The sequence below is a fragment of the Bdellovibrio sp. NC01 genome (assembly GCF_006874625.1).
Taxonomy (GTDB): Bacteria; Bdellovibrionota; Bdellovibrionia; order Bdellovibrionales; family Bdellovibrionaceae; genus Bdellovibrio.
This window is the reverse complement of the sequence record NZ_CP030034.1, coordinates 2,594,862-2,652,532: the sequence shown is the minus strand read 5'-3', so window position 1 is coordinate 2,652,532 and position 57,671 is coordinate 2,594,862. Positions and strand designations below refer to the sequence as shown.

Annotated in this window: 54 protein-coding genes (1 of these 54 only partly in view); 18 read left to right on the top strand and 36 right to left on the bottom strand. The window is 45.3% G+C overall.

From position 1 onward, the window contains the following. Together DOE51_RS12685 and DOE51_RS12680 are read left to right on the top strand one after the other, a co-directional pair. Positions 1–2,089, top strand: partial view of an ABC transporter transmembrane domain-containing protein gene (locus DOE51_RS12685; protein ID WP_142696929.1) — the 3' portion only. The gene continues 1,604 nt to the left of window position 1, outside the view; 2,089 of the gene's 3,693 nt are visible here — the last part of the coding sequence; the start codon falls outside the window, past its left edge; its stop codon occupies positions 2,087–2,089. Between the two features lie 121 nt (positions 2,090–2,210). Then, positions 2,211–2,804, top strand: a complete 594-nt coding sequence (locus DOE51_RS12680) for an NADPH-dependent FMN reductase (protein WP_142696928.1) — start codon at positions 2,211–2,213, stop codon at positions 2,802–2,804. Positions 2,805–2,861: 57 nt separating this feature from the next. Here the strand turns inward: DOE51_RS12680 and DOE51_RS12675 are convergent, their stop codons facing one another. The 5 genes from DOE51_RS12675 to DOE51_RS12655 all read right to left on the bottom strand — a co-directional run bounded on the left by DOE51_RS12675 (position 2,862) and on the right by DOE51_RS12655 (position 7,858). Then, a complete protein-coding gene (locus tag DOE51_RS12675) occupies positions 2,862–3,074 on the bottom strand; it encodes a hypothetical protein (RefSeq protein WP_142696927.1) in 213 nt (70 codons plus the stop codon). An 87-nt stretch (positions 3,075–3,161) separates the two neighbouring features. Further along, positions 3,162–4,619, bottom strand: a complete 1,458-nt coding sequence (locus DOE51_RS12670; protein WP_142696926.1) for a cell wall metabolism sensor histidine kinase WalK — start codon at positions 4,617–4,619, stop codon at positions 3,162–3,164. Continuing rightward, positions 4,597–5,280 carry a response regulator transcription factor gene (locus DOE51_RS12665; protein WP_142696925.1) on the bottom strand — a complete coding sequence of 228 codons (684 nt, stop codon included), beginning with the start codon at positions 5,278–5,280 and terminating at the stop codon, positions 4,597–4,599. The genes DOE51_RS12670 and DOE51_RS12665 overlap by 23 nt, the downstream gene beginning before the upstream one ends. A gap of 3 nt (positions 5,281–5,283) precedes the next feature. Further along, positions 5,284–7,389: an LTA synthase family protein gene (locus DOE51_RS12660; RefSeq protein ID WP_246845078.1), complete on the bottom strand. Its 2,106-nt coding sequence runs from the start codon at positions 7,387–7,389 to the stop codon at positions 5,284–5,286. A gap of 52 nt (positions 7,390–7,441) precedes the next feature. Next, a complete protein-coding gene (locus DOE51_RS12655; RefSeq protein WP_142696924.1) occupies positions 7,442–7,858 on the bottom strand; it encodes a hypothetical protein in 417 nt (138 codons plus the stop codon). A 190-nt stretch (positions 7,859–8,048) separates the two neighbouring features. On the opposite strand from DOE51_RS12655, the gene DOE51_RS12650 reads away from it, so the two are divergent. The 5 genes from DOE51_RS12650 to pdxH all read left to right on the top strand — a co-directional run bounded on the left by DOE51_RS12650 (position 8,049) and on the right by pdxH (position 12,309). Then, positions 8,049–10,022 carry a DUF4105 domain-containing protein gene (locus DOE51_RS12650; protein ID WP_142696923.1) on the top strand — a complete coding sequence of 658 codons (1,974 nt, stop codon included), beginning with the start codon at positions 8,049–8,051 and terminating at the stop codon, positions 10,020–10,022. A gap of 18 nt (positions 10,023–10,040) precedes the next feature. Next, entirely contained in the window at positions 10,041–10,406 is a 366-nt protein-coding gene (locus tag DOE51_RS12645) for a DUF2388 domain-containing protein (RefSeq protein ID WP_142696922.1), read from the top strand. A gap of 95 nt (positions 10,407–10,501) precedes the next feature. Then, positions 10,502–10,909 carry a response regulator gene (locus tag DOE51_RS12640; RefSeq protein WP_142696921.1) on the top strand — a complete coding sequence of 136 codons (408 nt, stop codon included), beginning with the start codon at positions 10,502–10,504 and terminating at the stop codon, positions 10,907–10,909. A 113-nt stretch (positions 10,910–11,022) separates the two neighbouring features. Next, positions 11,023–11,715, top strand: a complete 693-nt coding sequence (locus tag DOE51_RS12635) for an FKBP-type peptidyl-prolyl cis-trans isomerase (protein ID WP_142696920.1) — start codon at positions 11,023–11,025, stop codon at positions 11,713–11,715. 6 nt (positions 11,716–11,721) lie between these two features. Then, the gene (gene pdxH / locus DOE51_RS12630; protein ID WP_142696919.1) at positions 11,722–12,309 is read left to right on the top strand and encodes a pyridoxamine 5'-phosphate oxidase; all 588 of its coding nucleotides are present in this window, start codon (positions 11,722–11,724) and stop codon (positions 12,307–12,309) included. Here pdxH and DOE51_RS12625 read toward each other — a convergent pair. The 6 genes from DOE51_RS12625 to DOE51_RS12600 form a co-directional block, all read right to left on the bottom strand. Then, positions 12,293–12,838 carry a hypothetical protein gene (locus DOE51_RS12625; protein WP_142696918.1) on the bottom strand — a complete coding sequence of 182 codons (546 nt, stop codon included), beginning with the start codon at positions 12,836–12,838 and terminating at the stop codon, positions 12,293–12,295. The two genes, pdxH and DOE51_RS12625, sit on opposite strands and share 17 nt — an antisense overlap. A gap of 75 nt (positions 12,839–12,913) precedes the next feature. Continuing rightward, on the bottom strand, positions 12,914–13,210 hold the full coding sequence (locus DOE51_RS12620; protein WP_142696917.1) for a YqjD family protein: 297 nt from the start codon (positions 13,208–13,210) through the stop codon (positions 12,914–12,916). A gap of 117 nt (positions 13,211–13,327) precedes the next feature. Continuing rightward, a complete protein-coding gene (locus DOE51_RS12615) occupies positions 13,328–13,933 on the bottom strand; it encodes a GNAT family N-acetyltransferase (RefSeq protein WP_142696916.1) in 606 nt (201 codons plus the stop codon). Beyond that, positions 13,905–14,234, bottom strand: coding sequence for a hypothetical protein (locus tag DOE51_RS12610; RefSeq protein ID WP_142696915.1), 330 nt, complete (start codon positions 14,232–14,234; stop codon positions 13,905–13,907). Before DOE51_RS12610 ends, DOE51_RS12615 begins: the two co-directional genes overlap by 29 nt. Positions 14,235–14,387: 153 nt before the next feature. Further along, positions 14,388–14,777, bottom strand: coding sequence for a Co2+/Mg2+ efflux protein ApaG (apaG, locus tag DOE51_RS12605; protein ID WP_142696914.1), 390 nt, complete (start codon positions 14,775–14,777; stop codon positions 14,388–14,390). 13 nt (positions 14,778–14,790) lie between these two features. After that, on the bottom strand, positions 14,791–15,768 hold the full coding sequence (locus DOE51_RS12600) for a hypothetical protein (RefSeq protein WP_246845077.1): 978 nt from the start codon (positions 15,766–15,768) through the stop codon (positions 14,791–14,793). A gap of 108 nt (positions 15,769–15,876) precedes the next feature. On the opposite strand from DOE51_RS12600, the gene DOE51_RS12595 reads away from it, so the two are divergent. Further along, a complete protein-coding gene (locus DOE51_RS12595; protein WP_246845076.1) occupies positions 15,877–17,439 on the top strand; it encodes a leucyl aminopeptidase family protein in 1,563 nt (520 codons plus the stop codon). A gap of 41 nt (positions 17,440–17,480) precedes the next feature. Here the strand turns inward: DOE51_RS12595 and DOE51_RS12590 are convergent, their stop codons facing one another. Continuing rightward, a complete protein-coding gene (locus DOE51_RS12590; protein WP_142696912.1) occupies positions 17,481–20,642 on the bottom strand; it encodes a tail fiber domain-containing protein in 3,162 nt (1,053 codons plus the stop codon). Between the two features lie 219 nt (positions 20,643–20,861). Here DOE51_RS12590 and DOE51_RS12585 point away from each other — a divergent pair, with 219 nt between their 5' ends. Continuing rightward, positions 20,862–21,458, top strand: a complete 597-nt coding sequence (locus DOE51_RS12585) for a hypothetical protein (RefSeq protein ID WP_142696911.1) — start codon at positions 20,862–20,864, stop codon at positions 21,456–21,458. Positions 21,459–21,578: 120 nt separating this feature from the next. Here DOE51_RS12585 and DOE51_RS12580 read toward each other — a convergent pair whose 3' ends face one another. From DOE51_RS12580 to DOE51_RS12565, 4 genes are all read right to left on the bottom strand, one after another. Next, positions 21,579–22,463 carry a pirin family protein gene (locus tag DOE51_RS12580; protein ID WP_142696910.1) on the bottom strand — a complete coding sequence of 295 codons (885 nt, stop codon included), beginning with the start codon at positions 22,461–22,463 and terminating at the stop codon, positions 21,579–21,581. Positions 22,464–22,586: 123 nt separating this feature from the next. After that, positions 22,587–24,422 carry an LTA synthase family protein gene (locus DOE51_RS12575; protein ID WP_142696909.1) on the bottom strand — a complete coding sequence of 612 codons (1,836 nt, stop codon included), beginning with the start codon at positions 24,420–24,422 and terminating at the stop codon, positions 22,587–22,589. Positions 24,423–24,431: 9 nt separating this feature from the next. Further along, positions 24,432–25,862 (bottom strand): hypothetical protein, encoded by a 1,431-nt coding sequence (locus DOE51_RS12570; protein WP_246845075.1) that lies wholly within the window; start codon positions 25,860–25,862, stop codon positions 24,432–24,434. Further along, positions 25,863–26,468 (bottom strand): DUF502 domain-containing protein, encoded by a 606-nt coding sequence (locus DOE51_RS12565; protein WP_142696908.1) that lies wholly within the window; start codon positions 26,466–26,468, stop codon positions 25,863–25,865. 153 nt (positions 26,469–26,621) lie between these two features. On the opposite strand from DOE51_RS12565, the gene DOE51_RS12560 reads away from it, so the two are divergent. Together DOE51_RS12560 and DOE51_RS12555 are read left to right on the top strand one after the other, a co-directional pair. After that, positions 26,622–28,511: a S8 family serine peptidase gene (locus DOE51_RS12560; protein WP_142696907.1), complete on the top strand. Its 1,890-nt coding sequence runs from the start codon at positions 26,622–26,624 to the stop codon at positions 28,509–28,511. A 78-nt stretch (positions 28,512–28,589) separates the two neighbouring features. Further along, on the top strand, positions 28,590–29,366 hold the full coding sequence (locus DOE51_RS12555) for an SDR family oxidoreductase (RefSeq protein ID WP_142696906.1): 777 nt from the start codon (positions 28,590–28,592) through the stop codon (positions 29,364–29,366). Here DOE51_RS12555 and DOE51_RS12550 read toward each other — a convergent pair. The 7 genes from DOE51_RS12550 to DOE51_RS12520 all read right to left on the bottom strand — a co-directional run bounded on the left by DOE51_RS12550 (position 29,361) and on the right by DOE51_RS12520 (position 37,147). Continuing rightward, entirely contained in the window at positions 29,361–30,023 is a 663-nt protein-coding gene (locus DOE51_RS12550; protein WP_142696905.1) for a hypothetical protein, read from the bottom strand. The two genes, DOE51_RS12555 and DOE51_RS12550, sit on opposite strands and share 6 nt — an antisense overlap. Before the next feature lie 72 nt (positions 30,024–30,095). Next, on the bottom strand, positions 30,096–30,674 hold the full coding sequence (locus tag DOE51_RS12545) for a hypothetical protein (protein WP_142696904.1): 579 nt from the start codon (positions 30,672–30,674) through the stop codon (positions 30,096–30,098). Positions 30,675–30,794: 120 nt separating this feature from the next. Further along, a complete protein-coding gene (locus tag DOE51_RS12540; protein WP_142696903.1) occupies positions 30,795–31,280 on the bottom strand; it encodes a hypothetical protein in 486 nt (161 codons plus the stop codon). A gap of 122 nt (positions 31,281–31,402) precedes the next feature. Then, positions 31,403–32,746 (bottom strand): magnesium transporter, encoded by a 1,344-nt coding sequence (gene mgtE, locus DOE51_RS12535; protein WP_142696902.1) that lies wholly within the window; start codon positions 32,744–32,746, stop codon positions 31,403–31,405. A 138-nt stretch (positions 32,747–32,884) separates the two neighbouring features. After that, a complete protein-coding gene (locus DOE51_RS12530) occupies positions 32,885–34,771 on the bottom strand; it encodes an ABC transporter ATP-binding protein (protein ID WP_246845074.1) in 1,887 nt (628 codons plus the stop codon). After that, positions 34,764–36,542, bottom strand: coding sequence for an ABC transporter ATP-binding protein (locus DOE51_RS12525; RefSeq protein ID WP_142696901.1), 1,779 nt, complete (start codon positions 36,540–36,542; stop codon positions 34,764–34,766). The genes DOE51_RS12530 and DOE51_RS12525 overlap by 8 nt, the downstream gene beginning before the upstream one ends. Then, positions 36,539–37,147 carry a 2OG-Fe(II) oxygenase gene (locus tag DOE51_RS12520; RefSeq protein ID WP_142696900.1) on the bottom strand — a complete coding sequence of 203 codons (609 nt, stop codon included), beginning with the start codon at positions 37,145–37,147 and terminating at the stop codon, positions 36,539–36,541. Before DOE51_RS12520 ends, DOE51_RS12525 begins: the two co-directional genes overlap by 4 nt. A 31-nt stretch (positions 37,148–37,178) precedes the next feature. On the opposite strand from DOE51_RS12520, the gene DOE51_RS12515 reads away from it, so the two are divergent. Then, positions 37,179–38,684, top strand: coding sequence for an NAD(P)/FAD-dependent oxidoreductase (locus DOE51_RS12515; RefSeq protein WP_246845073.1), 1,506 nt, complete (start codon positions 37,179–37,181; stop codon positions 38,682–38,684). On the opposite strand, the gene DOE51_RS12510 is transcribed toward DOE51_RS12515, so the two are convergent. From DOE51_RS12510 to DOE51_RS12485, 6 genes are all read right to left on the bottom strand, one after another. Further along, on the bottom strand, positions 38,681–39,193 hold the full coding sequence (locus DOE51_RS12510) for a hypothetical protein (RefSeq protein ID WP_142696898.1): 513 nt from the start codon (positions 39,191–39,193) through the stop codon (positions 38,681–38,683). The two genes, DOE51_RS12515 and DOE51_RS12510, sit on opposite strands and share 4 nt — an antisense overlap. Before the next feature lies 1 nt (position 39,194). After that, positions 39,195–40,919: a DUF2785 domain-containing protein gene (locus DOE51_RS12505; protein ID WP_142696897.1), complete on the bottom strand. Its 1,725-nt coding sequence runs from the start codon at positions 40,917–40,919 to the stop codon at positions 39,195–39,197. Between the two features lie 198 nt (positions 40,920–41,117). After that, positions 41,118–41,834 (bottom strand): hypothetical protein, encoded by a 717-nt coding sequence (locus tag DOE51_RS12500; RefSeq protein ID WP_142696896.1) that lies wholly within the window; start codon positions 41,832–41,834, stop codon positions 41,118–41,120. Between the two features lie 10 nt (positions 41,835–41,844). Then, positions 41,845–43,530 carry a DUF1501 domain-containing protein gene (locus DOE51_RS12495; RefSeq protein ID WP_210415528.1) on the bottom strand — a complete coding sequence of 562 codons (1,686 nt, stop codon included), beginning with the start codon at positions 43,528–43,530 and terminating at the stop codon, positions 41,845–41,847. A gap of 12 nt (positions 43,531–43,542) precedes the next feature. After that, the gene (locus DOE51_RS12490; protein WP_142696895.1) at positions 43,543–45,141 is read right to left on the bottom strand and encodes a hypothetical protein; all 1,599 of its coding nucleotides are present in this window, start codon (positions 45,139–45,141) and stop codon (positions 43,543–43,545) included. A gap of 86 nt (positions 45,142–45,227) precedes the next feature. Beyond that, positions 45,228–46,049 (bottom strand): outer membrane beta-barrel protein, encoded by an 822-nt coding sequence (locus DOE51_RS12485; protein WP_246845072.1) that lies wholly within the window; start codon positions 46,047–46,049, stop codon positions 45,228–45,230. Positions 46,050–46,214: 165 nt separating this feature from the next. Between DOE51_RS12485 and DOE51_RS12480 the strand changes: the two genes are divergently transcribed. Both DOE51_RS12480 and DOE51_RS12475 read left to right on the top strand, forming a co-directional pair. Next, the gene (locus DOE51_RS12480; protein ID WP_142696894.1) at positions 46,215–47,192 is read left to right on the top strand and encodes a cytochrome c; all 978 of its coding nucleotides are present in this window, start codon (positions 46,215–46,217) and stop codon (positions 47,190–47,192) included. A 56-nt stretch (positions 47,193–47,248) separates the two neighbouring features. After that, positions 47,249–47,734 carry a YceI family protein gene (locus DOE51_RS12475; protein ID WP_142696893.1) on the top strand — a complete coding sequence of 162 codons (486 nt, stop codon included), beginning with the start codon at positions 47,249–47,251 and terminating at the stop codon, positions 47,732–47,734. A gap of 55 nt (positions 47,735–47,789) precedes the next feature. On the opposite strand, the gene DOE51_RS12470 is transcribed toward DOE51_RS12475, so the two are convergent. Both DOE51_RS12470 and DOE51_RS12465 read right to left on the bottom strand, forming a co-directional pair. Then, positions 47,790–48,512 (bottom strand): hypothetical protein, encoded by a 723-nt coding sequence (locus DOE51_RS12470; RefSeq protein WP_142696892.1) that lies wholly within the window; start codon positions 48,510–48,512, stop codon positions 47,790–47,792. Positions 48,513–48,524: 12 nt separating this feature from the next. Next, positions 48,525–49,700 (bottom strand): porin, encoded by a 1,176-nt coding sequence (locus DOE51_RS12465; RefSeq protein WP_246845071.1) that lies wholly within the window; start codon positions 49,698–49,700, stop codon positions 48,525–48,527. An 81-nt stretch (positions 49,701–49,781) separates the two neighbouring features. Between DOE51_RS12465 and DOE51_RS12460 the strand changes: the two genes are divergently transcribed. Together DOE51_RS12460 and folE are read left to right on the top strand one after the other, a co-directional pair. Beyond that, positions 49,782–50,462: a PilZ domain-containing protein gene (locus DOE51_RS12460; RefSeq protein ID WP_142696891.1), complete on the top strand. Its 681-nt coding sequence runs from the start codon at positions 49,782–49,784 to the stop codon at positions 50,460–50,462. 31 nt (positions 50,463–50,493) lie between these two features. Continuing rightward, a complete protein-coding gene (gene folE / locus DOE51_RS12455; protein ID WP_142696890.1) occupies positions 50,494–51,213 on the top strand; it encodes a GTP cyclohydrolase I FolE in 720 nt (239 codons plus the stop codon). Between the two features lie 52 nt (positions 51,214–51,265). Here folE and pepN read toward each other — a convergent pair whose 3' ends face one another. After that, the gene (gene pepN, locus DOE51_RS12450) at positions 51,266–53,893 is read right to left on the bottom strand and encodes an aminopeptidase N (protein WP_142696889.1); all 2,628 of its coding nucleotides are present in this window, start codon (positions 53,891–53,893) and stop codon (positions 51,266–51,268) included. 26 nt (positions 53,894–53,919) lie between these two features. Here pepN and DOE51_RS12445 point away from each other — a divergent pair, with 26 nt between their 5' ends. Both DOE51_RS12445 and DOE51_RS12440 read left to right on the top strand, forming a co-directional pair. Continuing rightward, positions 53,920–54,276 carry a VOC family protein gene (locus DOE51_RS12445; protein ID WP_142696888.1) on the top strand — a complete coding sequence of 119 codons (357 nt, stop codon included), beginning with the start codon at positions 53,920–53,922 and terminating at the stop codon, positions 54,274–54,276. Between the two features lie 57 nt (positions 54,277–54,333). Further along, positions 54,334–54,714: a group III truncated hemoglobin gene (locus DOE51_RS12440; protein ID WP_142696887.1), complete on the top strand. Its 381-nt coding sequence runs from the start codon at positions 54,334–54,336 to the stop codon at positions 54,712–54,714. On the opposite strand, the gene DOE51_RS12435 is transcribed toward DOE51_RS12440, so the two are convergent. The 4 genes from DOE51_RS12435 to DOE51_RS12420 all read right to left on the bottom strand — a co-directional run bounded on the left by DOE51_RS12435 (position 54,711) and on the right by DOE51_RS12420 (position 57,564). Next, a complete protein-coding gene (locus tag DOE51_RS12435) occupies positions 54,711–55,454 on the bottom strand; it encodes a hypothetical protein (protein ID WP_142696886.1) in 744 nt (247 codons plus the stop codon). The two genes, DOE51_RS12440 and DOE51_RS12435, sit on opposite strands and share 4 nt — an antisense overlap. 185 nt (positions 55,455–55,639) lie before the next feature. After that, positions 55,640–56,137: a hypothetical protein gene (locus tag DOE51_RS12430; protein ID WP_142696885.1), complete on the bottom strand. Its 498-nt coding sequence runs from the start codon at positions 56,135–56,137 to the stop codon at positions 55,640–55,642. After that, positions 56,134–57,006 carry a hypothetical protein gene (locus DOE51_RS12425; protein ID WP_246845069.1) on the bottom strand — a complete coding sequence of 291 codons (873 nt, stop codon included), beginning with the start codon at positions 57,004–57,006 and terminating at the stop codon, positions 56,134–56,136. Before DOE51_RS12425 ends, DOE51_RS12430 begins: the two co-directional genes overlap by 4 nt. Positions 57,007–57,084: 78 nt before the next feature. Continuing rightward, a complete protein-coding gene (locus DOE51_RS12420; protein WP_142696884.1) occupies positions 57,085–57,564 on the bottom strand; it encodes a hypothetical protein in 480 nt (159 codons plus the stop codon). Between the last annotated feature and the right edge of the window lie 107 nt (positions 57,565–57,671).

The window sequence follows — 57,671 nt, the reverse complement described above, 5'->3', positions numbered from 1 at the left end:
AGTGGTGTTGTTAGATGATCCATTGTCGGCAGTCGACGCTGAAACTGAAAACTTGTTAGTGCAACGTCTGATTTTTGGCGCATGGAAAGACAAAACGCGTATTGTTGTGACTCATCGTCTGGAACATTTGAATGCCTTCGATCAAGTGATCTATCTAGAAGACGGCGAGATCAAAGGCAAAGGCACGTTCGCAGATCTAAAGGCAAGCTGTCCTGAATTTGTCGAATTCTATTCAGAGCACGGCAAAACACAAGGTGAAGCTGAGCATCAAGCGGCCGAAGTTCATGCTCCGGTTGCGGAAACGACGGCAGCACCTGAACTGAATGAATCGCGTGTCACTGAAGACGAAGACCGCGAAGTGGGCGCTGTTAAAGGATCAGTGTATTGGGATTACATTCGCTCTTTGGGCGGGGATCATCCGACATGGAATCCAATTATTTTGTCATTATTATTCTTGGGCGCAGTTGCTGTGACGGCACTGCCGCTTTTGCAAAAGTGGTGGTTGTCATATTATTCAAGTCATCAAAGTGAATGGGTGGCTTTAACTGCTGTAGGGATTTACGGTGTTTTGGGTGTCATCGTTTTGCTTGCAAGCTTACTTGATAACTTGTTCTGGCTAAGCCGTGGTATCCAAGCCGGTAAAGACATGCATGATAAAATGTTGAAGAGCGTTTTGAAGGCGCCAGTACGTTTCTTTGACTCGACTCCGGTGGGTCGTATCTTGCAACGCTTTTCACGCGACATTGAATCGGTCGACGTGTATCTGCAATGGAGCTTTAGTTCCGCGGTCAACTGTGCGATGCAAGTTTTAGCGTCGTTGATTTTGATCTTGGGTGTGATGCCGTATATGGCGTTAGTGATCGCACCAGTGATGTTCATGTATTACTTGCTTCAACGTGACTATCGTAGACCTGCACGTGAAGTAAAACGTTTGGACAGTATTGCGCGTTCACCTCGTTATGCTCACTTTAAGGAAAGTTTGCAGGGCCTTGCGGTGATTCGTGGCTTCAACAAGAGTGATTGGTTCTTGCAGAACTTTTACGAAAAGCTTGCGCACTCACAGCGTATGTTTTTTTCGCACTATATGTTGAACCGTTGGTTTTCTTCGCGCATCCCGATGGTCGGTGGTTTGATTTCGGTTGCAACCGCCATTGGTGTGACGTTGTCAGCACATTACGGTTTGATCCAGGCGGGGACTGCAGGTTTGGTGACGATGTATTCGTTGTCATTCTGGGCATTCCTAAATTGGGGTGTCAGAATTTTTGCTGATATCGAATCGCGCATGACTTCCATCGAACGTTTGAAGTTCTTTGCGAATTTGCCAGCGGAAAAAGACACCTTGATTTCATTGCCGCAGCCACTGAGTGAAACATGGCCGGAAAAAGGTGAAATCGAAGTGCAAGATCTGCAAGTGCGCTATGCCACGCACTTACCGTTGGTTTTGAAAGGTATCACTTTCAAAGTTCAAGCGGGGACACGAGTTGGTATCATTGGCAGAACCGGTTCTGGTAAAAGTACTTTCTTCCAATCATTGTTCCGCTTCGTTGAGGCTGAACAAGGAAGTATTGCTATTGATAGCGTGAATATCGCAGGTGTTCCGTTGGAGCGATTGCGCCGCAGTCTTGCGATCATTCCGCAAGATCCGACTTTATTCATGGGTACGATCCGCAATAACTTGGATCGCTACAATGAATATACGGACGGTGAAGTGATCACGGCGTTGAAACACGCATCGATGTGGGAGTTCGTAGACACTCTTCCACAATCGTTGAATTCTGTTGTGACTGAAGGCGGTTTGAATTTAAGCCAAGGTCAAAGACAGTTGTTGTGTTTAGCGCGCGCACTTTTGACAGAAGCAAAAGTTATCGTGATGGACGAAGCGACAGCCAGTGTGGACGTACAAACGGATGCCATTCTTCAAAAAGTCATCCGCGAAGCGTTCAGTGGCGTCACAATGTTGATTATCGCCCATCGTTTGGGAACGATTGCTGACTGTGACCAAATCGTTGAGATTTCTGCTGGTACGGTGAAATCAATTCGCAAGCCACATGAAATTTCACAAAAAGAAATCGAAGAAAGTCTTGTCTAACCCAATCAGCTGTTTACTTCCGTGAGAGGTAAACAGCTGATTGTCCTTTATCATATTAAGCCCCGAATCTTTGTCGCCCCATTTTAAATTGATAAAATGAAACCTTGAAAAGAGGTGAGTCATGGCTGCAAAGAAAATTCTGACGCTAGTGGGTGGGATCAGTAAAAATTCTTTAAATCAAAAAGCTTTCAGAATGATGAAGGAATTGGCGCCGAAAGAATTCGAGCTACAGACCTTCGATATCACGAAGCTTCCATTCTTTAACTATGACGATGAAAATAATCCTCCTCAAGTCGCAGCAGACTTTAAAAAGATGGTCGAAGAAGCTGACGCTATTTTATTTATCACTCCAGAATACAATCGCTCGTTCCCAGGCGTTTTAAAAAATGCGATCGACTGGGCTTCGCGTCCCTATGGTCAAAGTAAATGGAAGGGCAAAAAGGCTGCTGTCATGGGCGCATCCATTGGTGCCATCGGTACATTCGGCGCACAACACCATCTGCGCCAAGTTCTGGCGTATCTGGATGTTGAAGTGATGGGCCAACCCGAATTTTATTTCAACGCCGGAAAAGCCTTCAATGAACAAGGCGAATGCAAAGACGAAAGCACGCTGAAGTTTGCAAAAGATTATTGGACCGCTTTTGAGAAGTTTTTAAAAGCGCACGAACAGACGACTTCGCCAAAACAACAAAAACAAAACGAAGCACAGATGTAAAAAAAAAGGGACCCGAAGGTCCCTTTTTAACTAAGAGCAAAGCTCGAAGTACTCAGACTAGTGAGCAGCTTCTTCTTTTTTCTCTTCAGTTTTAGCGGCTTTTTTACCGTGGTGTTTTTTAGCAGCTTTTTTCTCAGCTTTAACTTCTTCTTTTGCAGGAGCAGCAGCCGCTGGAGCAGCAGTTGTAGTTGTTGCAGCTGGAGCAGTTTCGTTAGCTTGAGCGATAACACCTGCGAATACGATAGACATCAAAACAGAAGCGATTTTCATTGTAACCTCCAATGGTTATTTTTAGTTAGCCTCAATCGGAACATGCTTAGACTAACAAAGGAGGTTAAAACCGTGATTAAAAGCAGATTAAATGTTTTTCATTACAAAGATGAACCGCGCTCCGCTTCCCGTGTGATTTTCAGCACTTAGCTTGGCGTCGTGAAGATTCGCGATTTTCTGCGCAATAGCTAGACCTAGACCGAAGCCCTTTACGCGACTTTCCATATTAGATCCGCGCGAGAAACGTTCAAAGATAAACGGCAATTGTTCTTCGGGAATGCCCGGGCCGTTATCTTCAACCACCAACGCACTTGTATCATTCTTATAAGTTAGAACGATCGAAACAGATTCATTGTTCGGCGAGTACTTGATCGCATTTTCGATAATATTAAAGATCAAATTTTCCAGTAGATCTTTATCGCCGCGAACAAGTTTGCGATCTTCATCTGACTGATTGTCGATGTTCAATTTAAGCTTAATAGATTTTGAATTCGCCAACTTTTCACAACGAGTCAGGGCCTCGAAGACCAACTCATCCAAAGACAGCTCTTGCAAATTCAAAGCACCAAGGCCGGCATCGGCACGTGCGAGCAACAACATCTCTTGCACGATGTTCGAAAGATTATCAACTTCTTGCAAAGAGCTTTTAATAAATTGATCGACATCGCGCTTTTCGCTTTTGCTTAACAGTTCGAGTTCTTGGCGCATGATCGTCAGTGGCGTCAAAAGTTGGTGTGAAGCATCGGCAACAAATCGTTCCTGACTTTGGAAGGCTTGTTGAATGCGGTCGAGCATTTCATTCAAAGTTAAAGCAAGCTTATTAATTTCATCTTTTGCATGGGGCACAGGAATACGCGCTGACAATTCGCTGGCGCGAATTCTTTGGGCAATCGCGATCATGCGATTCACCGGTGCTAAGGCACGAGCGGATAAGAACAATCCGCCGAAAGTGGCGATCAGCAACACAAAGGGAATACCTAGCTCAAGTAACGTCAGACGTTTTGAAATCTGAGTTTCAAGCAAGGTCATTGGCACTGCGATTTGCAAAAGCAGTTGCGGTTTGGCGGCATTATCTAGCGGGAAGGAAATCAAACGATACGAATCGGCTTCGGCAGACGGGATATTGCTGATGTGCTCAATCGTACGATAAGTCGCTTCCTCACCGGACCAGATGCGTTCGAAATCTTTTTTATAAGGCGGATTGAATTCACCGAAATTTCCCACACGCGCAAGGACGGCGCCCGAGCTGTGGCGCACTTGAATCAATGCCGTACCCAAAGGAAAAGGCAGGATCTTACCGTGATCTAGGCGCAAAGGCGGGAAGTTCAAGTCACCTTTGACACCGATTTCAACACCTTCAGAAACGTCGACGGCATAATTGAATAGGGCATCGTCGAAATCTTGCTGAAGATTATCGATCATCATTTTAAAAACGAAAGTGTTGAACAAGATCGTCGTGACCCCGAAGATCGCGACGAAAATGATCGACAAGCGCAGGCGGATACTGAAACCAGAAAAGAATCTATAAATTCTCTTTAAGAACATATCCGGTACCTACAACTGTGTGGATGAGTTTCTTAGAGAAAGGCGCATCAATTTTCTTACGAAGCAAGTTGATATAAACGTCGATCACGTTGCTTTCAGAGTCGAAGTGAATGTCCCATACATGCTCTGCAATAGAAACACGTCCCAATGGACGTTCCGGATTTCTTAAGAAGTATTCAAGAAGAGCGAACTCTTTTGTCGTCAAAGAAATTTCTTGTCCCGCACGGCGAGCTTTTCTTTGAATCAAATCAAGTTCAAGGTCGGCATATTTCAAAGTATTAGAAACGGCACCACCGTTCGGTGATTTACGACGAAGCAAAGCACGCACACGCGCATGCAACTCATCAAAGGAATAAGGCTTCGTCAAATAATCGTCAGCACCAGCATCTAAACCGTGAACTTTATCTTTTGTCGTTGAAAGGGCCGTGACCATAAGAATCGGACCTTCATAACCGTCACGGCGCAAGTGTCTTGCGGTATCGATACCGTTTTGATCAGGCAACATCACATCCAGAATCACAAGGTCGTATTCACCTTGAGCCATATACGATTCCGCAGCCGTACCGCTTTCAGCGACGTCCACTGCATAGCCGACTTCGTTCAGGCCTTTTTTAAGGAAATTGGCCATTTTGACTTGATCTTCGACGACAAGAATCCGCATGGCTTAGTGATCCTTTCTGTTCTCTTGCTTCTCTTTCATGAAATAGTAATCCAGGACACTCATCAAGGATTTATATTTCGTCGAGAGCTCTTTTTCGTTTTCAGTGATATCGGCAGGGGCTAATTTCGCAAATTGATTGTCCGCTGTGCTTTGCCATTTCATGGCGTGATCGTCTTTGCTTTGACCTGCCACCAGAACCGCGCCTTGCTGATTCGCGATCAAATTCGAAGCATTCACGGCGTAATCAGGGGTATTAGAAAACAAATCACGCGCAAGGCTGTAGTAAGGACGTTCTGACAACGCCAAATTGTAAAGAGTCGGCAAAATATCCGCATGCGAGCCAAATGAATTCGGCGGCAATTTTTTGCGAATGGCAGCAGGCATATACATATACAATGGCACGGAACCTTTTTGCAGAACTTCGTCTTCGCCAAAGTTCACAATCCAGAATGTATGATCGCCGGTCACCGCAATAATCAAATTATCCTTCAGCGGGGAGTTCTTCACGCGGTCTAAGAACTTCGCCAATTGTTCTGTTGAATAGCGATAAGTTTTAAAACGATTTTGCGCCAAAGCTTTGTCAGCGATAAGGCGTGATTCCAACTCTGCGGGAACTTTAAATTCAGGTGACTTGTACGTTGACGGCAATTGATACGGAGGATGATTTGTCGTCGTCATCGTCAATAAAAACTGCGGCGTTTTTGCTTCCGTCAAAGTTTTATAGACGTAATCAAAAAGATCTTCGTCGTAAATTCCCCAATCATGTTTTTCTTTAACACCCGAATAGTCAGCGATTTCCGCTTCACCTTCAACCGTGTCAAAGTCTTGGCGAAGAGCAAATTTATTTACTTCACGCCATCCCGGATTACCACCGTAAATGAAGCGTGCTTTGTAGCCAGCATTTTTGAAGGTACGGGCCGGGGAGGAGCGGAAAGGCACTTGCAAGTAACCACTTTCCGTTAAAAATTCACTGATCGGGCGTTGCGGAGAACCAATCATCAAGCAGCTTAGTGAGCCAATCGTTGCGTTCGTGCTTGAAAGGAAGTTCGTGATGTAAGTGTCCTGTTCAAAGTGCTTGCGCAAACTTCCAACCAGGTCGAATTCAGGCTTATCGTATTTAAGCCAATAGCCACCCATGGATTCCATCACCAGCAACAACACATGCGGCTTTGTTTTTTCAGCCCACGGGTTTTTACCAGTCATATGTTTCAGAAGATCCAGCGGTTCTTGCGGAACTTGCTCAACCGGAACTTTAAAGAAATCAGCAAAAGCTTGGCGATAATTTTCGCCATAACCGAAGTGTTGCAGATTGCTGTCCCAGCGACTGTTGCTTTGTGATTTTAATTCGATGGCACGTGTGAAGGCGCGCGTGCCGTTGAAGCTTAAGTGATTCACGAAAATATTTTTTGAAATCCCGGTATCCATTTCGCTTAAAGGAAATAATCCTAAAGAACCCCGTGCACCAACACCGTTCAAAAAGAAAATCGCCAAAGCAAAAAGCACGAATACGGGATAAGAAACTTTGGTTGCTTTTAAAGGAACCCACTCTTTGCCTTGAGTGAAGTTTAACTTTAAGCCCTTCCACAAAAGCCACGTGAATAAAATCAGGCCTGCGAAAATCCAGATCACTGGATAGTTGCGCCAGATGGTTTTGATCAAGGCCGTCGTATCATCTTCAAAGAAACCAAAGATCAAAACGTTGATGCGATCTTGATAGAAACTGTAGAAACCAAAGTCCACCGCCGTGATGTAAGTCACGATGAACAAAAAGACGGTGTAAAAAGGAATCAAGAACTTAGCGAAGCGTGTGTAGATGCGCTCTAAAAGTGGCTCGCAAAATTTAAAGCCCGCAAAAAAGCTCACCAAAAACAGAATCAATAACGGCACGGCATTGATGTAAAATAAAATGGTGCTGTCGAAGCGTGCGCCTAAGATAAACGCTTGCACAACATCGCTATGAACGTTCGCAAGATCTTGTGAATTTCCGTAGTAAGCAAGAAAGGCAAGGCGCCATAAAAAGCCGATGCCAATGAAGACGACATTTACGATCAGGATGCGTTTAAGATAAAGCCAAAATGCGTTCAGCCAGCGGGCGCGAGATTTTTCCATCTAGACAGCGAAAATCTCACTTTGCTGGCTCTTACGCAACTTTAAAAAGGATCTATTCAGCTAACTTACCGAAGTCCCATTTTTTATTTGGATCTGTGGGTGGAACAAAGGTGCGACCGGTGTTCTTTGCGGCCTCAACGGTCTTAATGTTTTTATCTTCGTCGGCAGTGACAGTGACAGCGCCACCATCTGCTTTTTTGCTGGCTTCCAAAGCTTTGAGCATTGCAGCAAAGTTTGAACGATTGCGTGATAAAGAATAAATGCCTTTCACGGAATCGCCCTCGAACATCACCTCGATATCATCAGAAATATCGCGCACGATACGCACCTTGGCACTGAAGGACTTGTCCGTGTTTTTCTCTTCTTGCTCATAAAGATTGGCGTTGTACTGTGATTTCGGTTTTGCAGCAGGCGTGTCTCCGGCATGCGCAGAACTCCCAAGAACGACGGTCAAAATGATGGTCAACATAGAGTGGCTCCTTAGGGTTCTTTTCGGAAAAATTGGCGCCTTGCAGTAGTCGTTTATGGAGTCTTTTCCACTATTGGAACAGCGTGAATTGGCAGGTGTCAGACTTCTAACTCTGCCTCTGGGACTGTAATGCAATAGGTTTCATTTTGAGACGGTTTTGCTTTGGCCAAAATCTTGCCTGTGACCTTGCATGTTGAAGATTCAAGCTTTAGCTATGCAAAGCAAAAACTGGGTTCTAGCGCTTGCCCTTATGGCAACGACGCCGGCCCATGCTTTGGAGTATAAATTAGCGACTTCAATGCCTGCAACCGAACGTCAGGCCGTCAAAACTCTTCTACTCAAAGCGGATAGCCTATTGCCCGCGACTTTGAAGCAAGCCCTGCAAGAAGTCACAGTGAAAGTTGAAAACATCAAAGGCGGGGATGGTCGCGCTATTGGTGTTTCATCAGGTCGCAATCGCAGCATCACATTAGCGCCAAGTATTTTACCTGCACTCATCGCAGGCTCCGAAAATTCTGCAAAGACAGGGCGCACTCATAAAACCGCGTATCAAGAAGCTCTTGCAACTGTATTGCACGAAACAACTCACTTGTACGATTACGTGAATGTTCACTCCGCAGAAGAGTGGAAGTGGATTTCAGAGTGCGATCGCACGTTTGAACAAAGTAAAGATGACCGCACCAGAATGCGCCCGGCAGAGTGTCAGTCTTACGAAAAAATGCATACGTCACTGTCAGGTAATCCATACTTCTTGCAGATCGCAGGATGGATGGGGATGTCTGATAACGGCTTTTCCGGTCGCACACCAGACGCTTACGAACTGACAGATCCTAAAGAATATTTAGCAGTGAACATGGAGTACTTCCTTCTTGATTCACAATACAAATGTCGTCGTCCTGGGATGTATCGTTTCTTGTCTTCGCACTTTAAACACGTTCCGTTTGCGGATGTGACGTGTGATCAGCAATTAGGATATGTCGTTCCCAATAGCTCTTATAAAATGGCGCAAATGCTGAATATTGATCCAGCACGCGTTTACCAAGTTCATTATCTTTTTGCAGAAAAAGGCGAAGCGATGATGAGTGGTTGGGGGCACGCAATGATTCGTCTTGTGGTGTGCTCGCCGCAACGTAAAGAAGTGGGCCCTGAGTGTCTGCGCGATATCGAAAGTCATTTGGTGTTAAGCTTCCGCGCCTTCGTCGATTCGATGTCGATCAGCACGTGGGCGGGGCTGAGTGGTAAATACCCTTCGCGGTTATTCATTCTGCCAATGAATCAGGTTATTGATGAATACACTAAAGGCGAATTCCGCGCGTTAAGAAGTTTGCCGCTAAAACTTTCGCGTGAACAAATCACGAATGTCCTGACTCGCTCGGTGGAAGTGCACTGGTCTTACGAGGGCAAATACTACTTCGTATCGAATAACTGCGCGACGGAAGCATTTAATCTTTTGCAGTCCTCATTGTTATTGCCAGACATCATGTTCTCGGAAATTAAGACGCCGATTTCCTTGTATGATCTTTTGATTAAAAAGAAATTAGCTGACGAAAGTGTGTTGAAAGATCATCAACGCGCGATTCAGTGGGGCTATTATTTCGACTCTTTTAAAGAGCGTTATAATACGAGTTTTGCGGTCGCTAAAAAAGCTTTGCCGAAGATGCCAGCACAAAACTTCGAGGAGTATTTCAAGCTTTCAGCCTCGCGAAGATCGTTTGTCATTCGCAGTATTCAGCCTGAAACGCCCGATCGTTTGAAAGCGGTTGCCGCCTTGTATTTGTTAGAGCTTGCAGCTGAACGCCGTTTGCAATCGGCGATGCTGAGTGATTTGCAAAGCGCTTTGATGGAAGAAATCAATGCCGCTAACAAGGGTGAAAAGCGTTCGAACTCTGCTGAGGGAACGATCGTCGATAATTACTTAGAGTTGTCACAGCTTTTTGCGAAAGCCTCATCGTTTTTGCCGAAAGACTTAGGTTATGGATTGCCGGATAAAGCAGAGCTTGCTCAAGCCCAAGCGGGTATTGATGCGAAAGCGCAACACGCCTCTGAAACGGCAAAAGAAACGCAGAAACTGACGAAGGAATTAACGTCAGACGTTCTTTTGCAAGAGGCCGATTTGATTAAGACCAATATTGAATTGTTAAAGAAACTATTAAAAGGAAACTAACCCCCGAAAGGAAAACACATGAAATCACTTGTTCTTTCAGCATCTATTTTATTGGCAGGTATCGCGGCAGTGGCTCATCCAGGTCACTACCATGGTGGCGGTTGCTACAATTGCGGTCGTTCAGACGCCAATGATGTCGCTTCAATCTTGAGCGCGTATTCTGGTTCTCTTCTTTTGACGTCTGCAAGCATGTGCGCAGATGGTCCTGGCTGTTACTACAAAGAAATCATCGTTGAATCAAAAGACGACGCGGCTTTGTACTTGGCAACGGGTGGCGAACAAAAAGGCGTGAAATTGACACGCGCACTTGAAGTTCTTCGCCAAATGGATCCGTCAAACACGTCTTCGGACGAGAAATTGGCTCAAGATATCTTGAACTACTAGTGGACGGCAGCAAGGGAGAGTTTCGACTCTCCCTTTTTTTATTCCTTGCGCTCCAAAATCGAAGCTGAGAGCATGAACACATCAATAGGTTGCACATGATTGAAGTGTTGTTCGTGGATGACGAGTTGGATACGCTCCAGCTTGCGAAAGTAAAATTTGAAGGCGAGACGTCCGCGGATGGGGTGACTATTGCGACGGCGGCCAATGCGCAAGAATGTTTGACCTACCTTGAAAATCGCGGCGAGTGTTCGCGAGTTCTAGTCGTTTCCGATCTGAGCATGCCCGAAATGGACGGCATTGCGCTTCTTAAAGTGATTCAAAAAAGATTTCCGCAAGTTAAGGTGTATATCTGCACCGCTTTTGATACTCCCTTTTTGCGTAAGAACTCAGCGGAAAAAGGGGCTTTGCGCTTTTTCACGAAGCCTTTAGATTTTAAGGCTTTGCGTTTGGCGATGCTCGAAGATTTTGCTGTGGAATTCGCGGCCAAAGACTCTGCAAAATAAAGGCGCGAAGGTCTTAACATTTGATGTCGGAGCGCATCATCTATTTGAAAATTCAAGAAATCATCGCAAGATGAGTGGTCTGTGAAAATAACAACCTTAATGAGGAGACAGCAATGAATAAGTTGGTATTGGGAAGCCTTGTACTTGCAATGGCATTCACAACTGCTTGTAACAGAAAAGTAAAGTTGGACAACGATATTAAAAAAGCGAGCTATGCAATTGGCCAGCAAATCGGTGGTAACTTGAAACAACAAAACATCGAGTTCGATGCAGACGCTTTGTCACAAGCGTTGAAAGATGCTTCAGCTGGTAAAAATGAAATGTCTAAAGAAGACATGCAAGCAGCTATGATGAAGCTTCAAGAAATGGCGATGAAAAAACAACAAGAACAAGCTGATTCAAATGCAAAAGCTGGTAAAGAGTTCTTGGAAAAAAATAAAACAGCTGCGGGCGTGAAAACAACTGCTTCTGGTCTTCAATACATCGTTGAAAAAGAAGGCACTGGCGCAACTCCTAAGAAAGAAGACGTAGTAAAAGTACACTACAAAGGTACTTTGACTAATGGCGAACAATTCGATTCTTCTTACGACCGTGGTCAACCAGCTGAATTCCCAGTTGGTGGCGTAATCCCAGGTTGGACTGAAGCTCTTCAATTGATGAAAGTTGGCGGCAAAGCTAAACTTTTCATCCCACCTGAACTTGCTTACGGCCCATCAGGTCGCCCAGGTATCCCACCAAATTCAGTTTTGGTTTTCGAAGTTGAATTGATGGATATCGTAAAAGCTGACAAAAAAGCTAAGAAGTAATTTCTGATGCTTGATTTAAGCCAAGACCCTTTTCTTCACTTCGAGCGACTTCTTAATGAAGCCGGAGAGAAAAATGTCCCTGAAGCCAACGCAATGACGTTGGCAACAGTGGATGAAAAGGGCGTGCCCTCAGCACGCATAGTTTATTTTAAAGAACTATCGGCTGGGGGTTTTGTTTTTTATGGCAACTACAACAGTCATAAAGGACATGACATCTCAGTAAATCCAAACGTCTGTTTGAATTTCCATTGGCCCGTTCTGTGGCAGCAAATTCGTATCACTGGTAAAGCCGAAAAGATCTCTGCAGCTGAAAGCGATAAATATTTCAGAACTCGCGCACGTCTTAGTCAAATTGGAGCCTGGGCTTCAAATCAAAGTGAAGAGTTGAAACACTACGATCACTTAGCATTACGTGTTCAAGAGTATGAAAAACAATTCGATGGGCAAGAGGTTCCACGTCCTCCGCATTGGGGCGGATGGCGAGTGATCCCGACAGAAATTGAATTCTGGTTCGGTCTCACAGGCCGTCTTCATGAAAGATACATCTATCAAAAAACGTCTTCTGGTTGGAAGACTCTTATGCGAAACCCGTAGGCGGAACTGGCTGATCGCCACGCTCTGTCGGTTTCACTGGTCCCATCATATCTTCTCTGTGGCGAGCTTGACGACGATGACGTCGTTCTTTGCGTGCATCGATGTGATCCATAATGAATAAAGATAAAGCTTCGTCCAATCCGGGAGCGCCCGAGTGTTTTTGTTGTTCGGCTTTTTCTTTTTCTTCCTTCTTAGCTTTTTGCGCTTTTACTCCGGGCCATGCATGCATGAACATGTACATGTAACCGGCGATACAAACGGCCGCTAAAATAATTCCCGACCAAAACTGGGCGCCGGGATTGAAATAGCCGACAGTATCGTATTGATGAGTAGCGCTGATCAGACTTAATAAAAGTCCACCGCAAGTGAAGATGATCGAAGCGAATCCCAGGAGAATAAGAGCGATGGGTTTGCGACTGCGCGAAGCCACTTCATCTAAAACCTCAAGGGCAATTGCTTTGATGTTTAAATCGTTTGATGGTTTTGAGCCGAATAAGAAACTCAGTGCAAGAGAAAGCCACTTCATCATATCACGTACCTCAGTGTTAGAAATTTTCTGGAGTTAAAAGAAAGAGCGAAGGCAGCACCTTCGCTCTTTAATAAATTAATCGCGAGAGCGACGAGCAAGAAGACCCGCAACGAAGCCGATAGCGCAAGCGCCAAGCACAGTTGCTACAGGGTGATCTTTTACGAAGTCTTCAGAAGTAGAGTAAGCGTCTTTCGCTCTGCTTTTGATTTGATCGTAACGATCTGCCCACATGCTTCTCATATCTGATTGCATGTCTTCAGCTTTAGATTTGATTTCAGACTTTGCATCGTTGTAGATGCTTTTGCCTGTGTCGAGGGCTTGTTTACCAGTAGACTTAATGTCATTCACAAATTCTCTTGATGGTTCTGCCATAGGATCCTCCTTTTAAATGGTGACAGCCTTAGCTCCTATTGTGAGAGGAAGAGCCACGAGGCTCCAGAGAAGTTTCATGAACTTGTCATGGTTCAAAAACTGCGCCGAAAAGCGCTGTTATCGCGCAGTTAATTTATTTGGCTGTCTAAACTTAAATCCAAATTCTTCGCAAGTTGCAACGTACAGAACCATGTCTTGCCATTTCCCATGAACGTACAAACGGCGAGGACTCAAGCTTTCCTTGCGGAGTTTTATGTTTTTCGCGACACGAATCGAAGCTTTATTTTGCGGAGAAATTCCCGCTTCGATGCGATGAAGTTTTAAATCTTTAAAGGCAATATGAATCGCAGCTTCGCAGGCTTCGCTTGCGTAACCGTTATTCCAGTGATTATTGAAGATGCGATAACCTAAATAGGCATTTTGAAAAATCGCGCGCGAAATATCCATCAGAGTCACCATTCCGATGTACATGCCATCGTCTTTTCTGAAGATACCGAATTCATAAAACTTATCTTGGGCACGCAGAAGATTTTGTTTTTTCAAAAGTTCTTTGAATTTTTTTAAAGTCAGTTCGGAATCAACCCAGTTGGTTTCATCCCATTCATTTTGCGGAGGGCGCATTGATGAATAAGCCTGCGCCCAATTTTCATAATCGTACAACTCAAGCGGACGTAAAATCAGACGCTCGGTTTTTTTAAAGATAGGCAGCTGTTTGCTTTTCATAAAGTCCCCCGGGGATTAGTTTCAGGGGAATGCGCTCTAGGTTGCAATAATAATAAGTTAAATTGTGAGCACTGCGCACGACCGCTTTGTGATCAAGGTGACCGACTAAGCGAACTTCCACATTAACACTTTCATCTTTGGGAATGGCGACTAATTTCGGTGTGACGTAATTCGTGCGTTCTCCGTTAATCCAGATTTCCGCACCTTCTTGTTCAGAAACGACCATGCACAGGCACATGTCTTTCGCAGGCTCCTGCACGCGAGTTCCAAGAAGTTCTCTTAAGTTTTTGAACCAAACCATTGTAGTCCTCCACCGAAGTCGGCGAAGGAAATATCACAGCTGGAGCGAAAAGCCAGGGGAGTTGTCGAAAAACTAGACCTCGGCTGCAGTGCTGCGGAGCGCTGCTCCAGCTTGCGCGACTGCCGTCGCTCCAGCACTGCCGGCTGCCGCCGGTTAGTGAATCGCCATAGGGGCGATTAAATAGAATTCAGGGATTTCCACTGTAAAACTTTCGCCGTTTTCAGCGGTCATGAAATAGCGACCCTTCATGCTGCCAGTGTTTGTGTGAAGTGGGCAGGCAGAGTCGTATTCGAAAGTTTGACCAGGTTGGATTTTAGGTTGAATGCCGATGACGCCAGGACCGCGCACTTCTTCTTTTGTTCCGAAGGCATCCGTGATGACCCAGTGACGGCTCATCAATTGTGCAGGGGAGCTTCCTAAATTAGTGATCGCGATTTTATAAGCAAAAAAATGATAAGACTGTTCGGGTCTTGATTCTGAAGGAACGTACACAACTTTGGCTGTGATTTGGAACTCTGGAAATACACTTTTCTGCGTCGACATGGGGAAAATGCTACTACCGAATTGGCAGATTCTCAATCTCAAAGACAATGGGATAGTGATCGCTCGGAAGTCGAAGTTTGGCCTCCATATTATGCGGGATGCTGTGTTCCATTCCGAATTCATCTTTGTAACGATACGCTAACGCGCTTTGCGCTTTTAAGTATTGCGCCATCAACGGTGACATAAACGTAAAGTCAATTTGTCGACCTTCTGTGCGCGTATTGTTTTTAACTTGATAAAAAGTGGCGCGTTTTTCAGCAGGTAATTGCGCAACTTCAAAAACATCTTGAAGCTTGGTTGTCGTGTAAATCTCTTTAAACTCTTCATCAGTTCCCGTGATACTGGCGTTTCCATTGAAGTCGCCTGCAATCATAATAGGCACATTGGGATGAACTGCTTCCAGCTCTTTATAAATTTCTAAAAGAGTTCGAAGTTCTGCCTGTCTTCTTTCAAAACCATTGGGATCAATGCGTTCCGGATCCAGGCGTGATTTTAAATGAGTCAACAGGATGATCATGAACGGCTTTTCTTTGTCGTTCATAAATAATCTTAGCTCCGCAACATCGCGTGAGAACTTATGACTCGTCGTTACCTTGCCACCTTTCACTTGATAACCGTGTTCAAGGCTTTGGCGTTCGTGCGGGTAGAGGTAATTGATGGGGCGGCTTTTGTTAGAAAGAACGTCGTAGTAATAGGGATGGTTCTTGCGAATTAAAAAACCGACATCGATATTGCGATCTGAATTTCCCTCAACCAATACTGGTGAATAGGCTTCATTCATAAAGAGTTTGTTGAAGTTTTTAAGTGACTCTAAACCGCCTACCTCGCACAGCATAATGATATCGGCGTTGATGTCGATCAGGCACTTCGCAATATCACGGCATTTTTTTAGAGATTTATTCTCGTATACAGAGATACTCGTGCGTTGCCACTGAGTTTCACTCAGCTTTAGCAACTCAGGCGTTGGCTCACCATCAAACAGCAGAAACAAGTTCTCTGCATTGAGTAAGCAAAATTTTAAATTTGTGGTCTCTGTCCACGTCATATTATGATTTTATGGTTTTTTAAAGGCTAAGCTCAAACTAAAAGTGAGGATCGCGTGGCAAAAAAAGCAGCTTCTAAAGCAGCTCCAAAAAAGACGGTGAAAAAATCAGCGTCTAATAAACTACAATTTCAATCTTGGATTGAAACCTTCGATTTCGGTAAGGAACTTAAAGTTAAAGGTGAACTTACTGGTTTCGTCTATTTCTTGGGTGTTGATGATTCAAACAAAGTAAAAAGCTTGATTGAAGATCACTCTTTGAACTGGCAATCAGAATCGTTGCATAAATCAGAGCGCGAGTTCATCTATTTCGTAGGTCAACAAGGGCCGGTATGGATTCTTCGTCCACGTTCTAAAAACTCTGTGGGTCATGATGGCTTGATCGATGAAGCGACTTACACTTGGGCGCGTGATCAATTTGGTGGCTTAGTAAATCAATTCAAGGCTCATCACTTGAAGGCCGTACAAATCGAATTCCATGGTACAGAAGCTGAACAGGATTTGGGTGCTTTGGTTGGTTTGGATATCGCTCCTTACAACTTCCGTCAGTTTGTTGACGGAAAGCAGTTGCTTGATCTTCCACGTGTCGCACTTCGTAAAACTTTGGGCGAACTTGATAAATCTGTTTTGAAAGATGCGATGGCGCGTGCGCGTGCCGTAAACTTAGCTCGTCACTTGGTCAACTTGCCACCGAATGATTTGAATCCGCAAACTTTCGCAAACCTTGCTGCTCGACAGCTTTCTTTCCCGTCGACTTTGAAAGTAGCGGTTTGGGATACACGCCGTTTGATTCAAGAAGGTATGGGCTTGCACGCGGCGGTTGGTCAGGGTGCTGACAACGGTCCATGCATGGTTCACTTGAAATACCGTCCTGCTAAAAAATCAAAAATGAAGCCGGTGGCCTTCGTTGGTAAAGGGATCACATTTGATACGGGCGGCTTGGATATCAAACCTTCAGCCGGCATGCGCTTGATGAAAAAAGATATGGGTGGCGCAGCCAGTGTTTTGGCGATGGCCGCGTGGGCAGCAGAAGCAAATTATCCAGGTCCTTTGGATTTCTATTTGGCCTTGGCTGAAAATGCTGTGGATGGAAAATCATTCCGTCCAAGTGATGTGATCACGGCACGTAATGGTTTGCGTGTTGAGATCGACAACACAGACGCTGAAGGTCGTTTGGTTTTGGCTGACGTTTTGGATGTGGCTTGCACTGCAAAAGGTGCTGACGAACCAGAATACGTCATCGACGTTGCCACTTTGACGGGTGCAATTAAAGTGGGTTTGGGTTCTGAAATCGCAGGTCTTTTCTCGAACGACGATGAATTGGCGACGGAACTGACTCGTGCGGGTCAACGTGCCGGTGATTTGAACTGGCGTATGCCGTTGTTTGAAAAATACTGGGGCGAGATGTCTTCGCCATTCGCAGATTTTAAAAACTCGGGTGGAGGTTTCGGTGGTGCGATCACTGCGGCTTTGTTTCTACAAAAATTTGTGGGCGGTAAGAAGTGGGCGCATTTAGACGTTTACGCTTGGACTGATAAAGTCCAAGGTGCGTTGTTGTCGAGTGGTGGCAGCGGTCAACCGGTGCAATGCTTGATCGAATTCTTGAATGCTCGTGTGTAGTATTTAAAAAAGAAAAAGGCTCCCAGAAGTGGGGGCCTTTTTTATTTGCAGACATTCGCTTTCGGATTCATCTGACATAATGATTCTTTAAGCGCTTGGTTTTGTTTTTCAAGGCTTTCAACTTTCGAGTTTAAAGCCGCGTTGTTAGACTTCAATGAAGCAATCTCGCGATCTTGTTTTTGATTTTCTGACGTCATCAAAGCATAAAGCTCTTTAATCGAATTAATAATCGGCGCCACCAAGTTTTGATAAGCCACTGATTTATAGCCATCGACGTTTTCAGCCACGGCTTCAGGAAAAACTTTTTCAACCTCTTGTGCGATCACACCGATTTGTTTTTCTGGTTTGTGTGGATCAATCCAGTTATATGTCACACCTTCAATGCGCAGAATTTTTTCAAGTGAATTTTCGATCGGTTGAATGTTCTTTTTAAGGCGTCTGTCTGAGGCCTGACCGAGTGTACCAGCCATCCAACCGTTACCATCCATTTTGACATAAAAGGCATTCGTCCACGCACCACCCGGAGCCCCACCAACAGAGTAGCCCAAGACAAAGTAGTCACTGCCTTCATCGCCGATGTTGACGCGTAGATATGTTTGATCCGTGGCATTCACGAATTTTGAAGCCCACACTTCGTCGGTACTTGATTCGACACCGCGGAACCACAATGCATTTCCGTAGCCTTGCACGCCCGCAGATTTAGTGACGCCAACTGCGACATCACCATTCACAACCAGCGGTTTGTCGACAGTTGTACCAATGCCCACATTGACACCGACGTTGCCTGAAAATGGGTTGATTAAAAATGGAGCCGCAGTGACGTTACCACCGATAAATGCCTGAACCATGGAGCTGACGCTACCAGTGCCACTCGTTGTGCCGAGGTAAGCACCAGAGCCGGTAGTGCCATTTACGAAATCACCATTTTGAATTTGCATAAGTGCTTGCGAGCCGCTTGCTCCTTGCACCGTTAAACGCGAAGTGGGTGAATTTGTTCCGATACCAACGTGACCACCGGTGCCGACGTAAACTCTGCTGGCACTTGCGGTGTAGTCGTAGAGTTCATAACCGCCATTGCCATTCGATAAATTAACGCCAGTTCCATAGACTTGTGCTGCAGCTGCAGCGGTCAATCCCGCATATCGAGTTTGTGCCGCTAAACCGTTGCTACCACTTTCGATATTCACGGTCGAACTAGCGGACGGGCGATAGACGGAAAGAGGATAGCTTGGCGTCAACGTCCCCATCCCAATATTGCCCGATGAATTAACATACATACGAGTTGTATTGTTCGTTTCGATATTCAATCCAAATGCATCATTTGTTCCGATGGATCCATCAGCACCAAAACTATTGCCGCCGTTTGCAAAAACACCAGACGCTGAATAGTTTGTACATCCCATCACACCCGAGGCATTGAACGTGATCAATTGACCCACACCACAGTTGAATGTAGTCAAGGCTGAACCCGTTCCATTAGAAACAATCATACGATCTGCGGTGAAGGATGTTGTACCCGTACCACCTTTAGCCACCGGTACAGTCGCAGGGAAATTTGTCGGATCTGCAGAAATCGTTCCTGAAGACACCGTAAGACCTGCACCCACTTGAACAGCACCTTTCGTAGATGTCGTCGCATCGTTAATCGAAATAGCTGGCGTCGTTGATCCCGTCGCAACAACGATCGGAGCTGTGCCCGTGACATTTGTTACGGTGCCATTTGTTGGAGTGATCCATTGTAAACCTGACGCTTGAGCTGAGTTCGCCGAAAGAACTTGGCCATTAGATCCAACAGGCACACGAATATTGTTCGAACCATCAAACGCGATGACATCGCCCTTTGTCGTTAGTGGAGAAAGAGAGTTGAAGGCCGATGTTGCAGTTGTTTGTCCTGTGCCCCCATTTGCGATGGGCAAAGTTCCCGTGATTTCACTGGCTAAGTTTACAGCGGCACCATTGCTTGCGGAGGTTAAGCGGCCTTGCGCATCGACAGTGATATTAGCTCGTGTGTAAGAGCCCGCAGTGACTGCCGTATTTGCCAAAGAAATAGTTCCCGTGGTTGTGATCGGACCACCATTTAAACCAGTGCCGGTCGCGATATTCGTAACCGTGCCGCCTGCATTGGTGTCAGTATCATTCGCACAATCCCAGCGTGAACTTGCCGCGACCCATTTCATCACTTGGCCATCTGCACACGCGACATTGTTTGGTTTGTAAGTCAGATATTTTGAAGCAGCACTGTTGATGTCGCCATAATCAAGTGTCACCGCACCAGTTTTTCCTGCAACTGAAGTGACTGGAAATGTAATCGCCGTGTTGGATGCGGATGTCAGGCGGCCTTTGGCATCGACTGTAAAAGTTCCGACCTGAGTTGCAGAGCCATAGCTGCCAGCACTGACCGTTGTGTTTGCTAAAGTTGGATTGGGATAAGTGCCACTTAAATCTCCGCCAGCAGAACCCGTTGGAGTGCGCGCATTTGTAAAGCGCGCATCATCACCAGCCGCCACCGTTCCTGAAGTTGTACCGACATTCAAAGTCACAAGGGGCGTGGACGTATTATTTGTGATTGTGACATAGCCGTTCGCGGAACTGACATTGGTCACGGTCCCACCACTTGCACCACTGACCGGCGAACAATAAAGGGCCGAACCATTCCAGCTTAAAAACTCATTGGCGGCACAAGTCGGCACGCCTGTTTTTAAAATAAAATCGGAAGCACTTTTATCACCCAATGTTTCGGCAGAAAGTGAATAAGCTGCAAAAGGCACCGAACGAATTTCGCTGGATGGTGAAATGATTTTCCAACCAATGCCGTCATGAAATTGCACTTTTAATAAACGTGTGTCACCCGAGGCTGCCGTGTAAGTCGAGCCTCCCGAACAATTTTGAACCGTTGAATTTTTGAAGGCATCTAAAAGTTTAAAGGTCGGGTCAGCGGGGAAAAGCTTTGTTCCTGTACCGATCGGAACGTCAAAGACACCCTTTGAATTCACCATGTTTACGTCATCCACTTGCTCTCGATAGATTACGCAAGTTCCAGTTGGATTGGTGATCTCGAAAAGAAAACTGACGTGAGCGTACTCTAGCGGAGTGCCATCCGTTTTTAAGATACGACCTTGATAGTTAAAAGAGTTCGGCGACGCTAAGGATAGCGAACAGAATAGAAAAACCAGAATGGATACAAGAGACGTACAAGTTTTCACTCTGAACTTATCGGCTTTTTAACCGGTTTTTTAAGGGTATGACGAGGATTTAATGAACTCCCATATGCCGCAAATGTATCGAATCGCTACGATTTTGTGGGGATTGCTCTGGTCGAAAAAATGGTGTCTTGATGACACCAATGTCGCTGGCCCGACGTTTGCTCTAGACGTTAGTACTTTCTTCATTGGGGAGGAAAGTACAAAACACCGGGGGAAACAATGTTGGCAGTTCTTAGAAATACAATCGTACTTGGTCTTTCATTCGCACTTTTACTTGGAGCTACAACTGCGCAAGCGCAAATCGTTCCGGGTCGCCCTGGTGCTGGAGTAGGTGTAGGATCTGGTCAAACAGAAGAACGTGTTCGCACGTTAGAAGCGCGCGTGGGTCAACTTGAAGCAAATCTTTATCAGCTCAATCAACGCCTTGTGAATTTAGAACAAGCACAACGTCCTCCACAATATCCGCAATATCCAACTCAACCTACGGAGCAGGCCTGTCTTATCATGGACACGTTAGTATCACGTGCGTTCATGGGTAAAGGTCGCACACGCATTGAAGCGGAAGCCAATGCTCGCCAATCATGTGCGGGCTCTGTGTCTTCAACATACTGTAATGCCGCTGCCAAATGTTCGGATGAAAGAGAACAAACTGTCCGCCAAGGTGTCATCTGTGTGTTGAAGGATTCTTTGGTTTCTCGCACTTACAAAGGTGATGGCAAATCATTCATCGAAGCAGAGTACAACGCTCGTAAATCTTGCAACGACAGCGTGTCTTCAACGTACTGCAAAGCTGAAATTCGCTGCGAAGCTTACTAGTTTGAATTGAAAATATTGAAAAATAAAAAAGCCGCAGATGGGGAGTCTGCGGCTTTTTTATTTTCGAGTTGCTCCAGCCTTTGCGACTGCCGTCGCGCCGACACTGCGGCCTTCCGGCCCTTAAACTTCCGAGCCTTCGATTTGGCCGATGGTTCCCATCTTGCCGTCTTGGAAGTCAATGAACGCTTGCTTGATTTCGCCAATCGAGTTCATCACGAACGGACCATAACCTACAATCGGTTCATCAATCGGCTCACCACCCAAGAACATCATTTTTGTGTCTTGAGTTGCAGTGATCGTCAAACGGTCGCCGTCTTTTTCAAAAACACCAAGTGTGGCATCTCGTAAAAGTTCGCCTTCAGCAGTTTTCACCTCGCCCGCTAACACAAACACAGTTGTTGTGTGACCTGCTGGTTGTGTGATTTCCAAAGTCGCGCCGGCTTTCAAGCGCACATCCCACAAATTAATGGGTGTGAACGTTTTCGCTGGGCCTTTGGCATCTTGGTATTGACCGGCGATCACTCGCACGTGTCCCATATCGTTGGCTAACTTCACCACCGGAATGTCTGTCGTGCTGATGCCTTGGTATCGTGGTTTCGTCATTTTGTCTTTGCGAGGCAAATTCACCCACAGTTGCACCATCTCAAACGGGCCACCTTTTTTCGCATACTCAGTGCCGTGATATTCTTGATGCACAAGACCTGATGCCGCCGTCATCCATTGCACGTCACCAGAGCGAATCAAACCACCACCGCCTGCCGAGTCACGATGTTCAACTTCACCTTCATAAGCCATCGTGACGGTTTCAAAACCACGGTGCGGATGTTCGCCAACACCACGACGATGTTCAGAAGGAGGGAAGTTTGCTGGTCCCGCGTAGTCCATCAAAAGAAACGGGCTAATGTCTTTCGCAAGATCACTATAAGAGAAAATTTGTCGCACAGGAAAGCCATCGCCAACCCAATGACTGTCTGTTGATTGTTTTGCATAGAGGAGTTTTTTCATAACAGTCCTTTCTTTGTTCGTTCAGTTAATATAGGCGATTTATCATTTCCTGATTAGACTGGATAAAGTGAAAACATTATCCAATGGATTGCATAATCTAGCTTAAGGGCGTATCTGCGGAAGTTATTTAAACAGCAGCTCTTGAGACTCTTTGACGAAGCTTAAGCCTTCTTTATACATCTGCTCGCCATCTGCAGGACATGTCATTGGAGTTCTGAACGTGATGTCTTTGCGCCAGTCGAAGCATTTGTATTCAGGGTATTTTCTGATGTTGAAAACAACAGCCCAGTTATTTTTAAACCACGCCGATTCACCCAAGTGGAAGATGCTTGTGCCATCGTTGAAGTCCTGTGGACGAAGCATAGAGCGACCTAGGAATTCAGGGGCATTCGCTCCAGTTAAGTCAGCCAAAGTTGCGGCAATATCATTTTGATGGAAGGCGCCTTTGACTTCGGTGTCTTTAAATAAAGCTTTTGTTTTTGACCCACTGACCGGGTGATTTTTCATCAAATACGGAATCGCGTAGTTTTCGAAAATACCGTTCGGTGAATAAGAAGTGTGGTCGGCCACTAAAACCAACAACCAATCCTTCTTCCATTTTCTTTTCTTTAAATTTTCATAAAAGACGCGCAGTTCAGAATCGGCGTAATGGATGTTGTTAATACCCAAATCCGTCGTCACACCTTTTGGCAAGATCACATCGTGAGTTGTGTTGGTGTTGATACCAATCAACATGGGCTCTTGCATCGTATCCATTTTGGATTCGACAAATTTGTACAAGTCCGTGTCGAAGACGCCCCAGGCGTTGAGTTCTTTTTTCTCCCAGTCAGGAATTTCGCGTTTGCCGTAAGAAGCAAGGAAACCTGTTTTTAAAACTAAAAGACCCACACCTGAAGTGTATTGATCAGAACCTTGGAAGAATGCGGAAGAATAACCTTTTTTAGTTAACAACTGCGGCAGGCAAACGAAAGGTTTGTTTTCGATCTCTGTGAACATGATGCTTTTGCCGGGAGGATTCGGAAGCGAACACAGGCTTGCAAACAAACCTTCCGTCGTTCTGTGACCACCAGCCAGCATCAATTCGGGATGCATCGATTGCTTTTTTAAAGAGTTATAGAACGGCAGAATCTCAATTCCATTTTCTGCCTTTTTGTCGACTAGAATACCTGACCAACCTTCAAGGAAAACGATCACGATATTGCCGTCAAAATTGCCAATGGCTTGTTTGATGCCACGGCGAGCACGCCATTCGTTAAAAATGTCAGCACTTTTAACTTCGGCAGGCACAACGATATTTTCTTTGCTGGATTTTTTTCCGGCGAAAATACCCCACGTGATACCGTAAGCACCATTCAAGGCGACCGTCGCACCAGAACTTTCGCCACCCGCGCGGTAAGCCCATGACGGATCTTGTGGAATACCTTCAAAGCCACGAATGAATACTAATGAAATCGCCGTGATGAATAAGAATGAAAAAACACGCGAGAACAAGCCACGTGCTTCTTTAAATGAAGGACGAGTAAACCAGTTCGCAAGACTTGCAGCGCAAAGAGCGAACAACACGGGCAACCAGAAGCGCGCCAGTAAAGCAGGAATCGTCGATTCAATCGACATCAAGTTATAAACTTCATAAGAAACGTGACGGGCAGACTCTTTGGCGTAAAGGGCATCTGTTGTTGCGAACACAACATAGATCAGCATCAGCACCCAGTTAAAGAATCTGAATGTGCCTTTGCTCCAGTTGAAGATTTGTTGGGAACCGAAAAGCAAGAACCACGCAAAACCCGCCATCGCGAGATCAAAATGCCAACCGTACAAATAAGGCTGCCACGTTTGCGAAATCGTCGAAGGCGCTTGCAAGTTCCAGTAATTAAGATAAACGGCCACCACTGCGCGGATGAAAAAACCTAACAAAGTGACACGCAAAACATAAGACACAGAACGGGCAAGCAGAGCCATGGAACCTTCTTACTTCAAGCCAAAAAGCTTTTTACTTTTAATCAAATCGCGAACTTTTGGTGGAACCAATGATTCCCATTTCGCATCACCGTTTTCGAGCAAATCCATCACGTCATTAGAGTGCAGATATTCGTCCGCTTCGTCGCAACCAGAGATGTCGACGATTTGTTTATTCTCGGTAAAATACGAATAAATATGGCGCAAGTGTGGAACCGGGAAGAAACTTTTCGAAGTCATACACAACATCGGTGTTTTGTGTGGATAAACGTAAAGTTTCGTTTTTTGTTCGAGCAATTTGCCAAGGCCTTCCAGAAGGCCACCTTCAAGATCGCTGTAGTGTTCTTCTTTAAACAACTTATCCAAAGAAGAAGCCGCAACAACCAACGCCAAGAAATGCGGGTTGTATCTGCGAATAAAACGTTTCAATGAATAGAACAAAGTGAAATTAGAAATTAAAACGTGAAAGCCAAGGCTGGTGATCGTTTCGATGCGATCTAAGAAATCGCGCTCGTTGATGTGACCATCGGCTTGCAAATTCTGCATCGTGATTTCCATCATCGGAAGCACAGGGATTTCTTTGCCTTCGCTTTGCATGATGTCTTCGCGGCTTTGCACAAGTCCTTTTTGCAAAACATCCAAGTGCGTGATCGTCAACGGACGGAATGTGCCACGTTGGATCAGCAAAGACTTGCCGTAAATAGCATCAGACACATTTAAGATTTCATTTTGCGGTGAAAACAGAATCGCTTCCGCCAAACCTTTGCGCACCAATTCCAAATTCATCAAACGGGCATCAAAGTGTTTTAAATCCGGGCCGTTGAATTTGATCACGTCGATCACGACTTGGCCGTCTTTTAAATTTTCAACCAAATAAGAAATGAAATCTTCAGCCGTATCCGAGTGATAGAAAGCGCAGTTCAAAAGATTCACACCCAAGATGCCCAAAGCTTCTTGTTGTTGCAGGCGATAGCGATCCAACATGCGCACATGCAAGATAATATCATTGTGAGGAGCACCCGGTTCTTTTTGGAAGCGCACACCCATCCAACCATGCGATTGTTTTGAACCACCGGTTGAAGCTGTCGCCACTGTGTTGGCGAAAGAGAAGAAACGCGATTGTTTCCCGCGATGTGAAGTCAAACGCTCTTCCAACAGACGATATTCGTGAGTCAACATTTTGAGCACGCGTGATTCACACACGTAACGACCGTTGGCTTCGCGACCGTAAATATCATCGCTTACGATCATATCGTAAGCAGAAATAGTTTTTGCGATAGTTTGTGAAGCTTTGCCAGCTTGGAAGAAGTGACGAGCTACTTCTTGACCGGCACCGATTTCTGCGAAAGCACCGTAACGCGAAAGATCCTGATTGATGCGAAGAGCTTTACCTAATGTCGTATCAGTATTGCATTCAATATTCATTTGCGCGGAATCTGGCATTTACGGAACCTCGTCGTTCTTTTCAGCTTTGACCCAGCCTGTGATGGCTAGACTCATCGCTTTTTCAATTGGCATATCTAACGGAGTAATTTTAGAGCGGGGAACCATCAAAGTAAATCCGCCCAGACCATAGCTCATAGGAATATAAACTGCGATACGATCGCCCGCATTGGCTTCAATCGCAGGAATGTCTTTGAAGTTTTCACGAGTCACAAGACCCAAGGCGCGCACACCAGTTTCGCCCATATCGACGAAAACAACCGTTTGCATCGCGTGACCTGCGCCACCACCTTTAGAAAACAAGTTCATCAAGTCGCGAAGAGGTCCATAGATCGCCTTAATGAAAGGAACCTTCATAAGTTGATGCTCAAGTTTATGGAAAGCACCCGCCGCCACCAAGCTGTTCAGCAAGAAGCCCAGAAGGAAGATAAGCAAAATTGTAAGCAGGAAGCCTAGACCAGGGATATACACCGGCATAATCAGGCGAAGTGAATCTCCAAGGAGACTGTCGACGATAGAGATACCCGCATAGATGATATAAATCGTTAAAGCGACGGGTAGGAAAGTGACAAGACCTTGCAAGAAAATTTTCTGAAGCTGTTTCATACTTAGATGTCCTAGTTGTGGGGCATTTCGTTATTAAAAAATATCAGTTTCACGGTAAGCCATCAAGGCATTGTCGTCTTAAAATGAGGCGCTTTTTCCCCTCAACCCCCTTCTATTTGTATCCGAAAAGACATAGTCATCAAAGGAGAACCCGTGAAACGGTTTCTAATAGGTCTTATATTCTCTATTACAGCTCCTGCGTCTTCATTGGCGCAGAGCGCGCAGGCCGTTCCAGGTGAATTCATCGTAAAGTACAAATCAACATCATCAAGTTCGAGCGTTGCCAAGGTGCGCACCAAGCTTGCGATGAAATCGGCGAGTGTTCAGAAGGCTTTTGCCGGCATGGGCATGTACCATATTTCATTAAAAGCTCAGGCGGGCGAGGCTCAGAATCTTGAAGACATCAAAAATGACCCAGATGTTGAGTTCGTAGAGCCGAACTACATCTTCACTAAAGTTGATGACGCAAGTTCTTCGAATAATGCGCAGCTATACGTTTACCAAAGTTCGTACACGTATAATGAAGTGCTCACTAACAATATTGCTCAAAACGACAACCTCTATCACCAAGCTCCGATCAATGTGGGCGTGACTTCGACATGGTCGCAAATCACACCTGTAAGTCCGACAAATAAAGTTGTGGTCGCAGTCGTTGATACCGGTCTTGATAAAAATCATACTTTCTTTAAATCAGTCGCCAATGGTGGTTCGGGTGCCTTGTGGGTGAACACTCGCGAGTACAACGGAACAGCGGGCGTGGATGATGACCAAAACGGTTATGTCGATGACGTCAGTGGTTGGAACTTTATTTCAAACACGAATAACTTTTTGGATGATGACGATCACGGTACTCACGTCGCGGGTATTATTGCGGGTGTTGCGCAGAATATGTTTGCGCGTCCTTTGCAGGAATCGCCAATTCAAATCATGCCTTTGAAATTCTTGGATGCAAACGGTTCAGGAACGACAGCGGCAGCGATCAATGCGATTTATTACGCTGTTAATAACGGCGCAAAAGTGATTAATAACTCATGGGGTGGACCGAACTATTCGCGTTCATTGCATGAGGCTTTGGCTTACGCTTACGATCAACAAGTACTGATTGTGACAGCGGCTGGCAATTATCATACGAATAACGATTCAAGCGATTATCCGATGTATCCCGCGAACTACGATGTTCCAAGTAACATCGCAGTGGCTTCGGCTTCACAGTACGATACTCTTTCAAACTTTTCGAATTACGGTGCAAACCTTGTTCACGTTGCAAGTCCGGGCGAGCGTATCTTTAGTACTTTGCCTGGCGACGTTTATGGTTATATGGATGGAACAAGTATGGCGGCACCATTTGTTGCCGGTATGGCAGCGATGGCTTTACGTGAAGCGCCGAACATGACAGGTTATCAGCTCAAACAAGCCGTGATGAACAGTGTCGATGTGCGCAGTTCATATAACGGTTTAGTTTCAACAAGCGGTCGTATTAATGCGAACGCGTTGATTGTCGATGCAAAAAATGCCGTTGCAACCGTGTCTTCTTATCAACCGGAATACAAAGCACAACTTCGTGGTGTCGCAAGTGATTCTGGTGGAAGTGCCGGTGGTTGTGGTTTGGTCTCCACAGCAATTCACAATGGCCCGGGTAATGGACAAGGTCCAACACCGATGGCAGGTGTGATGGTGGGCTTAATGGCTTTACCATTAGCTGTATGGTTTGTCCTTCGTCGTCGTGATCCGAAACATCAACGTAAGCATGAGCGCTTCCGTATGAGTTCGCAAATCCGTGTGATGGTTGGTGATAAAGAGCTTGTGGGATCTATGAACACGATCTCTCAAGGGGGTCTGTCTTTCAACACGGAAGAAGCGTTGGAAAAAGGCGGCATCATCACAATGCGCATCACAAGCCCAGATGGACACGAGATGATCGAAGTTCAAGGTCAAGTGGTGTGGAGCGAGCAAAACCAAGCGTACGGCGTCCAATTTGCCAATGCTCGTCAAGGAACTCTGGCTATGATCCAACAATGGACACAGAACCTAGTTAAGTCATAACATTCTAGATGCGAAGGCATCTTTACAAAGTAAAAAAAAGGCCGTCGCAAGACGGTCTTTTTTATTTTGGAGAATGTTATGCACTCATGGGATTTAACTGGAAAAACAGCAGTGGTATGTGGCGCATCTCAAGGCATGGGACAAGCGACTGCCGTGCTTATGGCAGAGCGAGGCGCGCGCATCGTGGCTCTTGCGCGTAACGAAGAAAAATTAAAACAGTTAATGACGGAGCTTAAAGGCCAAGGCCACAAATATTTCGTGGTCGATCTTGGTAACACCGAAGAACTGCAAAAAGTATTGCCTGCGATCGCGAATGAAAAGCCAACTATTTTAGTGAATAACTCCGGCGGCCCTAAAGGCGGTCCGTTGTTAGAAGCTTCTATCAGCGAGTTTAAAAATCCGTTGGATGCGCACTTGATCGCAAGTCATTTGTTGATGCAAACCTGTGTGCCGTCGATGAAAGCTGCGAAATACGGGCGCATTATCAATATCATTTCGACCTCGGTGAAAACTCCGATTCCAGGTTTGGGTGTTTCAAATACGGTTCGCGGCGCCATGGGTAACTGGGCAAAAACAATGGCCGGGGAACTTGCACCATTCGGTATTACGGTGAACAACATGTTGCCGGGTTATATTCGCACGGGACGTTTTGAAAGCATTCGCGATGCCAGTGCCCAGAAACAAAATATCTCTGCAGAGGAAGCGGAAGCAAAATTCGCTGGTGCAATTCCAATGGGTCGTGTGGGTGAGCCCAACGAAGCTGCGGAAGCGATTGCATTCTTAGCAAGTCCCGCGGCTTCTTACATCACAGGTATCAACGTCCCTGTCGATGGTGGCAGAACACCGTCTTTATAATTGGTTTTTACTTTTATTGTGAAGGGCATAGCTTGCGAACTTAAGAAGAGCCAGCAAGCCGAGAACGAGAACTAAAACTGTGCGTAAGAGGAAGCTGGATTTTCCAATTTCCTCTTTCGTACGAATGTTGATGGAGTTTTCAAGATTCACAATCGGCGAAACAATTTCTTCCGTCGTACGAGAATAGCCGACACCATACAGGGTTCTGGTCGCCGCATCTCTTGAGGCTGGGCCAGGATTATCTTTCACCAAGTTCATCGAAGTAAATTCAACGGCACTCAGTTGGTCCGATAACTTTTGTGCCTCTGTGAGAAGCGCAAGCTCGTTATTTGTGACGCCAGAATTTTTGATCAATGTCTGCAAAGGAATAGTTCTGCCATCGGGACGAGCCACCTTGCCGTCACGCGTGGCCAAAACTTTTTTGTAGTCATCGTAATAACGAATGTCGCCAGTGACGACATAAGCGCGAGCATTTTTTGTAAGATCGCGAGAAGAGTGGCGCAGTTCCTCTGCCAGTTGCAGCGAATCGAAGCGCGAATCTGCCGTGCTTTCAATCGCAAAAGACAACCACACGGCATAACATAGCAAGATCGCCATAAGTAAAAATGTGACGGGGCGGAAACGCTTTTCATAATTCAGGAAAGATTCAAAAAACATTTTCCGAGATTGGCCTGTTGTTAAGGAGCTGTCACGTTACAGGAAGTCTATAAGACGAAAGAATAGACCGTCCTAGTAGCCGATACCCACAGAGAACGTGTTTTGATAATCGTTTTTGGACATATCAGAACCATCGCGGAACACGACAGTGGAGTTGAGGTTGATCGAGATGGGACCAAAACGAACCCCAGCAGAAGCTCCGGCATAGGGATTGTATTTGATCGGTTGTTCTTCTGAGGTAGTCACGCCACCCGAAGTTTCAGTACGAGTTTCTTTTGTCGCCTGAGCACCTGCACGGCCCGTCATGAAAAAGTAATTGTTAAAACGATAAGTCGAACGAATACCTAATTTGAACTTTTCATCGTCAGTCTTGATTTGTTCTGGCGCTGTGGAGTAATCCTCGGTATCGGATGATTTCGTGTATTCAAGTTCTGCCGATAGCAAATCCACGCCCAGGCTGACACGAGCACCGTAAATCATGTGGGTTGTAAGATGGTTCGTTGGGTAATCACGAAACACAGTTTCGTAACCATAGATCGGTTCAATCTGATAGCCCGCACCTTTTGTGAGGGTAAATGAAGCCGCAGAAGAAATGCTACCGATGCCCATAACCAATACTGTTGCTGCGAATGCCTTAACATTTCTGAACATCTCATCCTCCTTAAACCAGCCCCAGCGATAATTTTATCCAGCGGGTTTCAGTATTGAAAGGAAAATGAGATGTTGTTTTATCGAGGGATTACAAACTGGTCCTTAAGTTCAATAAAGTGACTATTTTTCAGTCACTGAAATGGACGTTTCAAAATTATTCGATGCGGGGCAATCGAAGTCGCCACCACAGTCGACCGCCTGAATAGCTCGGATCGCTTTGACGGCATCAATTCGCAAAGTCACGTCGTGAAATTTATTGGCGTCGTAGTCATAGCGTTCAACCACTGTTTCATAAATCCCACCGTCAATGCGTTTTGCAGACTTCACAGCAAAGACCGGACCTAAATCGAAGGCGGCGTCCGTGCTGAACATTTCACCTTTCACGTACAAAGTGAAAAAGGCCTGTTGAGTCGGGGAAAGATCCGTCGAGCCACCACTATCACGGACCACGATGTTTGCAACTAATTGGGGTTTATTCACCAGATTAAACAACTGCACAACGCGTGCGATGTTTGTTTCAGCCTCTTTGTCGCTGCTTTTGATTTCATAAGCGAATGATGTTGTTGCAGATAAAACGAGAGCACAGAAAAGAATTAAATTTTTCATACAGGCCTTTCAGTGTGAATGAAGACCAGGAATAGAGGGCGCAGAAGGGGAGAGCAAGTTTCAAAAAAGAAAGGCTCGGTATAGCCGAGCCCTTCGCATTATTTTTAAATTTGTAAGGCAGTTTACAAAAGCACGCCGTGTAAGATCACGCTGGCAACGCTGAAGTAAATAATTAAACCTGTTACGTCCACAAGAGTCGCAACTGCCGGAGCCGAAGCGCTGGCCGGGTCAAAGCCTACTTTCTTAAGTAAGAATGGCAGCATCGAACCTGAAATTGTTCCCCACAGAACGATACCAATCAAACTCAACATCACAGTCACAGCGACAAGCACATAGTGAGGACCATACAATGATTCACGCGTTGGCCAGATCAAGATACGGCACAAACCGACAAGACCCAAACACACACCCAGTGCCAGACCCGCAAGCAGCTCGCGACCTAAAACACGCCACCAGTCACGCAAGCGCACCTCGCCCAAGGCCATCGCACGAATAATCAATGTCGATGCTTGTGAACCCGAGTTACCACCAGAAGAGATAATTAATGGAATGAACAACGCCAAGACGACAGCGCGTTCGATCTCTGTTTGGAAGTAGCCCATTGCTGTTGCCGTGAACATCTCGCCCAAGAAAAGAACCAACAACCAGCCCGCACGCTTTTTGATCATCTCGATCATCGAGATTTTCATGTACGGTGCATCCAAGCTTTCCACACCACCCAGTTTATGGATGTCTTCTGTGGCTTCTTCTTGAATCGCGTGCGCGATGTCGTCGAATGTAACGATACCTTTCATGATACCGGCTTCATCAACAACGGGCAGGGCCATCAAATCATGTTGTGAAAAGATGCGACCGATTTCCTCTTGGTCCATCTCTGGCGGAAGCTTCATGATTTCAGTGTGCATGATATCGTTGATCTTCGTGCCCGGTGCAGCGGAGAACACTTCGCGGAATGAAATTACGCCCAATAGTTTTTGGTCTGAATCCAAAACGTAAGCATAATAAATCGATTCAACATGAGTCTTCGCTTGAATACGCAAATAGCTGATCGCTTCATCGACTGTCATGTCGGGACGAAGGCGCACGAAACGCGTGCTCATCAAACCACCGGCTGCGTCTTCGGCATAAGCCAACAGGGCGATCACTTCGCGTTTCGTTTGCGGATCAAGGAGCGATAATAATTCGTCTTTGCTTTCAAGACCCACTTCTTGAATCAAGTCGGCCACGTCGTCGGGTGCAAGCAAACGCACCCAAGAGCGCTTCTCAAGGTGAGACGCTTCGGAAATAAGCTCGGCCTGGTCATGGGTCTTCAGATTAAGAAATAACTCTTCAGCATCGGTACGGGGCAGTTCTTTGAACTTCTCGCGGCGCTCTTCAGGGGTTAATGATGACCACTCATCCGTCAAACTTAGGACAGAGTCTTGTTGATCTTGCTTCTCGTCGAGGATTTGGTTGTTATCTTCCATCTCTCGCGCCCTTTCGGTCTGGGCCCCCATTTTATGGAGGCTGTTCCTACACTCTGACAGCAATCAGAGTACGTTGCTGATATTCACTTTTGTGTGCTGAAGAAATACTCCTATTAATCGGCAGTCGCAAACTTTTTTTTAGACCAATTCTGTTTTTTTAAAGCGCGGAAGAACTTCAGCAGTTGGTCCCAACGCAACGACCTCACCATTTTGAAGCCACAAAATACGATCACATTTAGCAAGTGTCGACAAACGATGCGCGATAATGATTTGAGTGCGATCTGAGAAGAATTCCTCGGTCGCTTTCACCAAAATCTCCTCTGATTGCGGGTCTACAGAGGACGTTGCCTCATCCATAATAACGATCGGGGACTGCTGCAAAAGGCAGCGAGCCATACATAATAATTGGCGCTCACCCAATGAAAGATTTTTACCGCGCTCTTCGATTCTCATATCGAGACCGTTCGGTTGCGCAAGAACCCAATCCAACAGACCCACTTGTTGTAGGACCGCGCGCAATTTTTCTTCAGGGATTTCACCTTCAATATCCAAATTCGAGCGCAGAGTTCCTTGGAACAGAATCGGTTCTTGGGCGATAAAGGCAATCGATTTGCGATAGAGATTCAGATCTACACCGTGTTCGGCCTCTGCCAATTTCGGCGAGTGGCCATTGATAGAGATCTGTCCCTTATCGATTGGATATAAATAGAATAATGCCTGGATCAAACTGGATTTGCCCGAACCCGTGCGACCCACGATGCCTAAACGCTCGCCCGCGTGAACTTGCAGATTCAAACCCTTGATCACCCATGGCAGATCGTCGCGGTAACGGAACCACAGATCTTTAATCTCAACGGAAGCACTGCGGTCTTCAGTTAAACGGCGATTGTGCAGATACTTTTCGACCGATTCGGAATAAGTGGGGTGGCCAGTCGCGAAATGTGAGGAGGCCGGCAAATGACTGCCTTTTTCCATCTCCATGCGCATGTATTGATCCAAACGCTCAACCCCGATCATGGCTTCTTCAAATTGTGTTAGCCACTCAAAGAACATTTGTACGGTATTCCCTGAAAGAGCGATGAATGTGAAAGCCACACCCACAGAGCCGATACTTGCGCAGCCCTTTTCCACCATGAAGTACGAAGAAATCCCTGTGACCAACAACAAGAAAGCACTCAAGCTGTTCATTTGGAATGAAAAGCTGATGATCTGACGAGTTGTGTACAGACGTTGCGACAAATAATAACGATCCAAGCTTTCAAAGCGTTCAGTGAACGAGCTTTGACGACGGAACGAACGAATCGTGCTAGCACCTTGAGTCGTTTCCGCGAAATGCGCAATACTTGGTGAACGACTGGCTGAAAGGTCACGGCGGGCCTGGCGAAGACGTGTTTGATTCAATTTATAAACGATAAAATTCATCACGCCGACAAAAATCACGAATAACAAATAAATCGGATTCGCCAAGGTGATAAGGATCACCATCATGATCAAATCAAAGATGATTGCCAAGAATTCGGCCAAGGGACCACCGAACAAGCGGAACACGTTACCATAGTCGCTGGAAAAACGCGTGATGATACGACCGGCCGGAGTGTTATCAAAGAAACTCATCGGCAGGCGCGACGTGCGTAACGTCACTTCGTCGTAAAAACTTGAAATAGCTTGCGCTGACAGACGCGAAAAGCCCACGCGATAAATCAAAGTCATGACGAAACCAGTTACGGCCATGGTCATCAGCAGCGCCACGATGTGGGCATTCGTCATACCCGTTAGCGGCGACGTTTTGCCAACCAGAGTGTCAACCCAATAACCAATGACGTTGGTGTTCGCAAGCAAAAGACCGCGACCCACGATGCCTAAAATAAGACACAAACTAATGCGCACGATGAACGGGCCATAAGCCATACGCAGAGTCGTGTAGATCGTTTTGTTGTATCCACCTTCGCGTTTGGTTTCGCCATCAGAAAGATATTTTGGACGAATGGGCTGCGAGGTTTTGATATTTTGATTACGACTAGCCACCTTGCACCTCCGTTTTTACAGCTTCTTTCGCAACAGTTGTCGTGTATTCGCGGAACTTTGCATTGCGAGCGAGCAGCTCTTCGAAACTGCCTTCGTCGATGATACGTCCTTCTTCCATGAACAAAATGCGATCCACTTTGTGAAGAGCACTCAGACGGTGAGTGACCAATAAACGCGTGCGGTTATCCCACGCGCCTAACAATAATTGCTCAAATAATTTTTGTTCGGTATCGACGTCAACGGCACTGAGGCAGTCATCCAATAACAAGACGGGCGCTTGATGGAAATGCACGCGTGCAAGGCTGACGCGCTGACGTTGACCACCGGAAAGGTTCACACCCCGTTCGCCAATTTCAGTATTCAAACCCTTTTCCACGCGTTCCGTACTTAGATCGAATTGTGCAAGCTTCAAAGATTCTTCAACCATCGGATCACGATCTGGATCGATGTCGTACAAGAACGCGACGTTTTCACGCAGACTTGCACTCATGATAAAACCTTCTTGCGGAACATATGAGAAAAAGCCGCGCACTTCATCCGGTGGTATTGCTAAAGCATCCTTGTCACCGATGTGATAGAAATCATAGCGTGCACCTGTTTCACGAAGCAGTGACAACAAGAGCATCGACTTGCCTGAACCGACTTCGCCAACCACGGCCACAAATTCACCGTGAGCCACATCCAAATTGATATCGTTTAAAATATGGCGCTGACCAATTTTTAAATTGAGGCCGCGCACTTGCAACGCGTAAGCTTCGTCACGAGCACGCATTTTCGCTAAGTTGTCGTTGGGATTTTCAGTTTGGTTGTTACGCACAGAAAAGAACTCTTCCAGGCGTTTCAATGAAGTCCATGAATCGAATGCGAAAGTAAAGAACCACGGCATTTGACGGAACGGACGAGTCAGGAAGATACCCACAATCCACAACAGCGCCAAAACTTCGCCGCCAGATAAAGTTTGTTTCGAATAAAGCACCAAGCTGGCAAGGGCGACAACATTCAAAATAAACGTGATCGATGAAGCAATCGCATTCATCACCTGGCCGTTTGTCACCATCATCACACGATTGCGAGTTTCCACTTCGCGTTTTACGAAAATATTTTTTTCAAAGTGGTGAATCCAACCCAGAATGCGGATCGTGCGAATATTTTGAATCCACTCGTTCACAAGTCCGATACGTTCTGCCGCCAGCATTTTAAATTTAAAAAAGAACTTCGACTGACGAAGTCCCATGAACGTATTAAGGCTTGTGATTGCGACCATCACAAAGACCGTCGGCCACAGTGGAATCTCAAAAAGCATTGAAATCGCAAATGGAGCTAGTATCAACGGGAAGAGTGTTGAAGCCCCCGCCGGCAATGTTTGATCCAGAAACACCGTCGCACCTTGAACGTCTGTGGCATAAAGAGAAACGATTTCCCCGACCGGGCGATGGCTCATGGTGTCCACTCGCAGGTTCAATGTTTTTTCATACAAGCGTTCCGCGAACACGCGTTGCATGTGCAAAGCTTCTTTCGCACTCAAGTAATTGGTTAATTGTGAAAAAGCTTGAGCTAGTAAGATGCAGGCAAAGGCGCCGACCACAAACCACAGGGGTGTGCTCACTTCGATGATGTGCAATTTCGTTTGCACGTGAGTCAGTTGGTCGATGAACTCTTTTTGAAAGAAGGGCCCCGCCAGACCGAAAACCGCAGCTGCAAAAGAACAAAACAAGATCAAAAGTCTTGCGTGAAAGCGGGTAAAGATGACCTCTTTAAAAAGCGATTTCATAATGCATCGTCCCTAAACCAACCAGTTAAACTCATGCGATCCGCCGCACTCTTTTCCACTTGGTGGGGGAAAAGGTCGCTGCGGAAAAGGATCAGCGTTCCAAGCGTCGGTTCTACTTCAGCGATTTTCTCATGTTCCTGTTCTGGATTGAAAATGCTGAGTTGTCCGCCGTGGCTCTTTTGCCAATTCTCATTTAAGTAAAGCACAAAAGTAATCTTGCGGTGGTTGGCGCCGCGATGATTATCAATGTGTTTGTCATATCCCGCACCAGGCGGGTACAGAGCAAAGTGTGCTTCGACTCGTTTTAGTCCTAAAAAAAAGAAGCGATTTAATTCCTGACGAATCTCATCGAGTGCATTCAAGAACGGGTGCTGATCAAGCCACAGGATAAAATCCCCGCGCACATCGCCTTGAATTTGCTTGGTCGAACCTTTGCCGATCGAGGCCTTATTCAATTGTCCTTGTAGGGCAAGATTTTGACACTCGTGGGCAAGAGCTTGGCAGTAGTCTTTGGAAAAAATCTGCTTAGAAACTGCCCAATTTTTTTCGGCCAATTCCTGCAACATACCCTCTAAAATTGTCGGATTGATTTGCTTCTGTTCCAAAGTGTTGTCATCCTATTCCCCAGAGGCATTGATGGCAAAAAATACTTTCAGTCGTCGCGAGTTTTTAAAAATTTCTGCACTGAGTTCTTCCGCATTTGCTTTGGGTGCCTGCGCAAGTTTGGATCGCCTATTCATGGGCGATAAGCGCGATCTTTCGAATGAAGTGATCATTATCGGAGCAGGTGCCGCAGGACTTGCAGCGGCATACGCTTTAAAAAAGAAGAAAATTCCATTTCGTATCTTTGAAGCCTCAGCACGCGTGGGCGGACGAGTGCAAACGGTCAGTCTTTTTCCTGAAACAGGCCCAGTTGGGGAGTTAGGTGCAGAATTTTTTGAAGAGTCTCATCAGACTATTTTTGCTCTGGCAAAAGAACTGAATCTGCCGGTCCGCGAAATCAAAACCCAAAGTGGTCTTGAAACGCAGATCTTCTCGTTCAACGGACAGATCTATCGCGCCAAAGATATTCAAGCCAAAATGAAGACGCTGCAGGGACCGATTCGTCGTGTGCTTGCCGATTTGTATCGCCAACAAGAAGTGACTCTGACTTACAAGAATGCTCTGCAATACGAGCGTTCCAGTTACTATGACAGCTTGTCATTAAGAGACCTTCTGAATAATTGGTCGACAGAAGTCGATCCGTTGGTTCTGAAACTAATCGAAGCTCAAGCGGTTGCCAGATTCGGTGTCGATGCAGAGTCGCAATCGTCTATTCATTTTTTAGAAACCATTGATTCTGAAGGCAGTTCGTTACTAACGGGGCGCCCAACGTATCGCATGGAGGGCGGCTTAAGTAATTTGATGACGACATTGTACGGTCGTGTCGCTGGCGTTATTCCAGATTACTTTGTTAAGACCAACAATGTTTTGACAGAGCTGTCAGAAAAAAAAGGTGTCTTCACTTTGGTTTTCAGAACTCCGAATGGCAGTGAAAAATACACGACTAAAAATGTGATCTGCACAATTCCATTCTCGAAACTTCGCCAAGTGAGTGGTCTGCAAGACCTGAGTTTTTCAAGTTTAAAGAAGGAAGCGATTCTGACGCAAGATTATGCGACTCATTCAAAAGGCGTGTTGGCTTTCAGTGAAGCTTTTTGGAAAAAGAAGAATGGCAAAACGCCAGCGAATCTCGGCAATTTCACGGGTGACTTCTTATCGCAAAAATTCTGGGATTCGGGACGTGCCCAAGACGGCCAGCAAGGTCTGATGACATACTTGCGCGCGGGTAAATCGGGTGCGGAAACGGGTGGTGGAGCTCCACAACTGGCGATTCAAGATTTAAGTTTGATTTATTCAGACGTGAAACAACAGGAACTTTTAACTTCGCAAGTATTGAACTGGAGTCAACGTACCTGGGTTGAAGGTTCGATGGCGTATTTTAAAAAGAATCAGTATATGCGCTATAAAGGTGTGGCGGCAGAGCCAGAATATGGTGGCAGATTCTTATTTGCAGGGGAACACACGAGTGTGCGTTTCGCGGGAACTTTGCACGGGGCCCTTGAAAGCGGCATCACTGCCGCTTCCTTAGTGAACATCTAGTTCAAGTTAACATTCAAGACAGCGTTTTCGCCTTGAGCAGTGATGAAGCTATCAACATCAGTTTTGTTGATGCTGCTAATGCTGCTGCTCATGTGATTGCCTGTTGCAGAGATACCTTGTGGTACTGAACCGTCAGCATTCACCCAAGAATAATTCGATTGAGGTGAAACCACGAAGACCACGATGTTGTAAGAAGGACGGAAACCTTCTTTTTCAACTTGGACTGCTGGCAATGTCACAGCGTCTGAAGTCACGTACACCGTGCGCGACTCTTTCACTTGCGAGATGTTGATTTGTGAAGCGTCTGTAGAAATGAACGGACGTGAACCTACGGCATATAAAACTGTAAGGTACTGACCGCGCAAGTTACCAAGGCGATTCACTTGGATTGAAGGAATAGTTTCGAAGCGTGCTGCTTCTGCGTTTCTTTGCGAAACTGAACCACTCATCAGACCCAAGCCGATGATTAAAGTAAGTGCATTGATGATAATGAGTTTGAGGGATCTCATTTTATTTCGCTCCTGTTTTCGCGTAATTCAAGTACATCACTAAGTGACCCGTGGAATCCATCAACAGGCGATTGATGTCGAGCTTCATGCCCAAAACTTCCGGTGGCAATGGCAACGAACCAGGAATGTTTGCTTGAGTCGTGGCCCAAGTCGCACATTTCTTTTTAAGTTCTTCGCGGATGCCAGCATAGACTTTACCTCTCCAGATGCCGTTCAAAAGTTTCCCGGCTGTAGAAAGGTATTTCTCATCCATCGTCATCGTGTTTTCATCGATTTTGTAAAGGATGAGTTGCAGGCCGTCCTTATCCTTCATTTGCGCTAGTTTTGCAACGATATCGAAGTCCAAAACAATCGTCTCTTTCAAGAACGTTGAATCTGGCTTGTTTTCGATGGAAACGTGCAGTTTTACGAACGTTTCTTGTGGTTTCAAAGCCACGTCCGTTAGAGGTTTTACATAGTCAATCGTCGGCATGGCTACCAACTTCATGACATCGCCGCCATTTTCGATTTTTTCGAAGTTCTTTCTCTCAAAAGATAATTGCAAAACACGGTTGATCACCGAGCGATCCAGGCTCAAAGCGATGTCATATTGCTCCATTGGCAGAAGATTCAAAGCAACGTCACCACGTGATTTATCAATCGCGCGCGGAGCACTTTTGGAGTTCAAAGTATCTTCTACGTACGCCGTCACATCCACATTCAGAGATTTATTCAAATTAATGTTTTGTAGACGCAAGCCCCATTTAAAATCAGGGCGGTTGTCGTTGGCTTCTTTACCCGGAGGCGACATGTCTTGGATCTGCTCCAAGTTACCAGCCAAAAACTCTTTGGCCTTTTGATTCAACATCTCTGGCAAAGTTTTGCGAGTCAGCTCACCTAAATTTGAACGAACTTTTTCAATCAACAGCGGAGCTTGTTTCGTCAAAAGCTTGTCGACTTCTTGCGTGTTCAAATAGAATTTCTTACCGTTCACTTCCACTGCGAAAGTTGGAATGATTAGCTTTTGATATTGGAAAGCAATCGCTGTTTGATCCAAGTTGTTTTCAAGTTCAAGCGCTTCGAATTCCATTTGGCCACTGGCATTCATGCGAATATAAAATGGCAGACGCATTTTGAGTGGCGTTGTGCCGTCACCAATTGAAAGCGTGACGTTTTCTAAACCGGCTTTGCCTAGGAATTCATTATTTAAGTCCCACGCAATAATAGATTGAGAGGAAAGAGTGAATTTCTTCACTTCCAATTCAATGGCAAGCACGGCACCATCTCGTTTGCCTAATTGGCGCATCAAAGCTTCATCCGTCACTAAACCGAATTTAGAAAATTGCGCCACATAACCAGATTCACCGATTTGCACAGTCGGTAAGTGCGGATTCAAAGAAAAACCCACAAGCCATGTGCTCAACATATCTTTGATTTGTTTGTAAGTCGCAACCATCTCTGGATTGTCTTTAGTATAATCGTCAGGATTGATGGGCTTATCTGCTTTCCATGACATTGCAGGGAAATAGCCTTCATCAAGCTTCACACCCATGTTACCCAGGATATTACTAAGATTTTGGTCGAAGTACTTCATTCCACGTGGAGTGATTTGCAACTGCACCGCTTTGGATAGCAGATGAGGATTTGAAATCTGCGGATTTGCATCACCCGCAAATGCATTGAACCCTTGAAGTGTTAACATCAAAGGAAGTAATAAAGTCGATTTGTTTAAACGACGTACTACCATCGGCTATCTCCCACGAATAAAGTGCGCCCAACTCCATGTCTTCAGGGGTTGGGGGTTTGCCTTTTAAGCAAAGGAGATTCCAAAAAGAAAGAGCCCGAAACGGGCTCTTGTTTGAGCTGACTCTTGGTCAGCTGTCTAAAGATGAGACACTTGCCAACACTCGGCAGTGAAGCCCCGGCGAAGCCGAAGCACAGTCAGCTAAAATAACTGCCAGCCTGGGGATTCGCAAACTTGGGTTAAAACGGCTCTCCAGCGCTCTTTTAAAGGCGCATTGGCAGCAGTCAAAGTCGTGTTTAAATCAATCAACGTATTCACAGTGAGTTCTTCAGGCGGATTGCCACGATAGAACAAGCTGTGAGCTAGCGCCACATTCGTTGGGTTGATAGGTGACGCCATCGTCAGACTGACTTTTTCAAGTGCAGCTGAAACACCAGCATCCACACCTAAAACGTTTTCGCACATTTGCACACGGAATGATTCGCGCACAGTATTGTCGTCAGTAAAATACCCAAGATCTGTGTTCGAAATCGAACCGTTGCAATCTCTTGTCGAAAAGCTTGAATACATATCGCACGAACCGCCGAACTGTGCCCCTTTGAACGTCACCCATTTATCGATAAGTGCATCAAGGTTTGTGACGGGTGTTGCAGTTGACGTAAAGACTTCTCTGAAAATGCTTGCAACATAATCTTTCGATACAACGTGTACTTTGCGCGCTGAAACTTTCGTTGCAGCTTCGACGGGGTGAATACCCGGAGAATCCACAGCCGTGTCATCGGCGGCTGAGTCCGCTGAACTTGCCGAGTTCATGGACGCCAAATCATTCATTTGTTCAAGCGGCGCACAGTTTTGATAGAACTGTGTCGTCACTACGCCAAGTAACAATAAAACGGATAAGGAAATTCTTTTTTTCATCAGCAATCTCCTAAGTCACAATCTTCGGTGTTGCGAGTGCTTTTAATTGGCCACCCGATAAATTCACAAGCGAAGCCGCCGTGTTCGTGAACGGATTGTGATCAACACCTAAAAGAGTTGTCACAGTCGAAGCCGCCATTGTCGGAGTCGGAATACCTTTTTGATTGTAGCCACTGATCGCAGCGCCCACACCTTGCGTACCTTCGTAATTAGTACCCGGGCCGTTCAAAGAGATATTACCAACAACGATCGGACCATTGTTGAATGCGCCAGAGAATGCAGATGTCACCATCTGATTGTAACCGTGGTCACTGCCAGTGCCATTCGTGCGGCCGGTGCGACCGAAGTCACCTTGAACTTGCACCACGGTGTTTTCCCAGATAGTTGGGCCCAACTGATCCATCAATTCCAAAATACCCGCAGTCAAACCGCGATAGTAGGCTGTTGCAAGAAGCACCACCATCGGTGAGCCTGTTGCATGCATATCAAGACCTAAATTTCGTGCTGTGGCTGCTGTTTCACCAACACCACGAAGCATAAGACCATTCAAAGAATCAGAACGCACATCGATGGAAGCCGCTAAGCCTTCTTTCAAAATATATTCGGCAAGCGCCAAGCTTTCTGCAAGATTCTGAATCGTTGCATTTTCAATGGCAGTGCGAACGTCAAATTCTTTGCTAATTTTAAGAATGTCGCCAGTGCCGACAGCCCATTGCGCACTTTCAGACGATTTCAAAACTTTGTCGCTGATGTATGCAAGATTGGATTCGCGAACCGAAGATTCAATCGCAGCTTTATAACGTGGAACTGCTGCCGCCCAATAGCTTGTTAAATTCGACACGCCTTTTTTCATCATTTCGGTCGCGTTCGTCAGATTCTGACCCACGATTTTCGCCCCCGAGTTTTCAGAGCGTGAGTAAGCTTTCAAGCGTGCTTGCGCCAACTCCATCGCATCTTTATAGTTCGCCTTCAGATTGGAAGCGCCTTTGTTTCCCGGTGCTGCAAAACCTTCCATCAAAGCTGACAGGGGAGTCGAGCCCGTTAATTTACTTTGCGCTTTTCCTGACGGCGATACGAAAGAGCTATTACCGCCGCGATCAGGCCACTGAATGGCATCGAAAGTCATTTTGTTACTTTCAGCACTGACTGCGTTGATCGTTGCGACACCGCCGATCGGTTGTTGCTGCATCAACATATTGAATTGATGACCATCAAGACCCGAACCGAAGCCACGAACCACAAGCATGTGATTCAAAAGATCCGTTAACGGACGTTTTTGTCCTTTGGAATTGTAAACGTTTTGACTAAATAAAATGGGAACGATGATGCCACGATAAGTCGTGGTCTTATAAATCGGCGTCGCCACACCTGATGAATTCCATTCGAATGCGTTACAGATCATCGGATTGACCATTTTCGTCGACGACACTGTGGCAAGGGCAGGGTCACTGGACGCTGTTCTTAACCATTGGTCAAATTGGTAGCGAATAGGTGCGCCTGACATTTGAATATTCACATAGTTACGACTGCCTTGCGTACCTGTCGTTTCCGCGTGAGCTTGCAAAATCAAATTGTCGACAATGCCTTCTGTCAATGCACGAAATGGATCGAACAAAAAAGTTCCGGCACCGATTGTCAGGGCACTGCCAAGGAAGTTTCGACGATTCATTTGTGTTTTCTTTGGACTATCACACATTTTCGAAACTCCTTATCTGTAGTTTTCTTTTTTGTAGTAATCAGAAGCCATAATATCTTCAAGTAACGTGATCACCGAACCTGTGCTGCGCAGTTTGCTTGCCAGATCATCAATAAAGTTTCGATCGGCAATGTCATTCGCAGTCAGTGACTTATTCATGTCTGCGTTGCGTGGATCGGTGCGATCGTACAACGGCACGGAAATCCCAGTCATAAACTCGAAATATCTTTTCGCTGCACACAAGTAGTAGTCATCCGTTTCGGACATCGCTTTACCAAGGCCTGCCATATCAGCGACGGACTTATCAACAAGAGCGCCTGTGAAGGAACGGAAGAACAAACGACCCGTTGGTTTTTGCAAATGGAAATCCGTCACAGGTTCTGTCGGCCAGCCGCTGACAGACGCATTTAAGGGTTTGTAAGTCGTCACTGCCACAGCCGTTCTGACATAAGCAAGTGGCGCGGCGATTAATTTACCAGCTGCATCGCGGGTGTCATCGCCGTCTTTATTAGGTAAGAAAATATCTGTCGCACCGACAGTGATGTTACGGGCCGTGTAAGCCATGGGATCTAAAGTCGCATGGCACATCACGCAGCTAGTGGAATTTCTAAACGGAGCAGTTGATGTTGTGCTTACAAAACTTTTAACGTCAGCTTCACGCAAAGCGGGTAGGCTCGCACACAAGAATGTATTCATGTTTGCTTGTGACCAACGACGCGCCACTTTTGTTTGGCCGTTGAACTTCATATTGTAACCGTGACCTAAGTTTTGCAAAACATAGATCGGGGAACCAAGCACACCGCCACCAAACGGTTTAAAGAAGTCATACGAATAATTCAATTTGCCAGCGGCATACGAACCTTTATCAGTCGCGGCACTACCTAATGGAGTGAGTGAAATGTTTGGCACCATCACAGACTCCGTCGTCGGACGAATACCAATCAGCGTGCCCACTTCGATTTGTGGCATTTTAATTTTCGTTGAAAGATGCTTGTTGATGTTACGACTGATCGTCGTATTTACAGAAGACGGTTCACGGAACGAAAACATCGACGTTGATTGAGCTGCATCATTTCTAATGAAACGACCTGGATGAGAAGCCACCCATTTCATACGGGCAGCGACCGCCGCATCTTCAGAACGCATGGCATGAACACCAGTAGTACGGTTTAAGACGTCAGAGTATTTCTGACCCACACCAAATACGGAATAAGTAACAGCAAGAGCGGGCTCTGAGGCATCATAAAGATCGGCTGTGCCGTTTTGTTCGCCAGAGGAATAACCCGAAATCGAATTGATATTGTTAGTAGGGAACCACGTGCGGTGGAACGTATAGAACGTATTCAGTACGGCCTTACTTTCAGTATCGCCTGGCGTGTTTAATGCTCCAGATTTCGCAAGCAAGCCTTTGCGTAGAACCTCACTGCATGCACTTTGCGCCGTCGTTTGACCGGCGATAACTTTTTTCATCAATGCGTGATTGAGAGGAACTGGTTTACCAGTCAACTGAACATAACAACGATTAAAGAAAGCTTGTGGAGTGAGGTCTTGAGCAGAAGCCGTTGAAGTGAAAGCTGTCGCTACAGCGATCTTCAATAAGATACCGTTCATGATTCGTTCCCCCTGTCTAAACGAATCGGTATGTTCTTGGTAACACTAAAGACTTTTGGACAGCTAATGGAACAGATCTCAAATTTTTATAAGTTCCAACCGTACCCAACTGAGAAAATCATTTGATTCGCAGATGAGGTGCTGTTGTTAGGGAACATGGCATATTCAAATTGGAACGGTATGAAATGGTCCTTGTTTAACTTATAGTCAACGCCCAAAGATCCCAAGATAGTTTGGTTAGTCGTCACTTTGCTTGTATCAAGCACGTTACTTGTTTTACCAATCGCAAACAAGAAGCCAAGACCCGCACCACCCCAGAATTCCATCGTCTTAGAATTCACGAAAGAGTAGCGCACCAGAGCATCGACACCCAGATAAGAAAGTTCCACTTTACAATCTGTCGAGCCATTGCAAATCGCAGAACTAGCAGTGCCGCTAGCAACCAACGTTTGATAACCGCCAGAGAATTTGACACTGATATTTTTATCCAGCTGCATTTGATAGAAGCCTAAAAGATTGTAACTCGTGCCCGACAAATCAACAGAGCTGCTTGCTGGTTTGACAGTCATCTTATTCATTGAATAACCCGCAGACAAACCCCAAGCGGCTTTATCTTTTGAACGGTGAGAACCTCTTGTGCTGCTTTCATCACGAGGTTCAAGGACAAAGCCTTCGGCGGCATTACCTTTTACGATACCTGCGATAGCGCGTGAACCTTTAACTTGGCGAATTTGCAAAAGACCTTTCTTTTTGCCTTCTTCATTAATGGCAAAAAATTGGTCACCCACTTTTGCTGTTTCTCCCTCGAGATCGATCAAGGCCTTGCCATTTTTAACGACGGTGATTTTCATCGCTTGTGCATGGAAAGAAACAAAGAAGATTGTCAGTGCTGCAATTAGTGTTTTCATCAATTGGTTTATCGTCATTTTTTGAATCAACTTAAGCCGTGTCTTCACATAGTTAGCTGGTAAATTCGCAATATGAGACGTTCTATTTACTCAGAAAAAACATGGAGCATTTAGATATGGAATTTTCTCGCGGTCTGCCGATAAGAACTAGACCTCGGGGGAATGATGAAGAAGCACTTTTTTAAAATCACTGGCTTGCTATCGGCAAGTGTGTTGATCCTCTGTTTCCAAAACTGTAGCGACATGGTCGTACAGGACTCCGTCGTTTATCAGTCGAGTCTGGCTGAATACGCCTCGAACATAGATAATGAAAATCTTTCGACTCTTTTGACGACAGATCGTTTGGCTTATTCAGGTGGTGGGTCCGTTACGAAAAACGCGCTGTTTATGGCAGAGCGTTTCAGTGCAGTGATCGCGGCAAATAAATCGGCGACTGGAACTTTGTTGTCTATCAATTCTGGTACCGGATTAGATGAAGGACGCGTTTCTGTCAGTAGTAATAAAATTACGGCGTATCATTTTTCCGATGCTTCTCGTTACACCTCATTAACAGCAAATGTTCCAAGCGAAGGCGATAAAATGGTTATCGCGGTTTCGTTTGGTATTCAGCCGAAGGACATCACACTTTTAGTAAACGGTGTTGTCCAAACAGGAACAATCACAACAACCGGCGTTCCCACTGAGTTTTCATATGTAGATAAAACCGTGACATTGGGAAATGTTCTTGATGCTATGGTGTACTCGGTGCCAGCAGATGAAAATTTGTTGTTAACGCCTCCGCAGTTGAACGTGATGTCTCGTTATATCGCGAGTGAGAATTCAATTGCGAACGTGATCTACGATCCGTCTTTGATGAATTATCAGGACGATTCGACAGTAGTTGCACCTGATCCATTGTTGGTTGCTGCGAAAGCGGTTGTAGATACGAACTGCACAAGCTGTCACTCGAACCTTGTAAACCTGACCCTTAGTAAAGCTATTAGCAGTGGCTGGGTTGTAAAAGGAAGCTTAAGTGGATCGAAGCTTTATTCTGCTTTAAAAGGTGCGGGCGTGTCAGGTGGTCGTAACGACATGCCACAAGGCGGGCAGTTAAGTGCAGCGGACAGACAGAAGATCGCTGACTGGATTCTGAGTATTAAATAGTAATTATTAAGGTATAATTTTTTTCGAAAGCATTAAAACCACAGGAGATCTTAGAAATGAAACTTACTTTTGCATCATTGATTGTCGCGATGGGAATTAGCAGCGCTGCATTTGCTCAGTCAGTAACTGTTGATGTGACATTGAACCCGATGGGTGATTTCAAAGCGAAAACTTCAGAAGTAAAAGGCGAAGCTGTCGTTAAAGGTGACGAAGTTTCTGCACAAAACATCGTCGTCAATTTGAAGTCTTTGAAAACGGGCGTAGAGCTTCGTGATAAGCACACGCAAAAGCATCTTGAAACAGATAAATTCCCAGAAGCAGTTCTTGTCTCTGCGACAGGTAAAGGTGGTAAGGGTAAAGGTGTTCTAAAAGTTCGTGGTATCGAAAAAGAAGTCGAAGGTACTTACAAAATCGAAGGCAAAGTTTTGAAAGCAGATTTCAAAGTAAATATTGCTGATTACGGTATCAAAGACATCAATTACATGGGTGTCGGTGTTGAAGACGAAGTGGTTCTTCATGTAGCCGTGCCAGTGAAAAATTAATTTGTACGAAATTTAAAAAGAAAAAAGCCGTCATCTCTGACGGCTTTTTTTATTTTTAATAGAATCTGTAAGCTAATCCAATCTTCCAGAACGTGGCACCTTTATCCAAAGGCCCAATCCCCTGATAAAAATCAATCGTGTCAGTCAGACGCAAATTCAAATCTGCAAGAGCTGTCAAAGTAAAGTTGCGAGTCGTATCAACTGTTAAGCCCGGTGTATCTGAAGGCCAGTCTACGCTGCGCATGTAAGCCATGCCAGTAACGCCAACATTCACGCGACCAGACAGGCGCCAGAATGCGCGCGGGCTGATCCCCAAAATTGTAAAAGCTTGTTTGTCTTTTTGATAAGTAATCGCAGAAACGTTGCCGCCACCATTAGCGCGTCCCGTACCAAAGAAGCCACCAAAGTTCCAACCCCAACGGTAATACACAACTTCTTTCTGGAAGCTGATCGAAAGACCGCTGTAGTTCGCAACGTCGTTATAAGTTTGACCCGCTTGTTTCAAGATCAACGGTTCGTTCCACTGCAAAGTTGAAAGACCCACAGCGTAAGAAGAAATCGAAGACACTTTTTTCTTCGGTTTGATTTCCGTTACAGAAGTATTTTCCGCGGGCGCAGCAGTTTCAGTCGAAGAAGTTGCCTCCGTCGATTCAGGCGCCATCGCAGCACTTTCAGCTTCAGCCTTTGGTGCGGCCTCGTCTGTTTTGGTCTCTTGCGCAAACGCGGCTGATGAAATCAAAGAAACAGCAAGTAGTGAAGTCAGAATATATTGTTTCATGCTATCTCCTTCTTAGTATGACACGTGCAATTGTGATTGAAGCATCCAGCTGTCGTATTGACCGCTGCCGTCTTCATAGGTTTTTCCATTCACAGCCATAATGCGGATTTCAGTACGCGGAATAGGGAAGAACATCGTGCCTACGCTCCAACGTAAATTTTCTGCGGAAGATTTTTTGATATCCGATTTGCTGGCCTCGATTGTTGATAACAAATTGTAACCGCGGCGGATGTTTACAAGTGATTGAATCCACGCATATGTACCAAGAATATTTGTGTCAGACGCTTTCGTCGTTTGATCTTTCAAACCAATTTCTGCAAGAATCGAACTGCCTTTTGATAGGCCGATGCGTGATGTGAACGCCAGCATGTTCCATTTCACAAAATCACTTTGTGACGTCATTGCTGAACCACCGATTTTGAATTTCTCAAAAACTTGGTATTCACCGCTAACCGCGAGACCTTTTTGTTTTTCAGGATCATCTTCGTAAGAGTTACCGAAGAACACGTTCGCAGCCACGTCCCATGTCGGATATGTGAAGTGCACAGTCGCACCCAAGGATTGGTCAAATTGTCCCAGCAAAGATGTTCTGTTGATCGAACGATTCACAGCCGTATGGTCGGCATTGCGAATACCAAAAGCTTTGTCCATCTGCCCGGCGTAGATCCACAAATTATTGTTCCATTTGTAGCGCAGATAGTACTCTTTCATGTACATCTGCCATTGCTTCACTTCAGCGTGCGGAGGATATTGATCCGCATAAGAAGCAGTTGTGATCAACGCGACAGTCTGCTTTTTGTCTGCAAAGAAGTTCATGTTGATGTCTTCTTGCATGTTGATCCATTTTTCCATTTTCTGGTTGCTGCCTGGGTTCGTTTGATACCACAAGCCGCGATATTTTAAGCCAGGGCGAATCCACCACGGAAGTTGTGTGGAGCCCAAGAAACCAGACTGCGCCGCAATTGTTTCTTCTTCTGTGCGTTTTGAATAGACGTCACGAGCTGTGATTTCTGTCGCAAACAAAGCACGACCGTAATCGTTCAATGCTCCGCCGCCCAGACCGTTGTAGTGGCAAGTGATACAAGACGAGTAGCCGTATCCGATAAAATCAGGATAAGCCGAAGCCTCTTGTGTGTTTAAAAGAAATAAAAGCGGCAATAATAAGAATGTAAATTTATTTTGTCTCACAATGAGACAACTATAGAAGACCAGGTCCGAGAATCAATAAAAAATTATAAACAAACTAGAATCAAACCGATAAGTTAGGCGATGGAAACAGCAAAAACCGCCGGTCTTGAACGTCCTTTCGTAGTTCAACTTGCAGCAGCAGTATTAATCGCAACTCCTTTAATGGATATCCTGACAGGGCAACGCACTGGCAGTTATCTTTTTGATGTCGTCAGTTGGATTCTTATTTTTGGAGCAGGTGCAAGTTTGATGGTTCGCCATAAATCTTCATGGATGTTGGGCATTATCCTTTGCCTTTCATTTGTGGGCTACACAGGTTACACGATTGTGTTGGCAATTGGCCCTGGTGGAAATCCTGTCACACAAACTGCGAAGCTTTTGGATTGTTTGCTTGTCGCATTTATCGTTGGTTCTGTTTTCTATTTCTTTCGCTACCCTTACTTGGATCGTCGCCAACATTGGTTTGCGCCAACGGGTTCGCGTTTTGCCGCACAAATTCCGGTTGTGATTAATGGCTCCATTCAGTCGCAAACCGTGGACTTGTCATACACTGGAGCACGTATTGCCGTGCCGCAGGGTAGTACCTTTAAAAAAGGGGACCGTGTGTCATTGGCGTTGACTGAGATCAACGATATTCTTTGTCACGGTCAAATCCTTGACGTTCAAGAGAGCTTTATTCGCGTTCATTTCGAGGACACTTCTGCGGCAGAACAAGAGCTCATTCGCCAATGGCTTTCGAGCCAGAATTTGCCAAAAGCATAAGATTCGGGCATAAGCATCGTGAAGGTAAACCATGGCTAAGAAAAAGAACTCGAAGAAAACACCTAAGAAACAAATCGAAATCGCTCCAGAAGAGACTCACATCATTCCTATGAGTGTGAAGAAGATCTTGGACAACGTTCGTCCGACTCCGATGATCCATAATGGTTTGAGTAACGAACAAAAGATCGAAAAAATCACAACCAAGTTCACAGAGATCCTGGAAGTTCTAGGTCTTGATTTGAATGACGACAGTCTTGTGGATACACCAAAACGTATCGCCAAGATGTACGTGAACGAAGTGTTTGGCGGTTTGGATCCACATAAGTTCCCTAAGATGACAGTGATTGAAAACACGATGAAGTACGATCAAATGATCGTAGTGCAAAACATCGAATGTCTGTCATTCTGCGAACATCACTTCTTACCAATCGACGGTATCGCGACGGTTGCGTATATCCCGAATAAGAAAGTGATTGGTCTTTCAAAAATCAATCGTATCGTTCAGTACTTCTCGCGCCGTCCACAGGTGCAAGAGCGTTTGACGAAACAAATTGCGGATTGCTTGCAATACGTGCTTGAAACAGATCATGTGGCTGTTCACATCAATGCCAAACACTATTGCGTGATGATGAGAGGTATCGAAGACACTCACAGCACGACAGCGACTTCCGATCTGCGTGGGCACTTTAAGACGTTGCCTCACACTCGTGAAGAGTTCCTTCGTCACTGTCACTTGCAACACAAAGGCTAATTCTTAAGAAATTTAGAATAAAAAAAAGGGAGCTCGAAAGCTCCCTTTTTTGTTATGTCGTTAGGGCGGACTGAAGAAGCTCTCGTGAGTTCTTCGATAAGTGCGGCAACTCAACCATGCGTTTGATTTGCGCCATGGCTTTATCCTTCATCGAAGGTTCAAGCTTTTGCACGAAGTTAAACGCTGCGCACAGGCGAGCCGCAACTTGCGGATTCTTCGCGTCGACTTCAAGGATTTTATCCGCATAGAACTCGTAAGAATTCAATTTTGGATCATTGAAGCGCACGATGTTCGCACCGAAAGCGCGAAGCAGTGAATACACGTTGTTAGGATTTTGCAAATTGAACGTTGGATGTTTTGTTAAATCCATTACGTCTTGCAAAACTTCTGAACGCGAAGTCGAAGTTGCTTGCGCTGTGAACCACTTATTGATCACAACCGAATCGTTTTTCCATTCGTCATGGAAGTGTTGCAGAGCCTTCGGACGGTGAGCAGAGTTGGAGTCAGCCAAGATCATCAAAGCCGTCATCTTATCTGTCATGTTTTGCGCGCTTGTGTATTGGTGATTTACCATTTCAAAAACTTCGGCATCATGAAGATCAGCAAGCAAGTGAAGAACCAAGTTTTTCAACTGACGGTGACCGAATACTTTTGTACTGCGGCTCTTAGGCTCAACACCATGATACTTGCGATAGATATCAAGCAGTGCAGATTTGTTTTCTTTCGCAAGAGCATAACGAACAGCCATGCGTGCTTGGTGGAACGCATCTGCATCCAATACTTTTTCAGATTGCGCCAAAATAGCATAGCTTGGAAGTTGCAACATCTTCGCTTTGAATGACGGATCCATGTGCTCATCACGGATGATTGCGCTCATCGCTTGCAAGTATTTTTGATCAACAACCAATGGCTGCCCTTCGCGCGCTTGACCGATCAAGCTTGAAAGAACACGAAGGCCGATTTTTTGCGCCATCTCGCGACGGTTGAAAGAATCGACGTCTTTGTTCATCAAGAAGAACAAATCATCTTCAGAAGCATCCCAGTGAAGGTTCACTGGCGCAGAAAATTCACGCAAGATTGAAAGCACAGGACGTTCTTTCAAACCTTTGAACACGTAAGTTTCTTTGGCTTCTTTAAGTTCGATCAAATGTTTGCCATCTGTATTGATCGTGATTTTTTCACAGTTCAACGGCAACTCAGCACCGTTTTTATCCAATAAGCCCATCATCAATGGGATATGGAACGGCTCTTTTGTTGGTTGTCCTGGAGTCGGCGGGCACGATTGTTCCAAAGTCAGGTGATACTCGCCAGAGGCAGCGTCATATTTTTCATGAACGCTTACAACGGGAGTTCCTGATTGATTGTACCAACGTTTAAATTGTGTGAAGTCTTTGCCATTCGGTTCAGCAATCGCGGCAGCGAAATCTTCTGTCGTCACAGCTTGACCGTCATGGCGTTTGAAATATTCATCCATACCTTTGCGGAAACCTTTACGGCCCACAATCGTTTGCATCATGCGGATCAATTCAGATCCTTTTTCGTAGATCGTCATTGTGAAGAAGTTATCAACTGCCATGCATGATTCAGGACGGACAGGGTGCGCATTAGGACCGGCATCTTCAGCAAATTGACCCGCTCGCAAAGCATCGACATCTTCAATACGTTGAACCGCACGCTCTGTCATATCCGCAGAGAATTCTTGGTCACGGAATACAGTCAGACCTTCTTTCAAAGAAAGTTGGAACCAGTTAGCAACTGTCACGCGGTTGCCTGTCCAGTTATGGAAGTATTCGTGCGCGACGACGGATTCAATGCTGTGGAAATCCGTGTCCGTTGCAGAAGAAGTATCCGCAAGAACCAAGCGAGAGTTAAAGATGTTCAAACCTTTATTTTCCATCGCACCGGCATTGAAATCGTCGATGGCAACGATCATGTAGTCATTCAAGTCGTATTCAAGACCGAAAACTTCTTCATCCCATTTCATCGCTTTTTTCAACGAATCCATAGCATGCCAGCAACGCTCTTGTTTGCCGTGAGAAGCATAGACTTCTAAATTCACCTTGCGACCAGAAGCTGTCGTGAATGAATCACGAATTACACCCAAGTCACCAGCAACGAGTGCGAACAAGTAACAAGGCTTTTTGTGTGGATCTTTCCAGTAAGCTTTGTGACGACCGTTGCCCAAATCTTCTTCTTTGATGCGATCGCCGTTAGAAAGAAGAACCGGGTATTTCTTTTTATCCGCTTCAATTGTCACAGAGTACGAAGTCATCACGTCAGGACGATCGAAGAAATAAGTGATTTTTCTAAAGCCTTGGGCCTCACACTGCGTACAGAAGATGCCGCTTGATTTATACAAGCCTTCAAGAGACGTGTTGTTTTGTGGCTCAAGTTCTGTTTCCACTTCCAAAGTGAACGTTGCAGGAACAGATTTTACGATCAACTCTTCAGGAGTGATTTGATATTGATCAGCGCTCAATGCCTGACCATTGATTTTGATCGAGATCAATTTCAAGTCTTCGCCGTTTAAACGCAATTCAGCGCCCGCAGTGAGCTGTTTCACCTGGCTTGTTGCCACAACTCGACAAAAGTCTTCATTCAAGTTGAAGTCGAGGTTGATAGATTCGACGGAAAAAGCTGGGCCTTTATAGTCCTTTAGATAAATTTTTTCTTGTTTCATAATGCCTCGCTTCCGATAATAGGTGAATGAGCTTGGTTTTCACTTCTATCACAATAAATACTATGCATCTACAGGACATGCTCGATTTTTATCGAATTATAGGCTTTCAATTTAAAGCCATCAAAGTCGATAAGGGCAGCGAAGTGTACAGAGCCACGCACAATGGTGTTGAATTCTCTCTGTATTCAATCAAAAACACGCAAAAGTCTCAAATTCCAAGTTTGCAATTGGGATTTCGTATTACCGAATTGGAAAAAAGTGTCGCTCAGCTTCAAAAAGTGAACGGCGCGATGTGCATTCTTGATCCAACTGAGATGCCAGATGGGATGAAATCGATCATTCTTGATCCAGATGGTCATTCTATCGAACTCGTAGAAGCATAAATTTCCACCTGACAGTTGCATAGCTTGTTTTCAAACAGTGCGCTATGATGAGGCATCATGAGCGCAAAAGACAATCGCAAACCCATCGAAACTCGCGAAGACATTCAAATCCTGGTCGACCGTTTTTACGATAAAGTTCGTAAAGATTCTTTGATTGGTCCCATCTTCAACGATGTGGCGAAAGTAAATTGGGAAGAGCATTTGCCGAAGCTCTACAATTTCTGGAGTGATTTGTTATTAGGCGAAGATACTTATCGTGGCCGTCCATTTCCTCCGCACATGAAGTTGAATCTTGTGCCTTCACACTTTGAGCAATGGCTGCGTCTTTTTGTTGAAACGATTGATGAGCATTTTATTGGAATGAAAGCCGAAGAGGCAAAGACGCGGGCGTTTAGAATCGCCCGCAATTTCATGATCAATTTAAATCTTTTGGATTAAGGCTGTACGATACAAGTTGGCAAGTTCGCGGAAACGGCTTGCAGACCAGCTGCACCCAATTTATACAGCAGACCGGTTCTTGTGAAACCTTCAGAAAGCTGCTCTTCCAAATCCTTCATTTGTTTTGGATCTTTCAAGCTCGCTGCAAATTCTTTTTTCTCTTCACTATTTGCCGACTGATTGACCATGTTGATAAGGGCTTTTTTAAATGTCGTTACTTTGGATTTGAAGACAACCTTTTCATAAACGGGTTTCAAATCATATTTAATAAAATAACCACTCTCAGTCAGGTTTGTCGGCTCGTTGATTTGCACGACAAGTTCAAAATAAAATTTTTCGTTATTGCCGATATCAAAGTTTTGAAAATTCATTGAGATCGCGTGACTAGTGATATCTTCTTTTGAGGCTGAAATCGGTTGTCCATTCTCGCGATAAAGTCGAAGGGCTGGCAAAGCAGGCAGTTGCAAGCTTTCCAAAACGACATTGGTTTCATTGTCATTTCTTTTCGAAATTAAACCGTCGGAATTCGCAATAAGAACGTGCTCTTTGCCATCGCGAACATTTGTGACTGTAAATTCAGCTTTTTTAAAACCCTTACCTAGGATAACCGAGTCCAATTTTTCTTGCGCTTCAGATTCAGTCGCCAATTTGCAGTTTTTATGAGTAATGACTTCCGTATTGACGGCAAATGCTGGGGTCACAAATGCAGAAGCTAAAATAAATCCAACCAGGCGTTTCATAGGGATTCCTTTTTCAGTAATTTAAGTAGTCCGAAAGCCATTTAGCAAAGCTAAGACCACCATAAGATGAAAGGAATTGGATTGTATGAGGTTTACTCTGAGTACACTTATGACAAGAGCTCAAAAGTGTCACATATCTAGGTCAAGCACCCCCTAGCCAGAGGGCGCTTGGAATTAGCTAATTTCTACTCGCAGTTGGGAAGCTGATATTTCACCTTATAAAGCAGGCGTCCAAAACTTTGTCTGCCCCGTGCATAGTCACGCACATCCATCTCAAAGGATGTTGGCAGAGTTTTAAGACTGCGATCATAACGAACGCAATAGCCGTTGCGATAATCAAGGCAATCAACACTTTCTTCCGTCAATGGCTGAGTCAGAATCTCTTCCTTGCTATCAACACGAAGAACTTTGTCTGGGCCATTGTTTCTAGACAGAATCAATGGAGAATCCGTTTTAATTGGTTCTATCGTGCGCGCATATTCGCCCGAGACACAGATACCAGTCACACCAATAGCACGACCTTGCATTTGCATCACAGGAACGTTGACGTCATATTTGCGATCTAACTTCAGAAGCTCATCGCGCGAAATGGAATTGCCTGAACCGCCAGCGCTGCCGCCACCACCAAGAGCGAAGGACATTGTCGAGATGAAAGTTAAAGTAAGGATGATTAAAAATTTCATTTAGCGGGCTCTTTCAAAGTGTCAGTGCTCGAGAATGTATAAGCGGGGATCGCGCCTTTAGCGCCTGGTTGCTTAAGTAGTTCTAATTTTTCTTTAAAGGCTTTTTCATCAATATCGATCCACTTTCGCAAAGTGACTTCGCTGATGGATTCGAAATACAACGACATGTGATTGGCATAATTGATATCGGTGTTTTCTGGCTTAGAATAGCTTTGCGTCAGTTGCAGGCCGACTTTTTTGATAGTCGCCGCACCAAACGAAGCTCTGCGACTGCCTAAAACGAAAGTGCCGTCTTGTTGTAAGTGCACCACGCGCATATCTAGCATCTTATGCAGAACTTCCAAGCCATACTCACCAAAACGTTTTTGTGCTGTTAAACGCGTAAAAGGAGCCGTATCAGCCAGGACATAAAGTTCTGCAAAAACACGGTCATTTTGTAGCTCGGCCTCAACATCCGCCAGATAGCTGAAACGTGCGCCTTGATTGACCTGTGGATCGTTCTTTTTAAGCTTAGCGCGAACTACAGCAGGGGCCGCGGCAATGATGTCTTGAACATTGTTAGCGCCCAGGATCACGGAATACAGCTTATACAGAGTTTGATAGCTCGGATTATGGGAAAGCAGCAAAAGACGGCGTAAGGTTTTGATATGAATTTCAGAGCGTTTACTGAGGTTTGCCAAGGCCTTCTTAGGATTGTCGAAATGCTCAAGATAATGGGTGATATCCTGTTGAACTTGCTCGCGCAAATTGACCTGAGGGACATTCGAAAGAGAGAGTTCCTGAAGTTCTGAATTCATTGTGCTTAGGTATAAAAGGAGAGGACGAATTTCTCCACCGGAATCACTTGGAACGGGGCTTATTTCAGACATGTCCAAGGTTTGTCCACTTTTTTGGGACAAAACCCCTTATCCCGGGGGATAAGGGGTTTCTGAGCTAACTAATAAATACTATTGGCAAGCTTGAACTGTGAAAGGCTTTTTGAACAAGAAGTTTACAACTTCGCGCTCGCCTTGAGTTTTCCAAGAGTAAACGCTTACGTTTACAGTTGTTGGGTATGTGCCAGACTCAACTTCATCGTGGCAAACATAACGTTGATTTTCGTGACCACCAACGTATTCACAAACAGAAACTGTGTGTTTGTAGTTCAATGAAGTAGAAAGGTATTTGTGACCGATAACTACAACAGTGTCTTTTTCTTTACCGTGAACTGTTTTAGTGATTGCTACTGGGTTGATAGTGCGAAGCATATCGCCATCAAGACAAACATCCATGTAACCAATTTGAGTGCCCATTTTTACTGTAGGAGCTTCGATTTTTAAGTCAAAAGCTTTAGTAAGAACTTCCCAAGAAGTGTTTACTGAGTATTTACCTGCGAATGCAGAAGAAGCTGCGAACAAAGACAATGCAAGAACCATAAGTGATTTCATTTGATCTCCTTTTTGTTGATGAATCCGATGTGCCATCGAGGATGACATTCAAGCAATCGTAAAAACGAAGCTTTAATGAAAATGCGGGACATGTGTTGTTTGGCTTT

Excerpts from the sequence above, each read along its gene's own strand:
- DOE51_RS12680 (WP_142696928.1), top strand. The coding sequence starts at position 2,211 with ATGGCTGCAAAGAAAATTCTGACGCTAGTGGGTGGGATCAGTAAAAAT.
- DOE51_RS12675 (WP_142696927.1), bottom strand. The coding sequence starts at position 3,074 with ATGAAAATCGCTTCTGTTTTGATGTCTATCGTATTCGCAGGTGTTATC.
- DOE51_RS12670 (WP_142696926.1), bottom strand. The coding sequence starts at position 4,619 with ATGTTCTTAAAGAGAATTTATAGATTCTTTTCTGGTTTCAGTATCCGC.
- DOE51_RS12665 (WP_142696925.1), bottom strand. The coding sequence starts at position 5,280 with ATGCGGATTCTTGTCGTCGAAGATCAAGTCAAAATGGCCAATTTCCTT.
- DOE51_RS12660 (WP_246845078.1), bottom strand. The coding sequence starts at position 7,389 with ATGGAAAAATCTCGCGCCCGCTGGCTGAACGCATTTTGGCTTTATCTT.
- DOE51_RS12655 (WP_142696924.1), bottom strand. The coding sequence starts at position 7,858 with ATGTTGACCATCATTTTGACCGTCGTTCTTGGGAGTTCTGCGCATGCC.
- DOE51_RS12650 (WP_142696923.1), top strand. The coding sequence starts at position 8,049 with ATGTTGAAGATTCAAGCTTTAGCTATGCAAAGCAAAAACTGGGTTCTA.
- DOE51_RS12645 (WP_142696922.1), top strand. The coding sequence starts at position 10,041 with ATGAAATCACTTGTTCTTTCAGCATCTATTTTATTGGCAGGTATCGCG.
- DOE51_RS12640 (WP_142696921.1), top strand. The coding sequence starts at position 10,502 with ATGATTGAAGTGTTGTTCGTGGATGACGAGTTGGATACGCTCCAGCTT.
- DOE51_RS12635 (WP_142696920.1), top strand. The coding sequence starts at position 11,023 with ATGAATAAGTTGGTATTGGGAAGCCTTGTACTTGCAATGGCATTCACA.
- pdxH (WP_142696919.1), top strand. The coding sequence starts at position 11,722 with ATGCTTGATTTAAGCCAAGACCCTTTTCTTCACTTCGAGCGACTTCTT.
- DOE51_RS12625 (WP_142696918.1), bottom strand. The coding sequence starts at position 12,838 with ATGATGAAGTGGCTTTCTCTTGCACTGAGTTTCTTATTCGGCTCAAAA.
- DOE51_RS12620 (WP_142696917.1), bottom strand. The coding sequence starts at position 13,210 with ATGGCAGAACCATCAAGAGAATTTGTGAATGACATTAAGTCTACTGGT.
- DOE51_RS12615 (WP_142696916.1), bottom strand. The coding sequence starts at position 13,933 with ATGAAAAGCAAACAGCTGCCTATCTTTAAAAAAACCGAGCGTCTGATT.
- DOE51_RS12610 (WP_142696915.1), bottom strand. The coding sequence starts at position 14,234 with ATGGTTTGGTTCAAAAACTTAAGAGAACTTCTTGGAACTCGCGTGCAG.
- apaG (WP_142696914.1), bottom strand. The coding sequence starts at position 14,777 with ATGTCGACGCAGAAAAGTGTATTTCCAGAGTTCCAAATCACAGCCAAA.
- DOE51_RS12585 (WP_142696911.1), top strand. The coding sequence starts at position 20,862 with ATGTTGGCAGTTCTTAGAAATACAATCGTACTTGGTCTTTCATTCGCA.
- DOE51_RS12580 (WP_142696910.1), bottom strand. The coding sequence starts at position 22,463 with ATGAAAAAACTCCTCTATGCAAAACAATCAACAGACAGTCATTGGGTT.
- DOE51_RS12575 (WP_142696909.1), bottom strand. The coding sequence starts at position 24,422 with ATGGCTCTGCTTGCCCGTTCTGTGTCTTATGTTTTGCGTGTCACTTTG.
- DOE51_RS12570 (WP_246845075.1), bottom strand. The coding sequence starts at position 25,862 with ATGCCAGATTCCGCGCAAATGAATATTGAATGCAATACTGATACGACA.
- DOE51_RS12565 (WP_142696908.1), bottom strand. The coding sequence starts at position 26,468 with ATGAAACAGCTTCAGAAAATTTTCTTGCAAGGTCTTGTCACTTTCCTA.
- DOE51_RS12555 (WP_142696906.1), top strand. The coding sequence starts at position 28,590 with ATGCACTCATGGGATTTAACTGGAAAAACAGCAGTGGTATGTGGCGCA.
- DOE51_RS12550 (WP_142696905.1), bottom strand. The coding sequence starts at position 30,023 with ATGTTTTTTGAATCTTTCCTGAATTATGAAAAGCGTTTCCGCCCCGTC.
- DOE51_RS12545 (WP_142696904.1), bottom strand. The coding sequence starts at position 30,674 with ATGTTCAGAAATGTTAAGGCATTCGCAGCAACAGTATTGGTTATGGGC.
- DOE51_RS12540 (WP_142696903.1), bottom strand. The coding sequence starts at position 31,280 with ATGAAAAATTTAATTCTTTTCTGTGCTCTCGTTTTATCTGCAACAACA.
- mgtE (WP_142696902.1), bottom strand. The coding sequence starts at position 32,746 with ATGGAAGATAACAACCAAATCCTCGACGAGAAGCAAGATCAACAAGAC.
- DOE51_RS12525 (WP_142696901.1), bottom strand. The coding sequence starts at position 36,542 with ATGAAATCGCTTTTTAAAGAGGTCATCTTTACCCGCTTTCACGCAAGA.
- DOE51_RS12515 (WP_246845073.1), top strand. The coding sequence starts at position 37,179 with ATGGCAAAAAATACTTTCAGTCGTCGCGAGTTTTTAAAAATTTCTGCA.
- DOE51_RS12510 (WP_142696898.1), bottom strand. The coding sequence starts at position 39,193 with ATGAGATCCCTCAAACTCATTATCATCAATGCACTTACTTTAATCATC.
- DOE51_RS12505 (WP_142696897.1), bottom strand. The coding sequence starts at position 40,919 with ATGGTAGTACGTCGTTTAAACAAATCGACTTTATTACTTCCTTTGATG.
- DOE51_RS12500 (WP_142696896.1), bottom strand. The coding sequence starts at position 41,834 with ATGAAAAAAAGAATTTCCTTATCCGTTTTATTGTTACTTGGCGTAGTG.
- DOE51_RS12495 (WP_210415528.1), bottom strand. The coding sequence starts at position 43,530 with ATGTGTGATAGTCCAAAGAAAACACAAATGAATCGTCGAAACTTCCTT.
- DOE51_RS12490 (WP_142696895.1), bottom strand. The coding sequence starts at position 45,141 with ATGAACGGTATCTTATTGAAGATCGCTGTAGCGACAGCTTTCACTTCA.
- DOE51_RS12485 (WP_246845072.1), bottom strand. The coding sequence starts at position 46,049 with ATGAAAACACTAATTGCAGCACTGACAATCTTCTTTGTTTCTTTCCAT.
- DOE51_RS12480 (WP_142696894.1), top strand. The coding sequence starts at position 46,215 with ATGAAGAAGCACTTTTTTAAAATCACTGGCTTGCTATCGGCAAGTGTG.
- DOE51_RS12475 (WP_142696893.1), top strand. The coding sequence starts at position 47,249 with ATGAAACTTACTTTTGCATCATTGATTGTCGCGATGGGAATTAGCAGC.
- DOE51_RS12470 (WP_142696892.1), bottom strand. The coding sequence starts at position 48,512 with ATGAAACAATATATTCTGACTTCACTACTTGCTGTTTCTTTGATTTCA.
- DOE51_RS12460 (WP_142696891.1), top strand. The coding sequence starts at position 49,782 with ATGGAAACAGCAAAAACCGCCGGTCTTGAACGTCCTTTCGTAGTTCAA.
- folE (WP_142696890.1), top strand. The coding sequence starts at position 50,494 with ATGGCTAAGAAAAAGAACTCGAAGAAAACACCTAAGAAACAAATCGAA.
- pepN (WP_142696889.1), bottom strand. The coding sequence starts at position 53,893 with ATGAAACAAGAAAAAATTTATCTAAAGGACTATAAAGGCCCAGCTTTT.
- DOE51_RS12445 (WP_142696888.1), top strand. The coding sequence starts at position 53,920 with ATGAGCTTGGTTTTCACTTCTATCACAATAAATACTATGCATCTACAG.
- DOE51_RS12440 (WP_142696887.1), top strand. The coding sequence starts at position 54,334 with ATGAGCGCAAAAGACAATCGCAAACCCATCGAAACTCGCGAAGACATT.
- DOE51_RS12435 (WP_142696886.1), bottom strand. The coding sequence starts at position 55,454 with ATGAAACGCCTGGTTGGATTTATTTTAGCTTCTGCATTTGTGACCCCA.
- DOE51_RS12430 (WP_142696885.1), bottom strand. The coding sequence starts at position 56,137 with ATGAAATTTTTAATCATCCTTACTTTAACTTTCATCTCGACAATGTCC.
- DOE51_RS12425 (WP_246845069.1), bottom strand. The coding sequence starts at position 57,006 with ATGTCTGAAATAAGCCCCGTTCCAAGTGATTCCGGTGGAGAAATTCGT.
- DOE51_RS12420 (WP_142696884.1), bottom strand. The coding sequence starts at position 57,564 with ATGAAATCACTTATGGTTCTTGCATTGTCTTTGTTCGCAGCTTCTTCT.